The 57,671-nt window shown below is 53.8% G+C and carries 51 protein-coding genes and 1 tRNA gene (2 of these 52 cut by a window edge); 13 read left to right on the top strand and 39 right to left on the bottom strand.

Annotated elements, in window-relative coordinates; genetic code table 11:
• The 6 genes from FYJ53_RS09100 to FYJ53_RS09075 all read right to left on the bottom strand — a co-directional run.
• Nucleotides 1-296, bottom strand: partial view of a 4Fe-4S binding protein gene (locus FYJ53_RS09100; protein ID WP_148427830.1) — the 5' portion only. The gene continues 94 nt to the left of window position 1, outside the view; the window shows 296 of its 390 coding nt (coding positions 1-296); it begins with the start codon at nucleotides 294-296; the stop codon falls past the left edge of the window.
• A 71-nt stretch (nucleotides 297-367) separates the two neighbouring features.
• Complete coding sequence (locus FYJ53_RS09095) at nucleotides 368-1,525, bottom strand: iron-containing alcohol dehydrogenase (protein ID WP_148427832.1); 1,158 nt, start codon at nucleotides 1,523-1,525, stop codon at nucleotides 368-370.
• A gap of 34 nt (nucleotides 1,526-1,559) precedes the next feature.
• Entirely contained in the window at nucleotides 1,560-1,799 is a 240-nt protein-coding gene (locus FYJ53_RS09090) for a MoaD/ThiS family protein (protein WP_148427835.1), read from the bottom strand.
• A 10-nt stretch (nucleotides 1,800-1,809) separates the two neighbouring features.
• Nucleotides 1,810-3,105, bottom strand: coding sequence for a nitrate/nitrite transporter (locus FYJ53_RS09085; RefSeq protein ID WP_227929806.1), 1,296 nt, complete (start codon nucleotides 3,103-3,105; stop codon nucleotides 1,810-1,812).
• A gap of 188 nt (nucleotides 3,106-3,293) precedes the next feature.
• A complete protein-coding gene (locus FYJ53_RS09080; RefSeq protein WP_148427837.1) occupies nucleotides 3,294-4,304 on the bottom strand; it encodes a DUF3089 domain-containing protein in 1,011 nt (336 codons plus the stop codon).
• 56 nt (nucleotides 4,305-4,360) lie between these two features.
• On the bottom strand, nucleotides 4,361-5,785 hold the full coding sequence (locus FYJ53_RS09075) for a carbon starvation protein A (protein WP_148427839.1): 1,425 nt from the start codon (nucleotides 5,783-5,785) through the stop codon (nucleotides 4,361-4,363).
• Nucleotides 5,786-6,007: 222 nt separating this feature from the next.
• Between FYJ53_RS09075 and FYJ53_RS09070 the strand changes: the two genes are divergently transcribed.
• A complete protein-coding gene (locus FYJ53_RS09070) occupies nucleotides 6,008-6,592 on the top strand; it encodes an HdeD family acid-resistance protein (protein ID WP_090410646.1) in 585 nt (194 codons plus the stop codon).
• 123 nt (nucleotides 6,593-6,715) lie between these two features.
• The gene (locus FYJ53_RS09065; protein ID WP_148427841.1) at nucleotides 6,716-8,017 is read left to right on the top strand and encodes a hypothetical protein; all 1,302 of its coding nucleotides are present in this window, start codon (nucleotides 6,716-6,718) and stop codon (nucleotides 8,015-8,017) included.
• A gap of 13 nt (nucleotides 8,018-8,030) precedes the next feature.
• Here FYJ53_RS09065 and FYJ53_RS09060 read toward each other — a convergent pair whose 3' ends face one another.
• Both FYJ53_RS09060 and FYJ53_RS09055 read right to left on the bottom strand, forming a co-directional pair.
• Nucleotides 8,031-9,344, bottom strand: a complete 1,314-nt coding sequence (locus tag FYJ53_RS09060; protein ID WP_148427843.1) for a cell wall metabolism sensor histidine kinase WalK — start codon at nucleotides 9,342-9,344, stop codon at nucleotides 8,031-8,033.
• On the bottom strand, nucleotides 9,341-10,024 hold the full coding sequence (locus tag FYJ53_RS09055) for a response regulator transcription factor (RefSeq protein ID WP_013378797.1): 684 nt from the start codon (nucleotides 10,022-10,024) through the stop codon (nucleotides 9,341-9,343). Before FYJ53_RS09055 ends, FYJ53_RS09060 begins: the two co-directional genes overlap by 4 nt.
• Nucleotides 10,025-10,185: 161 nt before the next feature.
• Between FYJ53_RS09055 and FYJ53_RS09050 the strand changes: the two genes are divergently transcribed.
• From FYJ53_RS09050 to FYJ53_RS09035, 4 genes are read left to right on the top strand one after another with little or no spacing between them, the layout of a single operon-like run.
• Nucleotides 10,186-10,371 (top strand): hypothetical protein, encoded by a 186-nt coding sequence (locus tag FYJ53_RS09050; RefSeq protein WP_154557272.1) that lies wholly within the window; start codon nucleotides 10,186-10,188, stop codon nucleotides 10,369-10,371.
• 21 nt (nucleotides 10,372-10,392) lie between these two features.
• Nucleotides 10,393-11,286: an efflux RND transporter periplasmic adaptor subunit gene (locus tag FYJ53_RS09045; protein WP_154557271.1), complete on the top strand. Its 894-nt coding sequence runs from the start codon at nucleotides 10,393-10,395 to the stop codon at nucleotides 11,284-11,286.
• Nucleotides 11,286-11,987: an ABC transporter ATP-binding protein gene (locus FYJ53_RS09040; protein WP_013378794.1), complete on the top strand. Its 702-nt coding sequence runs from the start codon at nucleotides 11,286-11,288 to the stop codon at nucleotides 11,985-11,987. The genes FYJ53_RS09045 and FYJ53_RS09040 overlap by 1 nt, the downstream gene beginning before the upstream one ends.
• The gene (locus tag FYJ53_RS09035; protein WP_148427847.1) at nucleotides 11,966-13,135 is read left to right on the top strand and encodes an ABC transporter permease; all 1,170 of its coding nucleotides are present in this window, start codon (nucleotides 11,966-11,968) and stop codon (nucleotides 13,133-13,135) included. Before FYJ53_RS09040 ends, FYJ53_RS09035 begins: the two co-directional genes overlap by 22 nt.
• A 35-nt stretch (nucleotides 13,136-13,170) precedes the next feature.
• Here the strand turns inward: FYJ53_RS09035 and FYJ53_RS09030 are convergent, their stop codons facing one another.
• The 15 genes from FYJ53_RS09030 to FYJ53_RS08960 form a co-directional block, all read right to left on the bottom strand.
• The gene (locus tag FYJ53_RS09030; RefSeq protein ID WP_013378792.1) at nucleotides 13,171-14,832 is read right to left on the bottom strand and encodes an AarF/ABC1/UbiB kinase family protein; all 1,662 of its coding nucleotides are present in this window, start codon (nucleotides 14,830-14,832) and stop codon (nucleotides 13,171-13,173) included.
• Nucleotides 14,798-15,145 carry a phasin family protein gene (locus FYJ53_RS09025; RefSeq protein ID WP_013378791.1) on the bottom strand — a complete coding sequence of 116 codons (348 nt, stop codon included), beginning with the start codon at nucleotides 15,143-15,145 and terminating at the stop codon, nucleotides 14,798-14,800. Before FYJ53_RS09025 ends, FYJ53_RS09030 begins: the two co-directional genes overlap by 35 nt.
• A 145-nt stretch (nucleotides 15,146-15,290) precedes the next feature.
• Nucleotides 15,291-16,445, bottom strand: coding sequence for a nickel pincer cofactor biosynthesis protein LarC (gene larC / locus FYJ53_RS09020; RefSeq protein ID WP_013378790.1), 1,155 nt, complete (start codon nucleotides 16,443-16,445; stop codon nucleotides 15,291-15,293).
• An 8-nt stretch (nucleotides 16,446-16,453) separates the two neighbouring features.
• The gene (gene larB, locus FYJ53_RS09015; protein ID WP_013378789.1) at nucleotides 16,454-17,206 is read right to left on the bottom strand and encodes a nickel pincer cofactor biosynthesis protein LarB; all 753 of its coding nucleotides are present in this window, start codon (nucleotides 17,204-17,206) and stop codon (nucleotides 16,454-16,456) included.
• Nucleotides 17,203-18,018, bottom strand: a complete 816-nt coding sequence (gene larE, locus FYJ53_RS09010) for an ATP-dependent sacrificial sulfur transferase LarE (protein WP_148427849.1) — start codon at nucleotides 18,016-18,018, stop codon at nucleotides 17,203-17,205. The genes larB and larE overlap by 4 nt, the downstream gene beginning before the upstream one ends.
• Nucleotides 18,019-18,307: 289 nt before the next feature.
• Nucleotides 18,308-18,382: transfer RNA gene (locus FYJ53_RS09005), tRNA-Gln, on the bottom strand.
• Nucleotides 18,383-18,560: 178 nt separating this feature from the next.
• Nucleotides 18,561-18,923 (bottom strand): metalloregulator ArsR/SmtB family transcription factor, encoded by a 363-nt coding sequence (locus FYJ53_RS09000; protein ID WP_013378785.1) that lies wholly within the window; start codon nucleotides 18,921-18,923, stop codon nucleotides 18,561-18,563.
• A gap of 70 nt (nucleotides 18,924-18,993) precedes the next feature.
• Nucleotides 18,994-20,061 (bottom strand): type IV pilus twitching motility protein PilT, encoded by a 1,068-nt coding sequence (locus FYJ53_RS08995; protein ID WP_013378784.1) that lies wholly within the window; start codon nucleotides 20,059-20,061, stop codon nucleotides 18,994-18,996.
• Nucleotides 20,062-20,505, bottom strand: coding sequence for a hypothetical protein (locus tag FYJ53_RS08990; RefSeq protein WP_154557270.1), 444 nt, complete (start codon nucleotides 20,503-20,505; stop codon nucleotides 20,062-20,064).
• The gene (locus FYJ53_RS08985) at nucleotides 20,505-20,942 is read right to left on the bottom strand and encodes a hypothetical protein (protein WP_148427852.1); all 438 of its coding nucleotides are present in this window, start codon (nucleotides 20,940-20,942) and stop codon (nucleotides 20,505-20,507) included. Before FYJ53_RS08985 ends, FYJ53_RS08990 begins: the two co-directional genes overlap by 1 nt.
• Nucleotides 20,939-21,454 (bottom strand): DUF4860 domain-containing protein, encoded by a 516-nt coding sequence (locus FYJ53_RS08980; RefSeq protein ID WP_013378781.1) that lies wholly within the window; start codon nucleotides 21,452-21,454, stop codon nucleotides 20,939-20,941. Before FYJ53_RS08980 ends, FYJ53_RS08985 begins: the two co-directional genes overlap by 4 nt.
• A 14-nt stretch (nucleotides 21,455-21,468) precedes the next feature.
• Complete coding sequence (locus FYJ53_RS08975) at nucleotides 21,469-21,774, bottom strand: hypothetical protein (protein WP_090410637.1); 306 nt, start codon at nucleotides 21,772-21,774, stop codon at nucleotides 21,469-21,471.
• A gap of 30 nt (nucleotides 21,775-21,804) precedes the next feature.
• Nucleotides 21,805-22,857: a type II secretion system F family protein gene (locus FYJ53_RS08970; protein WP_090410636.1), complete on the bottom strand. Its 1,053-nt coding sequence runs from the start codon at nucleotides 22,855-22,857 to the stop codon at nucleotides 21,805-21,807.
• A gap of 10 nt (nucleotides 22,858-22,867) precedes the next feature.
• Nucleotides 22,868-23,794 carry a transglutaminase-like domain-containing protein gene (locus FYJ53_RS21450; protein WP_180492656.1) on the bottom strand — a complete coding sequence of 309 codons (927 nt, stop codon included), beginning with the start codon at nucleotides 23,792-23,794 and terminating at the stop codon, nucleotides 22,868-22,870.
• An 866-nt stretch (nucleotides 23,795-24,660) separates the two neighbouring features.
• Nucleotides 24,661-25,446, bottom strand: coding sequence for an HAD-IIB family hydrolase (locus tag FYJ53_RS08960; protein WP_154557269.1), 786 nt, complete (start codon nucleotides 25,444-25,446; stop codon nucleotides 24,661-24,663).
• Nucleotides 25,447-25,605: 159 nt separating this feature from the next.
• Here FYJ53_RS08960 and FYJ53_RS08955 point away from each other — a divergent pair, with 159 nt between their 5' ends.
• The 4 genes from FYJ53_RS08955 to FYJ53_RS08940 all read left to right on the top strand — a co-directional run bounded on the left by FYJ53_RS08955 (nucleotide 25,606) and on the right by FYJ53_RS08940 (nucleotide 30,233).
• Entirely contained in the window at nucleotides 25,606-26,556 is a 951-nt protein-coding gene (locus FYJ53_RS08955) for a sugar-binding transcriptional regulator (protein WP_013378774.1), read from the top strand.
• A gap of 154 nt (nucleotides 26,557-26,710) precedes the next feature.
• A complete protein-coding gene (locus FYJ53_RS08950; RefSeq protein ID WP_148427860.1) occupies nucleotides 26,711-27,751 on the top strand; it encodes a 2-hydroxyacid dehydrogenase in 1,041 nt (346 codons plus the stop codon).
• A 41-nt stretch (nucleotides 27,752-27,792) separates the two neighbouring features.
• On the top strand, nucleotides 27,793-28,683 hold the full coding sequence (locus tag FYJ53_RS08945; RefSeq protein WP_148427862.1) for a class II fructose-bisphosphate aldolase: 891 nt from the start codon (nucleotides 27,793-27,795) through the stop codon (nucleotides 28,681-28,683).
• Nucleotides 28,684-28,721: 38 nt separating this feature from the next.
• Nucleotides 28,722-30,233, top strand: a complete 1,512-nt coding sequence (locus FYJ53_RS08940) for an FGGY-family carbohydrate kinase (RefSeq protein WP_154557268.1) — start codon at nucleotides 28,722-28,724, stop codon at nucleotides 30,231-30,233.
• 78 nt (nucleotides 30,234-30,311) lie between these two features.
• Here the strand turns inward: FYJ53_RS08940 and FYJ53_RS08935 are convergent, their stop codons facing one another.
• Together FYJ53_RS08935 and FYJ53_RS08930 are read right to left on the bottom strand one after the other, a co-directional pair.
• On the bottom strand, nucleotides 30,312-30,674 hold the full coding sequence (locus FYJ53_RS08935; RefSeq protein WP_133969425.1) for a hypothetical protein: 363 nt from the start codon (nucleotides 30,672-30,674) through the stop codon (nucleotides 30,312-30,314).
• A gap of 65 nt (nucleotides 30,675-30,739) precedes the next feature.
• A complete protein-coding gene (locus FYJ53_RS08930) occupies nucleotides 30,740-31,507 on the bottom strand; it encodes a DeoR/GlpR family DNA-binding transcription regulator (RefSeq protein ID WP_013378768.1) in 768 nt (255 codons plus the stop codon).
• Nucleotides 31,508-31,694: 187 nt separating this feature from the next.
• Here FYJ53_RS08930 and FYJ53_RS08925 point away from each other — a divergent pair, with 187 nt between their 5' ends.
• From FYJ53_RS08925 to FYJ53_RS08915, 3 genes are all read left to right on the top strand, one after another.
• The gene (locus FYJ53_RS08925) at nucleotides 31,695-32,966 is read left to right on the top strand and encodes a zinc-binding dehydrogenase (protein ID WP_148427866.1); all 1,272 of its coding nucleotides are present in this window, start codon (nucleotides 31,695-31,697) and stop codon (nucleotides 32,964-32,966) included.
• 74 nt (nucleotides 32,967-33,040) lie between these two features.
• Nucleotides 33,041-34,912, top strand: coding sequence for a PTS mannitol transporter subunit IICBA (locus tag FYJ53_RS08920; RefSeq protein WP_148427869.1), 1,872 nt, complete (start codon nucleotides 33,041-33,043; stop codon nucleotides 34,910-34,912).
• 169 nt (nucleotides 34,913-35,081) lie between these two features.
• Entirely contained in the window at nucleotides 35,082-35,558 is a 477-nt protein-coding gene (locus FYJ53_RS08915) for a flavodoxin (RefSeq protein ID WP_148427871.1), read from the top strand.
• Nucleotides 35,559-35,727: 169 nt separating this feature from the next.
• On the opposite strand, the gene FYJ53_RS08910 is transcribed toward FYJ53_RS08915, so the two are convergent.
• From FYJ53_RS08910 to FYJ53_RS21820, 14 genes are all read right to left on the bottom strand, one after another.
• Nucleotides 35,728-36,288: a D-Ala-D-Ala carboxypeptidase family metallohydrolase gene (locus tag FYJ53_RS08910; protein WP_148427873.1), complete on the bottom strand. Its 561-nt coding sequence runs from the start codon at nucleotides 36,286-36,288 to the stop codon at nucleotides 35,728-35,730.
• Nucleotides 36,289-36,338: 50 nt separating this feature from the next.
• Nucleotides 36,339-36,569 (bottom strand): DUF2922 domain-containing protein, encoded by a 231-nt coding sequence (locus FYJ53_RS08905; protein WP_013378752.1) that lies wholly within the window; start codon nucleotides 36,567-36,569, stop codon nucleotides 36,339-36,341.
• Nucleotides 36,570-36,601: 32 nt separating this feature from the next.
• The gene (locus FYJ53_RS08900; RefSeq protein WP_013378751.1) at nucleotides 36,602-36,826 is read right to left on the bottom strand and encodes a hypothetical protein; all 225 of its coding nucleotides are present in this window, start codon (nucleotides 36,824-36,826) and stop codon (nucleotides 36,602-36,604) included.
• 72 nt (nucleotides 36,827-36,898) lie between these two features.
• A complete protein-coding gene (locus tag FYJ53_RS08895) occupies nucleotides 36,899-37,534 on the bottom strand; it encodes a sigma-70 family RNA polymerase sigma factor (protein ID WP_148427875.1) in 636 nt (211 codons plus the stop codon).
• A gap of 9 nt (nucleotides 37,535-37,543) precedes the next feature.
• On the bottom strand, nucleotides 37,544-37,744 hold the full coding sequence (locus FYJ53_RS08890) for a hypothetical protein (protein WP_148427877.1): 201 nt from the start codon (nucleotides 37,742-37,744) through the stop codon (nucleotides 37,544-37,546).
• The gene (locus FYJ53_RS08885) at nucleotides 37,741-38,355 is read right to left on the bottom strand and encodes a restriction endonuclease subunit S (RefSeq protein ID WP_148427879.1); all 615 of its coding nucleotides are present in this window, start codon (nucleotides 38,353-38,355) and stop codon (nucleotides 37,741-37,743) included. Before FYJ53_RS08885 ends, FYJ53_RS08890 begins: the two co-directional genes overlap by 4 nt.
• Nucleotides 38,352-38,777 (bottom strand): hypothetical protein, encoded by a 426-nt coding sequence (locus FYJ53_RS08880; RefSeq protein ID WP_148427881.1) that lies wholly within the window; start codon nucleotides 38,775-38,777, stop codon nucleotides 38,352-38,354. The genes FYJ53_RS08885 and FYJ53_RS08880 overlap by 4 nt, the downstream gene beginning before the upstream one ends.
• Nucleotides 38,774-39,304 (bottom strand): hypothetical protein, encoded by a 531-nt coding sequence (locus FYJ53_RS08875; protein WP_148427883.1) that lies wholly within the window; start codon nucleotides 39,302-39,304, stop codon nucleotides 38,774-38,776. Before FYJ53_RS08875 ends, FYJ53_RS08880 begins: the two co-directional genes overlap by 4 nt.
• Before the next feature lie 142 nt (nucleotides 39,305-39,446).
• Nucleotides 39,447-40,007 carry a hypothetical protein gene (locus FYJ53_RS08870; RefSeq protein ID WP_148427885.1) on the bottom strand — a complete coding sequence of 187 codons (561 nt, stop codon included), beginning with the start codon at nucleotides 40,005-40,007 and terminating at the stop codon, nucleotides 39,447-39,449.
• A gap of 530 nt (nucleotides 40,008-40,537) precedes the next feature.
• Nucleotides 40,538-41,101 carry an HD-GYP domain-containing protein gene (locus FYJ53_RS08865; protein WP_148427887.1) on the bottom strand — a complete coding sequence of 188 codons (564 nt, stop codon included), beginning with the start codon at nucleotides 41,099-41,101 and terminating at the stop codon, nucleotides 40,538-40,540.
• A 50-nt stretch (nucleotides 41,102-41,151) separates the two neighbouring features.
• Nucleotides 41,152-48,495: an Ig-like domain repeat protein gene (locus FYJ53_RS08860; RefSeq protein WP_154557267.1), complete on the bottom strand. Its 7,344-nt coding sequence runs from the start codon at nucleotides 48,493-48,495 to the stop codon at nucleotides 41,152-41,154.
• Nucleotides 48,435-56,189 (bottom strand): hypothetical protein, encoded by a 7,755-nt coding sequence (locus FYJ53_RS08855; protein ID WP_154557266.1) that lies wholly within the window; start codon nucleotides 56,187-56,189, stop codon nucleotides 48,435-48,437. Before FYJ53_RS08855 ends, FYJ53_RS08860 begins: the two co-directional genes overlap by 61 nt.
• 188 nt (nucleotides 56,190-56,377) lie before the next feature.
• Nucleotides 56,378-57,181, bottom strand: coding sequence for a LytTR family transcriptional regulator (locus FYJ53_RS08850; RefSeq protein WP_148427891.1), 804 nt, complete (start codon nucleotides 57,179-57,181; stop codon nucleotides 56,378-56,380).
• Between the two features lie 350 nt (nucleotides 57,182-57,531).
• Nucleotides 57,532-57,671, bottom strand: partial view of a site-specific integrase gene (locus FYJ53_RS21820; RefSeq protein ID WP_148427894.1) — the final stretch only. The gene runs 775 nt beyond the window's last position; the window shows 140 of its 915 coding nt (coding positions 776-915); its start codon lies beyond the right edge, outside the window; it ends in the stop codon at nucleotides 57,532-57,534.

The following is a 57,671-nucleotide window of genomic DNA, read 5'->3' as shown; positions in this document are numbered from 1 at the left end:
CGGACCACTTTTTTAGGGCAGACCTCCGCACAGACGCCGCAGCCTGTACAACATTCCTGCTTTACGATGATCCTCTCCGTTACAACAATGGCATTTTGCGGGCAGTTTTTCGCGCACTTTCCGCAGCCGATACAGAAGTCGTCTTTATATTTTATCGCCATCCCTTTATCATAATAGGTTTCAATGAAAATCCGCGCTTTTGACGGGCAGAACACGCCCTCGTGCATGGCCGAGCAAATCTGCGCGCAGAGCTGGCAGCCAATACACTTTTTTTTATTCAATCTTAGTCTTTTCATTCTTCTGCCTCCTTCATTCTATCATTTCCAATAGCTCAGCGCCACGGCTTGAGCGGCGCCAAGCAGGTTTATCAGGCATTGTAGGCTTTATTCAGAAAACACAAAAACTCTTCCTTTGTCAGAACAATTGGATTATCAGGGTTTGAAACATGGGTCACGCACTTTTCGGCCAGCTCTTCAAAATCCTCTGGGTCAATGCCCGGCAGCTCGTTCAGCCTTGGAATCCGTACATCCGCCACTAGTCTCCGGATCTCATCCACGCCCGCCTGGGCAAGCTCACGGTCGGTAAGCCCCTGGCCTGTCACGCCCATCGCTCTTGCAATATCGACATATTTCGGTAAGTTCGCCGGAATATTGTATTCACAGACATCCGCTAGGAAAATGGCGTTGGCCACACCGTGAGGAGTATCGTACCGGCCGCCAATGGTCTCTGCCAGCGCATGCACCGCAGCGGTGTCGGAGTAGCCAAAGGACAGACCGGCCAGCAAGCTTCCGACCATGATCTCGGAGCAGCTCTCAATATCCCGGTCATAGATATATTTTCTGAAATGCTGGCTTATTTTTTTAACGGCGTAAAGCCCAAAGGCCTCGGTCACCGGGTTTGTACAGGTACAGACATAGCCCTCGATGGCGTGGGTCAGGGCATCAATTCCTGTTGCCGCTGCGATCGCGGACGGAAGCCCCATAAGCACAGCCGGGTCGCATAACGCCACTGTCGGCGCGCATTTTATATCATAGCAATAGACTTTTTCATGGGTTTGCGCATTTGTAATGACCCCGCAGGTCGTGACTTCACTGCCTGTTCCAGCCGTTGTCGGCACTGCGATCAGCGGACAGGGGTCGCAGGTATAGGCATTCGGAAATTGAATCCTCCTAAAATCAGATGTCTGATGCCCAATCATGCCCGCAATGGCCTTTGATGTGTCAATGCTGCTGCCGCCACCGACCGCGATCACCAGATTTATCTGTTCCTCAAGCCCCAGCCGCGCACCTTCCTCGCAATCCGATATTCTGGGATTTGGGACAATTTTATCAAAATCAACACAGGCGATCCCCGCCGCCGCCAAATAGCCTCTGATACTTGTTGGCAGACCTGTGCCGCGTATGCCCTTGTCGGCAGCCAGCAAAACCTTTTTGGCCCCATACTCCAGCGCGATTTCGCCAATTGAGGCCACCGCATCTTTTCCAAACCTTATATCCGTTGCCAGTCCAAAACTAAAATCATTCATCCTTTTCCATCCTCCATTATTTTATTGTTTTTAATCAGCCGCCTGCTATTCTGGGATATATTTTCACAACATCACCAGCCTTCAGCGGCGCATTAATACAGACACGCTTTCCATTAACGGCGGCAAAACCAAAGCTTGTGCAGCTTTCCCATTCAAAGCCGATCACCTTAAACAGCGCTTCAACCGTTAAATTCTCCGGCACCTCCAGTACTCTCTCCTTTTCAAAGCCAAAATATTTTTTAAGGCTCCCTCTGGGGTAGATACTCACACGCATATCGCCCTCTTTATTCCTCAGGCAGCAACGGCACAACGCTTTTTTCCTGCGCTTCTTTCTTTTTTAAAACCCTTTTGGTCGCCACACAGCCCAAAACCGCGATAACCGCGCTTCCCAGGAGAACCAGGAAAATATAAGTGTAGCCTGTGTTTCCATAATGGTCAATCATGCTGCCAAAAGCCTGGTGCATAAAGCTTTCCGGTAAAAAGCCAATGACCGAGAGCAGACCGGTCGCCGCTCCAAAAATGTGGGGCGGTACATGAGTCTCCGTTAAAACCGATGAGGTAACGCCATAGGCGCCATTGGCCAGAAAACCAATTATCAGCGTGATGACAATGGCCACGGTTAAAAAGAAGCCTGTGGGCGGCATTATGACATAAGCGCCGCAGCACAGCCCGCAGCCAATCATGACGCAGATAATCGCCTTACAGGGCGAGCCGATTTTAGTAGTGAACGCACCGAGCGCCGGCGCGGCGATGATGGCGATGCCGTAATAACGTACCATGCCAATCACGCCAACCAAGGCCAGAGGTGCGCCAAAAACATCTGTTAAATAGGGCGTTGTGTAATTCATGCCCATATACACAATCATCACAAAAAACAAAATCATGCTGGACAGCCACACCCCAGGATGCTTTAACGCCTCCATAAACTCATTGATGTTAAACTTCTTATCAGGGTCGGTCACAATCTCGCCCTTAAAATACGGCACCGTAAAAAAGGAAAGGATGCCCAGTGCCAGGATTAAGACCCCGATAAACAAAAGCGAAAACCTTACGCCTGTCACATAATCCGAAAAATTATTAAACACAGCCAAGGCCACGCCGTTGATCACCAGCCCCCCCAGTCCGTACAATGCGTAACATAACCCTACGAGGGATGGATACTTTTCCTCTGGCCCGCAAAACCGAAGTACCTTAAAATGAAAGCCCCAAAACACTAAAATCGTTGTGACTGCATACACCACAAAAATGACAAGCAGGACACTGTAGGAGGGCAGCATAGCGTACCAGAAAGTTACCAGCGCCGTACTGATAAAACCACCCGCCGCCATGGTGCGCAGCCTGAGCTTATCGGCAATCATGCCACAGGGGATGTACAACAGCGTTGCCATAATGCCGTACACGCCGGATAAAAGCCCCAGCTGAGCGTTCGAAATATTCAGCCCCAGCAAAAGTGGCTCGTAAAACACATTTTTTAAATAGACTGGTGCGTAAATCGCACCGCTTCCTGCCCCCGACAAAAAAATCAACAATAACACTTTCATTTTACTCAGCTGCGTATAATCCACTTCTTTTTTTCTCACGATCTCACTCCTCACTTTTTAAAATATTCTCGACAGTTCTTAATTAACGCAAAATTTATACCAAATAAAAAAACGGCTTAACCAAGCCGTTTTTTTATTTTTCTTTACAAAAATCGAGTCATTTAAGCATTTTTTCAGTTTTTGATTTCAGACAACGCCCCAAGTCTGACTCACCTTACATCACCCCTCTACCGCCTCGCTAAATAAGCCTCGATCCGCTGCCCTGCGTTCTCGCGGAGGTTGTAGTAATAGAAGGCATAGTCGTACCCGTGGTAAACACCCTCTGGAAAGACAGCGTTTCCGGGGGCCAGAGCATCGGTGTCCTGGTTGTCACAGATTAGGACGCCGCGGACTTTATCGATACGGGCGTCAGCGGAGGGGAGGCTCTTGACAGACGGGTCCTCTCTGCTGGCAGAGCCGAGGCTCTGCTCTGCTGGCGCGAGGGTCTCATCCCGGGTCCAGCTGATGGGGTTGATGACCTTTGCGCCGGGCAGCAGTACAGGGTTATCCGCTGTGACACCTGGCGCTTCGGTATTGTAGGAGATGATCACACCCGTATCATCGGCCGCCTCTGCAAACCGGAGATGTGGGTTCTGGGCGAGGTAGTCCCCAGTAACAGAATAACCAATCACGTAGGCGGCCACCATCCGTCTGTAAACCACAGGATGCGCCTTCATATACTCGCCCAACAGGTAGAGCAGCATGTTGGAGCCCTGGGAATGACCGGCCAGGATAAAGGGGCGGCCGTTGTTTTCGTGCTCAAGATAGTAGTCGAAGGCTGCGAACACGTCTATCTTGGGCACGCCGTTCAGCAGAGCGTATTCCTCGTCATGGGACAGACCCAGGCAGTAAGCCGCGTCGACCTGCCGGTAATAGGGCGCGTAGACATTGGCCACAGGCTCAAAGACGCTGGCCTGCTGTCTCAGCATTTCGGGCGCGGTCTCGCGCAGGGTGGCGTTGTCAACAGTGCAGATGTTAGGCTCCTCCGCGCTTTCCTTATGCCAGGCCGTAGGATACAGGTAAAAGACATCCACTGGCTTATCGGGCGTATCGGGCATCGCCAGCCAGTTCGCCGCCACAGCGTAATCGGTCGGGGCTTCTTTATTTTCTGCCTGCCGGGCGACACAGCCAGGCAGCAGGATACTCATCAGCAAAAGGGCTGCCAGCAGCAGTCCCCGGGCACTCCGTCTTGTTTTCATGGGTTCTCCTCTCGTTTAAAAAACGGTACGGTCTAAAACACGCCGTACCTCATTCCTTACATTTTCTCGGGCCTGAGCGCCTGCGGAGGGCGCACCGCCTTAAAATAAAACACCACCGCGCAGGCTGCGGCAAAGATAACTCCCGCCGGGTAGGCAAAGGCGACGGGCAGGCGCAGGCCCTCCTCTGCCATGAGGATATAGGTAGCGCTGACGGCCGACATAAAGGTGGCCGGAACCGCGGCGATCCAGAAATTCTTCTGGTTTCTGCACAGGTATACCGCCCCGGCCCACAGCGCGATCATGGCCAGCGTCTGGTTGCTCCAGGAAAAATACCGCCACACAATATCAAAATCAATCTGGGATAAAAGCAGGCCCACCAGCAGCAGCGGGACGGTGATGTACAAGCGGGTGCGCATCTTGTCCTGGGAGATGTCAAACCAGTCCGCAATGGTGAGGCGCGCGCTCCTGAAGGCTGTGTCGCCCGAGGAGATAGGGCAGGCAATAACGCCGATCATGGCCAGCACCATGCCCGCTGGTCCCAGCAAGGTATTGCAGATCTCATAGACCACGCCGCCCTGTCCCCCATAGGCGGCAAGGGCTTCCCGAAGCCCGCCGGTGGACTGATAAAAAGCTACGCCCGCCGCGGCCCAGATCAGGGCGATGACGCCCTCGGCCACCATGGCGCCGTAAAAGATGGAGCGCCCCTGCTTTTCACTGGTTATGCACCGCGCCATCATAGGCGACTGGGTAGCATGAAAGCCGGAAATCGCGCCGCAGGCCACGGTCACAAACATCAGCGGCCAGACAGGCAGCTCCTTGGGGTGCAGATTCTGCAGGGTCAGCTCTGGAATGGTGTAGCCCTGGATGATGATGCCGCCGGCCACGCCCAGCGCCATGATGATCAGACAAATACCGAAAAAGGGATAGATTTTCCCGATAACCTTGTCAATGGGCAGCAGAGTTGCCGCGAAATAATAAATCAAAACCACAATGAGCCAGAAGCCAGCATCCAGCGCATCGGGCGTAAGCATGGCCAGAAGCGCCGCAGGTCCTGTGGCAAAAACAGTGCCCACCAGTACCAGCAGCACCACGGAAAAGACGCGCATAACGGTCTTCATACCCTTTCCAAGATAGATTCCCACAATCTCAGAAATACTGCTGCCCCTGTGGCGGATGGAGATCATCCCAGACAGGAAATCGTGGACGCCGCCGGCAAAAATGGTGCCGAAAACAATCCATAAAAAAACAACGGGTCCCCACAGCGCGCCGGAGATGGCGCCAAAGATGGGCCCCAGGCCAGCAATGTTGAGCAGCTGGATCAGAAAGATCTTCCACTGTTTCATGGGCACATAGTCCACGCCGTCGGTCATGGTAGTGGCTGGCGTGGGCCGGTCATCAGGCCCGAATATCCGCTCGACCACTTTGCTGTACGTAAAATATCCGGCGATTAAAATCGCCAGCGCAGCAAAAAAGGTAATCATTTTCACACCCCCATAGCTTTGTTTTTACTCATTATAGCACGCTTTTGGTGGTATTTTTTGACGGCCGCACAAATGGCTCGTCTGACCGCCTAAATGCTTTCTCTAAAGCTGCATTCAGGCGGTTAAACCTGCTATTTGTGCGGTTTTATTGCGCGGCCCTCTTCCATCCGATATAATAAAACCAATCGTTTTTCAACCACTATTTTATGAAAGGAGTTTGATATGAATAAAGAATCGTTTGAAAATTTTGAGGAGGAGCTTACAGGTGCCATCAAACACTGGTGGGTTTTTCTGATTCTTGGTATCCTCGCCATCGGCCTTGGTGTCTGGCTGTTTTTTACGCCAGCCAATGGATTTGCTGCCCTTGCTATTGTCTTTGCCATCACATTTCTGATCTCCGGACTCGCCTCCACTGCGGTTACCCTGATCAACCGCAAAAGCATTCCTGCATGGGGCTGGAATCTGGTATCCGGGATTCTGATGCTCATTCTCGGCATTATCATGATTGCCAACATGGGCATTACCGCAGATGTGCTGGTCTTTTACGTTGCCTTTGCCATTCTATTCGGCGGCTTTAACACCATCGGCTTTGCCTTTACGGCCAAATCAAAGGGCGATAAGGCATGGGGCTGGACACTGGCGCTGGGCATTGTGGTTGTCATTCTTTCCATAGTGCTCTTGTTCCACCCTGTCTTTGCCGCCTTCACCATTGTGATCTGGGCTGGCATTGCCTTTTTATCAATGGGCATCTCTTTCTGTACCCTGGCCTACCGTTTATCCAAAACCAATGGCAGGATGAAAAAATAAACAGTCTTTTTAAAAAACAGCACGCCTGGGCGCTGCTGTTTTTTAATCGTTGTCCACCATATTTTTTTGTGATAAACTGTAACCAGCAAAGCTTTACAACCTCGTTTGACAGGAGTGTAACTTATGATATTCTATTTTTTCAGGGCGCTGCTCGGCTTCCTGATGCAGACCGTACCGCCTGCTTTTCTGTGCATTTACCCCTTCTGGGCCAGACAGACCTGGGAGCGGAAGCGCCCGGTACTCTTCTTTGTATTTGGCGGTTTCCTGATCCTCGGAATCTTTATCGCCATGGTTTTTATGGATACCATCCGCGCCGGAAAACCCGCTTCCAACGTAAATCTCATCAATCTGCTCATGTTTCTGGAGCAGGGCTGCTGCTTTCTCATTTACCTGTTTGTAATCCGCGCGCCTTTTTTTAAAAAGCTCTATTGCCTGACCTTTATCTCCAGTTTTTACGCTGGTATCGCGCTGGTGGCGTCCTTTCTCAACCGGCTGCTGTTTCCAGAGCTGTCGGTGGGTCCTTTTGTACAGGACGGCTATCTCTGGCCCCTGTCGGGTCTCTGCCTTTACGTGGTGCTGGTGGCCGCCACCTATCCGTTTTTATTCAGACTTATGCGCCGCATGTCCAGCCACCTCCTGACACCAACCCGGACGGGGTTCTGGCCCAGCCTCTGCGTCCCGCCGGTGCTGTTCTATCTTTGGATCTTCCTGACGCCCAACGATCTGTTCTACGGCTGGATCATCACCTCTGCCACTGCCCTCATGCTGGTGCTTTTGCTCTGCGTCGCTTTTTTCAGCCTCCAGAACCTGACCTGGGTGGCGGAGCTGGAGGAAAAGACCACGCCGCCAGATCCCCAGAAAGCCCTGAGCCGGGAAGCCTGCGCAGTTTTTAACGAAAAGCTGCAGTCCTCTGAAATGCTGCTTCATGATTTCAGGCACCATCTGCTTGTCCTCAAAAAGCTTTTGGATGATGACGATCTCGGCCCTGCCAATCATCTGCTGCAAAACCTGCTGGATGAGACTGAGACAGCAGAGCCTATTCTCACCAGCGGCAATTACCTGATCGACACCCTTGTGAATGGCAGGCTGGGCGCCCTGTCCGAAAAAGGCGTGGCTGTCAGTGCCCAGGCCAGCGTGCCGGATATCCTGCCTCTGGACTACAATACCCTCTCCCCCTCTCTGCTCGCTGTGCTGAACACGGCCGCCGCTGCCTGCGAGGCGGCTTCTCCCTGCTCTGAATCCGAGCTTACGCTAAGCCTTGACTACTCCCGTCAGTGCCTGAGGGTTGTCTGTACCTTCCCGGGCACACAGCCTCTGGACACTCTCTCCCCAGACCTCCAGGCCCTGTCAGTGTCTGGAAAATGCCGTTTTGAATGCGAACGCTGCGCGGACGGCAGGACGCAGCTGTCTCTGTGGCTCTCCTGACACGGGCTGCCTGCTAAGCGGGCAGCTTTACAATTACCTCTACGCCCTTTGGCGTATGATGCCGCATCTGGATACTGCCGCCGTGCAGCAGGGCAATATTCTCGGCAATGGTCAGTCCCAGACCGCTGCCGCCAGTCTGGCGGGATCTTGCCTTGTCGGCGCGGTAAAAGCGTTCAAAGACATGGCGCATATCCTCATCGCTGATACCGATGCCGGTATCGCTGATCCTTAAAACCACTTTTCCATCTTTCTCCTCAGTGCTCATGGCAATGCTGTCGCCGGGTTCGGTATACTTAAAGCTGTTATCCAGCAGAATGACCGCGAGCTGGCGGAGCTTGTCCGAATCTGCCTCAATATTTCCCTTAAACCGAAAATCCATTCTCATTTTCTTGCCCTCCAGCCCCGCGATCTCACAGTAGGCCTCGCCCACGCCGCTTAGCAGATGTTCAAGGGACACTGGCTCTTTCTGCAGTTTTGTCTGGCTTGTGTCGGTCATTGCCAGCAGGATCAGGTCCTCTGTCATTTTTGTCAGCCGCCGTGTCTCGTCGATGGTGCGGTTAATGGCCTCAAACTTGTCAATGATCCGGCTTTCCGGGTTGCTGAGGAGCAGCTCCTGGGTGGTCCGGATAATGGTCAGCGGTGTCCTCAGCTCATGGGAGGCGTTCTGGACAAACTCAGTTTGTTTCTGGTACGCCTCAGTCACTGGCTTCAAAATGCGCCGGGACAGCAGCCAGCCCACGCCGGCGGACAGAAAGACCGCCACGCCCAGCGAGACAGCCAGTCCCGCTACCACATTGCGCAGGATCTCATCCTCGGCGTCAACGTTGATGAGTATCTGCAGGTATTCCTTCTGTCCATCGGCTTTTTCGATCATCCGGTTGATGGCCCGGTAATGGTAGCGCCCGCCCAGCGTCATGAAATACAGGGTGTCCAGCTCATTGGAATTAAAGGTGAAGCCTTTGTATAGCTCCTCATAAAGATCGCCGTTTATATCCGAATAATAGAGCGGGCTGCCATCCCTGTCTCTCGCAATATACAGCACTCTCGGGTTAATCTCGGGCAGGTCGCCGATCAGCTCGGCCTGATCGGTGGCAACATCGCCGCTCTCCGGCTCCTCGGCCTCAAGCACACTTCCCTCCTCCATCATCAACGCCGCGTAGGTTGTTCCCTGGTCGGCCAGCAGTATCTCGTCCACTGACGCGTACAGGTTGGTTCGCACAATGCCATAGATGAGCAGGCCCAGCACTGAATAGATACACGAAAAGGCCAAGATAAAAAGCAGCAGGCTCCGTATAAATTCCCGGCGAATCCATTTTTTCTCATTCAATGCGCCTTCTCCCCACTGGTCAGCATATAGCCGACACCTCGAATGGTTTTCAGACAGCTATCATAGCCGCATCCCGACAGAATCCTGCGCAGTGCACTTACGTACACCTCCACCACGTTGGAGCTTGTATCTGTGGTAAATCCCCATATTTTGTCAAAAATCTGGGCCTTGGTCACAAGCTGCTCCTGGTGGCTGACCAGATATTCGAGAATGTCGTACTGCTTGCCGCGCAGGTCAAGGGCTTCGCCGGCAACGGTGACGGTTCGCGTCATTGTCTCGACCCGCAGTTCTTTAAAGCAGAGGGCCGCAATGTCGTAATGCCCTGTGCTGCGGCGCAGAATCGCCTCGATGCGCAGCAGAAGCTCGTCTCTGTCAAAGGGCTTGACCAGATAATCATCCGCGCCGGTACGAAACCCCTTTGTCTTGTCGGTCATGGTCCCTCTGGCTGTCAGGATGAGCACCGGTGTGTAAATTTTCTGCTCCCGCAGCTGCCGGAGCACCTCATAGCCATCAATAAGGGGCAGCATCAGATCCAGCAGAATCAGGTCATAGATATTCTGGCTGGCGTAATAGAGCCCCTCCTCGCCGTCAAAGGCCTGCTCGGTCTGGTAAAAAGGCGCCACACACTGCCTGATCACATCGGACAGGTTTGGGTCATCTTCGATAATCAAAAGCTTCATCAGCAACCTCCTTTTTGTTCCAGTTTACCACAGGCTGCCTTAAAAAACAGTGAAACAGATCTGCTTAAAGCCATCTTAATTTTTTACGCTGCCTTTATTTCACGATTTTTTAAGTTTGCTTTTGCTAGAATGCAGACAGAAAAGCAAACGGAGGTAAACATATGAACATCAAAGTATTTAAAGCCATCATCGCTCTGCTGACGGTTGTCATCCTGATCCTGGGCGGACTGCTGACGGCCCAGAAAACAGAAATGACTAAAAAAATAGAACCCCTGCCCGACATTGACACTTCTGTCTCGGCACAGCAGCGCAAGGCCACTGCCAAAGCTTTCAGCACCACCGGATAACCGGGCAGAAAGGAACATCAGATGAAACACGCAAAACAAATTCTGATCATCGCCATCCTGCTTTCAGTCATCGGCGTGATGGCCTATGCCTATCTCAGGTCAAACACCGCCGCACAGGCCAAGGCTTCCGAAAACAGCCAGGTCATGACAGCGAACGCGGTTAAAAAAAACATTGTCCAGACCTTCACGTCCTCCGGAGAGATCAAAACCCGCCGGACCCAGAGCCTGAAGCCCAATACGGATTATAAATTCAAGGCCCTGTGCGCCTCAGTCGGGCAGACCGTCTCGGAGGGCTACCCGGTCGTAGAGTACACCAATGGCAAAACCCTAAACGCCCCCTTTGATCTGGTTATCACAGGCACTGCCCTGCCCGCAAAGGGCGAGGCTTTGACCGCCGAACACGCAGTTGAGGTCTCCGACGTTCACAATCTGCAGGTGCAGATGAGTGTTTTTGAGAATGACCTGGCCAGCCTGCATGAGGATCAGCCTGTCAGCATTACTGTGGCTGCCTTTGGCAACAAAGCCTTTGCCGGAAAGCTGTCGTCCATCAGCCAGATTGGCAAATATGACACATCCGGTTCAAAATTCACGGTTTCGGCAGATTTTGAAAATGACGGAAGTCTGAAGCTTGGCATGTCTGCCAGCTGCAGCATTAACGTCCGGTCCGCCGACAATGTGCTGAGTGTGCCTGTCGCAGCCATCCAGAGCGGCGAGGACGGCAAATATGTCACGGTAAAAGCTGGGGACGCAGAGGAACAGCGCAAAGTCGAAACCGGCATATCTGACGGCCAGGACGTTGAGATCACAAGCGGTCTCAACGAAGGCGATACCGTCATTCTCCCATCTGCGGGTGAGCCGTCAGACGCGGAAACCTCTGGCGGGGAGATGAACATGACTGAGCAGGAGGTTCTGTAATGATACGGCTCTCGCATATTGAAAAAAGTTACTGTCTGGGCAGTGAGGCTGTCCAGGCACTCTCCGACATCAGTCTGCATGTCAGGCCAGGCGAGTTTGTCTCTATTGTCGGGCCCTCCGGCTCTGGAAAGTCCACTCTCATGAATATTCTCGGGCTGCTGGACATCCCGGATTCCGGCGCCTATTATCTGGATGGCCAGGAGGTCAGCACCCTGTCGGACAACGGACTGGCAGCACTGCGCAACCAGAAGATCGGCTTTGTTTTTCAAAATTTCAATCTTCTGAGTAAGCTGAGCGCCCTGGAAAACGTGAAGCTCCCACTGAGTCTTCGGGGCATCCGTCAAAAAGAAATGACTGCTGCCGCCCATGATTACCTGCAGCGCGTTGGTCTCGGGGGGCGTGAAAGGCACATCCCCTCCCAGCTCTCAGGCGGTCAGCAGCAGCGCGTCGCCATCGCCCGGGCCCTCATCGGACAGCCGGAGATCATTCTGGCCGACGAGCCGACCGGCGCGTTGGATTCAAAGACCAGCATTGAAATCATGTCCCTGTTCCAGCGGCTCAACCAGCAGGGGCAGACCATTGTTCTCATCACCCACAATCTTGGCCTGGCCCGGGAAACCGGCCGGGTGCTCCAGATCTTTGACGGCAGGCTCTGCGAGGACACGTCAGGAGGTGCGCCATGCGGCTGTCCACAATCCTGAAATACGCGTCCGCAAGTCTGCTCTCCAACAAGCTCAGGAGTCTGCTGACCATGCTTGGCCTCATTATCGGCATCGCCTCGGTCATTCTTCTGGTAGGCATTGGACAGGGCGCCAACCAGTCCGTCAGCCAGAAGATGGACGCTCTGGGCGGCGATATTCTGACGGCCAGTGTCTACGCCGAAAGCCCAAACGACGGGCTGAAATCCCCGGATCTGGGCGAGCTGAAAAAGCTGCCCGGCATTCAGACCCTCGCGCCTTTTAAATTTCTCTCGGCTAAAGCCTACTTTGAAAAAAACACCTCGAAGCGCAGTATCCTGGCCGGAACCGATGACCAGTACCTGGGCCTGCGCAATTTAAAATTGCAGTCTGGCCGGAATTTGTCCATCATTGATCTGGAGGAAAAAAGCAAGGTCTGCGTCATCGGCGCAGGCATTGCCCTTGACCTGTTCCACACCACCAGAGTGGCGGGCAGCCGTCTGAAGCTTGGCGGCGACGATTATAAAATCGTCGGTGTTCTGGAGCGCCAGGGCGAATCTCTGGGCGTCAACACAGACAACCTGATTCTGGTTCCCCTGACCACTTCACGGTATTTTGACCTGGGCGATGACGTTGGCAGCTTCTATGTCAAGGCAGAGAACAAGGAACAGATCAGCAAGGTAAAATCCGCTGTATCGGCTTACCTCACCATTAAAAAAGGGCTGCCGCCCACCATGTACAGTGTCTCCTCACAGGATGAAATGCTGAGCGCAGGATCTGACATCAGCGGCAGCCTGTCCCAGCTTCTGGCCGGGATCGCAGGAATTTCACTGATTGTGGGGGGCATTGGGGTCATGAACGTCATGCTGGTGTCTGTGAGTGAGCGGGTCCAGGAAATCGGTATCCGCAAGGCGCTGGGCACCAAACGGCGCGATATCCTCGCCCAGTTTCTGGCAGAGGCGCTGTCCATGAGCCTGCTGGGCGGCGTCTTCGGCGTCGGCGCCGGCATCGCTGCCGGCTTCCTGTCCACGCTTCTGGGCTTCCAGTTTGCCGTTCCGGCTCTCATGGTGCTCGTATCCTTTGGAGCCAGCACCCTCATCGGCCTGGCCTTCGGGATTTTTCCCGCCTACCGCGCCTCTAACCTCAACCCCATTGAAGCGCTCAGGCGTTAAGCCAAAATAAGGCAGGGTCTGCTTCAGACCCTGCCTTATTTATTGATCTCTTTTTTCTTTTTATGAATGCTGTAAATCAGATTCGCGCCCAGAATCAGGGCCACGATATAGCCGATGGTGCCCAGCGCCGGTATGCCCAGCAGCTTTGGCTCCATGTTGGTGGTGCTGATAAAGCTGGAGCCGATGAGCAGCGCAGCGGCGATGATGCACTTCACAATCTTGTTGACCATCTGGTCAATGGTGTTCAGCGGTTCCTCGGAGCCGGTGATCTCAAGATTGATCTTTGTCTGTCCCTTGACCGTCATGCGCAGCAGATCCAGCGCCTGACCGGGCAGGCTCAGGGTGCTCTTGGCCGCGCCGTAGAGCTCGCGCCCCAGCTCCAGCGCTTCCCGTTTGGGGTCCAGGTTCTCAAGGCGTTCGGCGGACATGTGGTTGATCATGATCTGCACCACATTGGTCTGGGGCGCCAGCATGCTCAGCACACCCTCGATGGTCAGCGAGCCGCGGGCCAGCATGGTCACGCCCTTTGGCATGGCGATATGATGGTTGTTGGACAGCTGGAGCAGATCCTCCATCATGGTACCGATGTTCATGGTACCCAGATCCATGGTGCCGTACTCGTCCATCATGTTGTCGATGTCTGAATACAGCTTGGCGTGGTTGATCCGTCCGGTGTGCACGCCGAGGGACAGCACCACGTTCTTCATGCCGTCTACGTCACCGGTAGCCATGGCCTCCACAGCCTGCTTGAACAGGTCCTTGTCCTTTGAGGAAAGGGTTCCCATCATCCCCAGGTCGATCCAGACAATCTGGCCGTCACGGATACGGATATTGCCCGGGTGCGGGTCGGCGTGGAAAAAGCCGTCATCGATGACCTGCTTGATATAGTTCTCCGAAAGCTTAAGGGCAACCTCATCCAGATCATAGCCCAGCTCTCTGAGCCGGTCGGTCTGGTCGATCTCCTCGCCAGCGATGTACTCCATAACCAGCACCTTGGAGGTGGTGTGCTTATGGTAGATAATGGGGCTGGTCACGTAGACAATGTCCTTATTAAGCTCATAGAACTCGTCGGCGTTGTGAGCCTCGATCAAAAAGTCCATTTCCTGCTGGGCTGTAAACCACATCTCGTCCAGCACCATTTTAAAGTCGATGGCGTTCCCGGTGCCGCCGGCAATCTTTAGCAGTGTGGCTGCCCTTTCCAGCAGCGCGATATCCCGCGCCATGGTGTCCTTAATACCGGGGCGCTGCACCTTGACCACCACGGAACTGCCGTCCTTCAGCTCTGCCCGGTGCACCTGGGCGATGGAGGCCGAGCCCAGAGGCGTCCGGTCCAGAAAGGTAAAGATCTCGTTCAGGGGCTTTCCATACTCCTCCTCGATGACCGTCACCACTTCTTCAAAGTCCATGGGACGCACCTCGGTTCTGAGCTTTGTCAGTTCATGACAGTACTCAGCCGGAAGGATGTCCTGGCGCATGGAAAGCACCTGTCCAAGCTTGACAAAGGTCGGCCCCAGATCCTCGATGATGAGCCGCAGCTTGACAGGTGTAATGCCTTTGACAATATCGTATTTGGCCAATATCGCCATGATTTCCCTCAGGCGCTGCCGATTGTACTCCTTGGTGTCATGGGCGCCTGAGGGTTCATTTTCATGGTTTAATGGATTATTCTGCGTCTTTGACCTCTGCGTCTTCTGCATTTTCACGCTCCATTCGGGCCAGCTTATCCTTGATGGCCTGTAATTCTTCCGGGCTCATTTTGTCCATGGTTTCAACGACCTTGTCCACAGACGGTTCGTCGTCCTTGACGACAACGGTCACGTTTTCCTTAACCTTGTCCCGGATGTTGCGCTTCAGCTCTTCATTCATGACTTTGCCCTGTTCCACAGTCAGCTCGCCTTTTTCAACCAGCTGATTGATGAGTTCCTGGGATTTTTCAGCAGTGGTCGCCACTGCGCCTACACCCGCCAACAGTACTTTTCTCAGCTCTTCGCCTAAGTTAAAACTTGCCATTTTAATTCTCCTTTACATTTGGAAATCCTGAAAAAGGCAATGTTTTTTAATCACAATGCACTTCATAAATCACTGCCTTTTTCTGCCGTTTGCTGTTACTTCATTATAACACAGAGTTCTTTAAATTCAGTTTAATTTTACCCTTTTAGAGATATTTATAAACAGCGGCCTCGATTTCCATAAAGGATTTTCCTGTTTCGCCGGCAATGCGCTTCAAATCCTCGTATTCCGGGCTGCGCTTGACAATGCCGCCGTAGGTGCACACTTTAACCCGAACCGGACCAAAGGGTGTGTCCACAGTCTCGATCTCCCGGTTCATGACCGCGCGGTCGACCTGATATTTGCGCAGGCCGATGCTGCTGGTCTGGGCAAAGATATAACGGGTGACCGTCTCCTCCTTTCCGGCGTCGCAGATCACGGTCAGCTTGACGGCTGGCCGGTTTTTCTTCATATAAATAGGCGTGTAAAAAGCATCGCGCACGCCCTGCTCAAAGAGGCCCTCCAGCACGTAGCCGGCAGTCTCGCCGGTCATATCGTCGATGTTCGTCTCCATGACCAGGATACCGCAGTCCTCCGAATCGGTATGGCCCACAAAAAGGCGCAGGCCATTCAGGATCTCAAACTCACGGTCGCCAAAGCCATAGCCGATGGTATCCACTGCCATCTGCGGAAAGCCTGCCGAATAGCTGGCCAGCTCTGCGAGGATTGCCATGCCCGTCGGTGTGGCGGATTCTCCATCCACCCCCTTCGCGTAGATGGGAAAATCGGTTTTTCCGATGATCTCCGCTGTGGCAGGCGCCGGCACTGGCAGCAGGCCGTGGGCGCACTTCACAAAGCCCTGGCCTGCGTTCACTGCCGAGCCGTACACCACGTCAGGCGCAATGTCGTGGAAGCAGATAGCCGCGCCCACAATATCGACAATGGAATCCACTGCACCCACCTCGTGGAAGTGCACCTGCTCCATGGGCACGCCGTGCACCTTTCCCTCAGCCTCGGCCACACGCCTGAAGATGGCAATGGCGGTTTTCTTGACCGCCTCGTCCAGGCCGCTGCCCTCAATGATGTCCACAATATCGCTAAAATGGCGGTGGGCATGCTCGTGGCCATCCATGACCACGCGGCACTTAGTCCCGGTGATGCCGCGCTTCTGGGTTTTATCGATCTCAAGATGAAAGCCCGGCACGCCAAGCTTAGCCAGCTCCCGCTCCAGATGCGCAGGGTCTGCGCCGATGTCCAGAAAGGCGCCCAGCGTCATATCGCCGCTGATGCCTGCAAAACAGTCAAAATATAATACTTTCATGGTCCCTCCTACTGCAGTTGATTAATTTTTGAAGCCAGACAGGCTGCTCCAAAGCCGTTGTCGATATTGACCACACCAATGCCTCCGGCACAGGAGGTCAGCATGCCCAGAAGGGCTGAAACGCCGCCAAAATTGGCGCCGTAGCCGATGCTGGTGGGCACTGCGACCACTGGTTTATCGGTCAGGCCGCCCACTACGCTCGCCAGAGCGCCCTCCATGCCGGCCACCACGATGATGACCCGGGCATGGTTGATGACGTCCACGTTGTCAAGGAGCCGGTGTATCCCAGCCACACCCACGTCGTACAGGCGATTCACCCGGTTTCCCATAACCTCGGCCGTCACAGCGGCCTCCTCTGCCACCGGAATATCCGAAGTCCCTGCGGACACCACCGCAATGGTGCCCTCCGATACGCGGTAGGGCTCACGCTTCACCACCACAGACCGGGCTTCCTTATAATAGACCGCGTCCGGCGTTAGCTCGCGGATGGCCTCATAGACTTCCTCACTGGCACGGGAGGCCAGAATATTGCCGGTGGTGCGGGCCAGCATATCCGTCACAATGCCGCGGATCTGGCCAAGGCTCTTGCCCGGGCTGTAAATAACCTCAGGAAAGCCGTTGCGCAGCTCCCTGTGGTAATCGACCTTGGCGTATTCAAGGTCGTGATAGGGCAGCTCCCTGAGCTGCTCCAGAGCGTCCTCGACGCTCGTATCGTCGTTTTTAACCTGCGTCAGCAGGGCTTTCAGTTGTTCTGCGTTCATTTTTTCACCTCATTCATACTGCCGCACTGGTACCCCGAAAGGTCAAGGGTAACGGTCTTGAAGCCAATGGCTTTCAAATTGCTCACCAGCTCCTGCCTTCTTTCCATAAGCAGCTCAAAATCTTCCTCGGCGCACTCGATCTTCGCCATGCTGCCGATATAGCGCAGACGGTACTGGCGCAGACCAAGCACCTTCAGGCATTCCTCGCCCTGCTCCACCATCAGCAGCTTTTTCCGCGTGATCGGCTCGCCTCCCGGGATACGGGTCGCCAGACAAGCCATGGCGGGCTTGTCGGCTGTTGGCAGCCCGTAAAAGGCAGACAGGCCGCGGATATCCTGCTTGGTGAGCCCTGCCTTTATAAAGGGGCTCACAACCATCATTTCCTCCAGCGCCAGCAGGCCCGGGCGGTAATCGTCCAGATCGTCCAGATTGGAGCCGTCAAAAATAACGTCGCAGCCCAGCTCCTGGGCGTGGCCTTTTATCTGGGTAAAGATATTCTTTTTGCAGTAATAGCAGCGCTGTGACCCGTTTTCCACGAATTCGGGCACTGAAAACACGTCCACGTCCAGCACACACAGCGAGGCACCCATGCTCTGGGCCAGCGCTTTAGCATCTCCGAACTCAGACCGCGGCATCATGCTGCCGTTAACCGTCATGGGCACCGCCGCCGCGCCCCGTGTTTCCACAGCCACCCGGAGCAGTAAAGTGCTGTCCACGCCGCCGGAAAAGGCGATACACGGCTTCTCATAGCCCCGGATCACATCTCTCAGGCTGTCCAGCTTGCCGGCCAGCGCTTTATTTAAAGTGTTCATTATTCTCTCTCCTGATTTTCATAATACCCTTATTATACGCTTTCCTGACCATAAAAAAAAGACCAGCTTTAAGCTGATCTTACATCTGCCCATTTCTTTCGCTCACCCCCAGTCAGAGCCGGATAACAGCTGGTCTGGAGCCACAGCCTTTCCGTTTCCATAGAATGGCCATATTATACGCCTGATCACGCGGAAAGAAAAGCCTGTTCCAATATTTCTCACGGCCAAATGTTGACACGGGTGTGCAAAAAAAGAAAAAAGACCAGCATTGCTGATCCGATAAACAAAATGGCAAGGGTGGCAGGATTCGAACCTGCGAATGATGGAGTCAGAGTCCATTGCCTTACCGCTTGGCGACACCCCTACAGTGTACTCTGTTCTGAGCACGATACTTATTTTAGCTTTTTTTACAGGATTTGTCAAGAAAATATTTCCGATTTTTTTCAAAAAGATTTTACCCAGTTAAAAGGCAGCCGGCTCGCCAGGTATAACACCCACGCTTCTCCATTAAAAAGAGGTACGGTCTGTTCCAGACCGTACCCTCATTCCATTATATGCTCCATTCCCTGGTTAAAAATGGCGCGGACGTGCTCGTCGGCCAGCGAATAGAAAATCGTTTTTCCCTCCCGCCGGTTCTTGACCAGCTTGGACTGCTTGAGCACCCGGAGCTGGTGGGAGATGGCGGACTGGCTCATGCTCAGAAGCTCGGCGATGTCGCAGACACACATCTCAGCCTCAAAGAGGACACAGAGAATCTTAACCCGTGTGGAGTCCCCAAAAACCTTGAACAGCTCCGCCAGGTCGTATAAGGTCTCCTCGTCGGGCATCCGGTCCATGACCGTTCTTACAATATCTTCATGCGCGTGGGCAAAATCACAGCGCTCAATGCCGTTTTTATCAATCATGGATTTTTCCTTTCATATGAATGATCATTCATATATATTGTACCGAACCCCAGCTGAAAAGTAAAGTTTTTTATTTGGCCGCCTTAAGCTTCTGGGCCAGCGATTCGTGGTTCTGGCTGTACATGAGGGCTGTCTGCTCGGTAATACGGCCCTGGCGGTACAGCTCCAGAAGGCTGGTATCCATTGTGCACATGCCGTCCTTGGTGCCTGAGAAAATGGCCGAGTCGATCTGGTGCACCTTACCGTCCCGGATCATATTGCGGATGGCCGGCGTGACCAGCATGATCTCAAAGGCTGGCGTCAGGCTGCCGTCCACTGTGGGCACCAGCTGCTGGGACACCACTGCCTGCAGAATCATGGAAAGCTGGGTGCGTATCTGGTGCTGCTGGTTCGCGGAAAACACGTCAATGATCCGGTCGATGGTGTTGGCGGTGCCGGTGGTGTGCAGGGTCGAAAAGACCAGCTGGCCGGTCTCAGCCGCTGTCATGGCGATCTCGATGGTCTCAAGGTCTCTGAGCTCACCCAGAAGAATGACGTCTGGCGACTGGCGCAGGACTGCCTTTAAGGCCGTCACATAGCTCTGGGAATCGTGGGGGATTTCACGCTGGGTCACAATGCACTGGTTGTGCCGGTGGATGTACTCAATGGGGTCCTCCATTGTCACGATGTGCCCGCTCTTCTCATGGTTGATCTTGTCAATAATGCAGGCCAGCGTCGTGGATTTCCCGCTGCCCGCAGGCCCGGTCACCAGCACCAGCCCGTTCTTCTTCTTGCTGAGCTCCAGTACCGTCTGCGGAATCGACAGCGACGCCGGGTCCGGCAGACCAAAGGATACCACCCGGATCACGGCTGCCAGCGTCCCACGCTGGCGGTACACATTGGCTCTGAAACGGCCGATGCCCTTCAGGGCAAAAGAGAAGTCATCATCGCCGTTTTCCTCAAATTTCTCAATGGAGCGGCCGCCGGTCAGGTCGTAGATCTCACGGATCAGGCGCTCGGTCTCCTGGGGCGTGAACACCTCGCCCTCACCCCTGACGATCCTGCCGTCGATGCGGTAGGAGCAGGGAAAATTGGTGATGATGAAAACATCCGATGCCTTCCGGGCCACTGATTCTTCCAGATAATCCAGTAATTCCATTTACGAGGCCCCTCCCTTCCATAAATTCTTAGTGTCACTGTCCGTCTGCCACTCGCCGTCCGTTACGGTCTGCCACCGGGTCACTAACACGCTGTTTCCCTCGACACGCAGCTCGCTTTTCAGGGTGGCGGTGCTGCTGACCTTTGTGTCAAAAGCGATCACACCCGTTTCCGGGTCATAAACGACGTCCCGCCCCAGGGCTTCGAGGGCGCCTGGGTCCGCGCCGCCGCTTCTCAGCACGCCGTCTACCTGGGCCAGGGTTTCCTGGGCTCTAGCGTCAGCTTCATAGTAGGTGCTCTGCATGGCCAGGGATTTGTCCGCCATGCGCGCGTTGGCCGACGCGGTGGTCAGGCTCAGGACCGCCAGACTCACCAGCAGAAAAACCACAAAAATCATAATAAGCGATACGACGCCCACGCTCATGCCCTGCTTGTTTTTACGCATCACTGCACCTCCGCTGGTTCTTCAAAATACTGGGCGCCGGACATGGTGTAGAGCGGCGTTGTGCCCTTGAGGACTTCAAAACGCATTTTCTCCAGGCTCCCCGCGGTCTGGGCCACAGCCTCAGTGGTCACAGTAACACTGAACACCGCAGCATCCCTTGTTGTCATTTTCCAGTTCCTGTCGTAGAAAACCCGGATACTGCTGCCGGATTTTTCATAGCAGCCGTCCTCCAGCACACCGTCCAGACTGCCGGTCCCCTTGATGGTCTCGCACAGCGTCTGGCACTGGGCTGCCGCGCCCCGCTTGTCAAACGCCTCGCTGCTTATGAGTCCGGCCTTTGCAAAAAGCTGCACAATAATACAGCAGGCAATGGCAAAAAAGACAATGGTAATGATGAGCTCCACAAAAAAGCCCGATGATCTGAAGCGCTGTTTCACTGTGCATCACCTGCTTCCTGGCTGTCCGCTCCCACGACGCTCTGCGAAAAGGTGTGCACCGTGCCATTCTTGCCTGTCACCTCAAAATTCAGGAGTCTGCTTCCCTCTGCGCGCACACGCAGAGCGTCCAGATCCGCGACGCGCATGGCGTTGGCTTCCAGGCCGCCCGGCTGTCCGTCCGAAAAGGTGCTCTCATACAGGGCGCCGTCCTGGCAGTAGATAACGGTCCGGTACGCCTTATCCCCAATGTTCTCCAGTATTTCCAGACGGTCGCCGTCCGCCCTGTGAACCACTGTAATGGCGTTTTCCCGGTTGTTCTGGCGCACCTTAGTGCTCAGGTAGGAGACCGCCACCGTCGCCTCGGAGGTGTCATCATAGTTGGCCTTGATATGCTTGTAACTCTCCGAGCCCAGAAAGGTGAGCACCAGAGCCGACAAAGCGAAAAGGCAGACCAGCGAAATAGGCAGGACAAAGGTTGACAGCATGCTCTCGTTTTGTTTGTTATGAAACATTTCCCGCTCCTTTCCTATTTCGGCACCACGCGGATGTCTGGCATTATGTTGGACGCAAAGACATCATAGTGGACAATGTAGTGCTCCCGATCCACCACCACGCCGTAGTTGTCGGCCAGGTAGTCTAAGCTCGGCGGATAAAAGCCCTCCAGGGAATAGCACAGTACCGCAGAGTTTTCAAGGGCTGTCTCCAGCGTCTGTCCGCCGTCCGTATCCATGCTGGCAGACGCCCGGCTGAACAGCAGCCACACCAGAAGCACGATGACCGCAAAGATGATAACCGAGGGCAGAAAATGTATTTTATTCTTTTTCGTTTCCATTAAAATTCCCTCTTTTCACAGCGCTGCCTTTCAACCGATACCTGCCATAATACCGATGAGCGGCAGCAGAATTGCGACCAAAATGGCGCCAATGGCAATGGACAAAAGCGAGACCAGCGCCGGCTCGATGACTGCGATCAGCCCGTCGATCTTATCCTCGGCCTCCTCAAAATAAATTTTTGAGATGTGCGCGGCCGCCCGGTCCAGAGAACCGCTTTTGCTGCCGCCCATGAGCACCTTGGCGTAAACGCCCCTCAGCAGCCCGGTTTTTAATACGGCTTCCTCAAAGGGCTCGCCCTGCTCAACCGAAGCCCGACAGGCGTCGATCTTCTCGCCAAAGGCCTGGCTCGACACGGTCTGCCTGGCCAGGCCCAGAGCCTGCTCCATGGCAATACCGCTGGTCATGAGGATGGACAGTGCCCCCATAAAGCGTGCCGCGTCCAGCCGGTAAAAGATGTCCCGCGTGGCACCAAAGCGCTCTGCCAGTCCGTTAAAGAACTGCCTGCCCGCCGGGCTGAACACATAGAACAGCACACAGCAAAGCAGCAGCACAAGCACAACGCCCACCACGATCATAATGACATTTCCGGCCTGGAACGCCAGCGCGTTGCCCGAGGCGCCGTTCAGGTCCACCCCCAGCTGGCGGAACACATCCTTGAACACCGGCATAATGGCGTAGACCAGAAACAGCACGACCACTGCCATCATGGCGATGAGTAAAAGCGGGCTCAGAACCGCGCTCTTGGCCTGTTTCTTGATACCGTCCTCCTGCAGATAGTAATCGCCCAGAGAACCAAGCACCTCTGCCAGGCGGCCGGAGGTCTCGCCGACCTCGATCATGCCCAGTGCGTATTCCGGAAAACCGCCGGTTTTTTCCATGGCTTTATAAAGGAAGTATTCCTCCAGCAAATTTTTCTCGACCGATTCCAGGACACGCTTAAAGCGGCTGTCCTCCGCGTCCTGTACCATCATTGACAGGCAGTCGTTCACAGTGACCCCTGAATCCAGCACCATCGACATGCTGGTAAACAGCGCGGACAGCTCCGCAGAGCTCATGGCCTGCTTCTTACTTACTCTTCCCATTCTGTACCTCCTAATAGGTATATTGCGTTTCATAGGTATTCTCATTGCCGTCGCCGATAAAGCCTGACAGGTCGCTTTTCGAGGAGCCTGCCGCAAAGGTCAGGTCCAGCAGCGTCCAGGTATTCGCGTCAATCTTAAAGCCCACCTCAATCCAGCCTGAGTCCTTCACGTAGACCTCATTCCAGGCATGGTAGATGCCCGACGGCGATATGTAGCCGGTCTCCACCTTGGTCGGGATGCCGCAGGACCGCAGCATGGCTGCCGCCAGCGAGGCGTAATCAAAGCAGATACCCGTATTGGTTAAAAAAGTGTCGTCCACTGAAGGGATGTAGCCCACCGGCGGCGACTGGGCCTTGGCGACATCGTAGGTCACATGATCCTTGATGTAGGCGTAAACCGCCTTGACCACGTCCGCGTCCGAGCTCATGCCGGCAGCCTGCTCTCTGGCAAAGGCCACACAGGCGCTGTCCGCGTTGTAGTCCACAATCTGGTTCGGCACCACAAAGGGCGCGAACTCACTTGAGAGAGAGGCATCCACATCCTCCTCCAGAACAGCCGTGTACCGGTTATCGCCTACCCCCACCAGCAATCGTATGGAATAGGTACCGTTTCCCATCTGAAGCGGGAAAATCGTGTACTCGCCCGTGGCGGGTATATCGTAATTGTATTTCACGCCGTCCTTTGCCACCTGAAGCTTGGCTGGCACACCGCCCGTGTAGCTCGCCATCACATAGCCGCTGTCCGCGCCGGTGGTGTCGAAGCCTCCCACATCACAACTGGAGGTGTCTGCGCCGGAATAAGCTGGGATCACCAGCTCCGGCAGCGTGTAGGTGCCGCTTCCTGAGGCCTCCGAGCCGCCGCAGCCCACACCGGCCAGACCCATCAGAAGGCATAAAAAAACAGTCAGAACATATTTAATTTTCTTTATGGGGCTCACCATCCCTCTCCGCCGCGCTGGGCACGCGCCACTGCGCAGATATAACGTATTTTTAGTTATTTTTTGATTTCATTATAGCACATTTTATACTGATTAATAAACACTCTTAAAGTAAATTGCCTATAAACTGGAAAAAATTCGTTTTTAATGCCGTTTTTTTGCTTATTTTACAAAATTTTATTTGAGGCCGCCCCTGCCGCTTTGTAAAAAAGGCAACAAAAAGCACCGCTTTTCTCCAAAATCACTCAATAAGTATAGCCTTATTATTTTATTTATCCAATTAAAGATAACCTTTAAACTCTGAAAATAACTTTAATAATCATAAAAACCCCCTATTTTTTGCCAAAATTCCCTTAATTTTTTGGCCGATTTAGCATGTTCTTTTATATTTTTACAAGCGAAAAACACACCCTTAACGCTATTTTTACTTGATAAACATTTATCAAACAAAGTCCGGCCGGTTTTGGCGACAAAAAGAAGGACTTTTTGGTTTTAAATTCGTAATCAATTACAGTTTTATCGTTGACAAATACAGGCAATTATTATAATATTAATTCAATTAAATATGATGCCATCAAGAAAATATCCTGATAAAGTTTTTTTACCTTTTTCGGATGGTTTTTTTCATAAACCGAAACAGTACTCCTCTGTTTGATCGCGGGCAGGCGATTTCCCCAATCCTCTGCCCACACCTAACTCTATGTTCTATCCATAACAGCATCCGAATTCATTCTCCAAAGAAACAGGACCATCGTATTTAATTGCCAATTTTGCTCATCTCAAAAACAGGCAATCCTCTGCTCAAACTGCCTGTATCTTTGAGATTCCTACCCAAAGCCCGAAAGGGCTTTTACCTTTTTTTGACGCTAAATCAGGCCAAAATGACAACAGGCATTGTAAATACCGTCCTCGTCCACACTGTCGGTTACATAGGTGGCGGTCTGCTTCAGCGCGTCGATAGCGTTTCCCATCGCCACTGTGTAGTCCACTGCGCCGAACATCTCCAGGTCATTCTCCTCATCGCCAAAGGCAATGGCCTGTGAGCGGTCAAACCCCAGCAGTCCGAGCATCCGCTCGATGGCAGACGCTTTGGACACCGTCTCCGGGAGAATGTCCAGCACCAGCGGCGCCACCACCCGCGCTTTCAGCCCCTCCTGCGCTGTCTGTACACGGCCCTTCAGCCCATCACCGATGATGGCCAGCTGGTACACACCGTACTCGCAGGCCCGTTCGAGGGCGCCCTCAATGCTCACGTCAAAATCGACCGTGTAGGGGCTTTCATTCCAGCACAGCACGTTGCCGGCAGTGCTCTCCAGCACAACCGCCACATCACGGACCTCCCTGAGCTCACACAGCAGCGCTGCGACCACCTCCGGCGCAAGGAGCTGCCGCCAGACCTCCACGCCGCCATGGGTCAGGCTCAGCCCGTTGGCCGCAATATAGGTGTCCATCTCCAGATCCGCAACAAACTGGCGGATCACACTGGGCTCACGGCCTGTCACAATGATGGGCTGTATGCCGTTCTCCCTGAGCGCGCACAGGGCCCGGCGCGCCGAGGCCGGCACCCGGTCCAGAAAATTGCTGCTCTCCACCTTATGGCTGGCCAGCGTACCGTCAATATCAAAAAAAGCGACGCGAATGGTTTCCTTCATGTCTTTTCCTCTTTCGTTTGGATTGTTTTCTTTATTATAGCACGGCTGGGGTCTAAAACAAAAATGCTGTGCGGCAGCACAGTTTAAAATAAAATTGTCCCCTCTGTCAAACTGTGATAGAATGGTCTAAAATGAATCGCCAAACGGGAGAAAACATCAATGAATGATACCGAGTACTTACAGAAGCTGGTCCAGGTCGCCCGGCTCTACTATGAAGAAAACATGACACAACAGGCCATTTCAAAAAAACTTGGTACGACAAGACAGAGCATATCAAAAATGCTGAGCGAGGCCCGCGAACGCAGCATCGTCGAAATTAAGATCAATGATGTCGAGACCAACCTCAGCAAAGCCGCCCAAATGATAAAGGAAATTTTCCCAATACAAAATGTCACCATTGTTCCCGGCCATTTTAACGATGACGCGCTGGCCCGGAAGATGCTTGCGCAGCGGGCAGCCCTTTATTTTGACGATCTCTGCCGCGAAGGGCTGCATAAAATCGGTATTTCATGGGGCCGTTCTGTCTACAGCTTTGTCGAGCAGTGCAGCGAGAGCAGCCTCTTACAGCGGGCAGATATTTTCCCGCTGGTCGGCGCCAGCAGCCAGGCTGCCGCCTATTTTATGATCAACGAGATGGTGCGGATGCTTTCCGAAAAAACGGGCGGTACAGCCCATTTTATCAACCTTCCCCTGGGTCCCCTGTCGCCAGAGGACTATGAGCTTTTTACCAGGACCCAGGCCTACGCCGAAATATTGGACCAATGGCAGGAAATTGATCTCGCGGTGATCGGCATCGGTGCCATCGGCAACCTGAAGCACCGCTCGTATTACCCGGGTGAGAGCGAGCTCCTCGCCGAGGACTGTGCCAATATCATCGGCGATATCTGTACCCACTACTTTGACCTCCAGGGCCGGATCACTGAGACCATCGGCGCTGCCTCCATGATTCGTATTCCCTTTGAAAATCTGGCAAAGGTTAAACGCGTTTTGGCGCTTGTAAACGGCAACGAAAAAATCGACGCGGTAACCGGAGCACTAAAGCTGGGCATTGTAACAGACATCATCATCGATGAAGCCCTGGCGGAGGGCATCATCGCAAGGCTTTCCTGACAGGCCGCCTGCCTGTTTTCTCTTATTTAACTATTTTCTGCATGAGACTGGCTTTCCAGTCTTTTTTTGCGCCACCGCGTATAACATTTGTAATTGACAAATGTTATACGCGGTGATATGATGGAGATAACTTTTACATGAAGGGGTGAAAAAAATGAAAATCGCAGGTATTGGAGATGTCTGGATATCTGGAGAGGATATCAAAAGGGGCTTTGCTGCCTTTGCCGAAAGAGGCGAAACCATTGAAACCGTTGAATGGCAGTGCGGCAGCTATGATGCGCTGCAGGCTATCAACCTCGCGGTAGAGACAGGTGGCAGCGAGGCTTATGAGCCGCCCGAGGCCATCAAAAGAGCCGTCGAGGACGCGGATATTATCATCACACAATTCTGTACGGTTACCCGAGACATGATCGACCGCTGTCCCCACCTGAAAGCCATCGGCGTTCTGCGCGGCGGCTATGACAATGTCAACGTCGCCTATGCCACCCAGAAGGGCATCGCGGTTTACAACACACCGGGCAGGAACGCCAACTCTGTGGCAGACTACACGGTTGGGCTGATGATCGCCGAGTGCAGAAATATCGCAAAGGCACACATGAACTTAAAGCTTGGAAACTGGGTACGGGACTATACCAACAAGGAGACAATGCCCGACCTTTCGGGAAAAACTGCCGGTATTGTAGGGTTTGGAGCCATCGGAAAAAAAGTGGCCCAGCGCCTGAAGGGTTTTGAGATGGAGCTGCTGGTCTATGACCCTTACTTTAAACCGACAGCGGAAACCAAAGGCATCGAATTGGTCTCGTTGGAGACACTTCTGCAGCGCTCTGATTTTGTCACCCTTCACTGCCGTCTTACACAGGAAACGGAGAAGCTTTTCGACGCACATATGCTAAGCCTCATGAAGCCCACCGCTTACTTTATCAACACTTCCCGATCGGGTCTTGTCGACGAAAAGGCTTTGTGGCAGGCTCTAAAAGACCATAAAATCATGGGCGCAGCGCTGGATGTATACGACAGGGAGCCGCCAGGAAAAGACTACCCGCTGGTCACGCTTGACAACGTGACCCTGAGCCCTCACATGGCCGGCGGCAGCCGTGACGCTTTTACCCAGTCGCCTGGAATGCTGGCCCGTGAGATGCTGTCTTTTCCGAAGGATAAGACCTCCCGCTTTCTGGTCAATCCCGACGTTCTGTAAACCCTGTTATCAAAAAATACACCACAGAAAGAGGAATAAAAATGGCACTCGTAACCTTATCTGAAATTTTGAAGCCCGCGAGGGATAACCACTACTGCGTCGCTGCCTTTGACACCAGCAATAATGACATGACCCTCTCTATTTTAGAGACAGCGGAAGCGCTGCGCTCTCCTGTTATTCTCATGGCCTTATGTGTCGACATCGAGGGGGACAAAATGGAATACTGGCTTGATGGCGCCCGTAAAATGGCCAGCCGCGCCTCTGTCCCTGTCTGCCTGCACCTCGACCACGCCACCGACACAGCGTTTATCAAGAAGGCTGTTGACAGCGGATTTACCTCTGTCATGTACGATGGATCTGTTCTGCCCTTTGCAGAAAATGTTAAAAACACAAAGAAGGTAACCGAGTACGCCCACGCCCACGGCGTATCGGTCGAGGCTGAGCTGGGCCATGTCGGCGATGGGATTGTCGGTCGTTCAGAAACTGACGTGAAAAAAAACAGGGACGGCGCCTACGACAATCCGGATGACTCACTGACCAATCCGGATGAAATGAGCGCTTTCATCGAAGAGACTAGTGTGGACGCACTGGCGGTTGCTGTAGGTACAGCCCACGGCGTCTATGTCCACGAGCCAAGGCTGCATTTTGACCGGCTCGCGCAGCTGAACAAACTCTCGTCGGTTCCTCTGGTTATGCACGGCGGCTCTGGAACCCCCGACGAACAGGTACGGGAAGCCGTTCGCCTTGGTATCTGCAAGCTCAATGTTTTTTCGGAAATCATTGACGCCTACTACCGCGAGATGAAAAAGCAGCTCAACGAAATGGAAAACATGGCCATCTGGCCTTCAACCGCCAATCTTCGTCCGCTTAACGCGCTAAAAGAAGCCGTAAGCAAAAAAATCATGTTATTGGGTTCAGACAACCGCGCTTAGCACTGATCTTTTGATTATCAAAACAGGGGGGAATCACTATGGAAAGCTATTTAATTGGAATCGACGGCGGAAGCACCTCGATTAAAACCGTATTGTTTGACCAGTGTGGAAAAGAAATTGCCAGCGCGTCTAACCCGACGATGCGTCTGGAATCGCACACACCCGGCTTTGAGACGTTTGACGTCGACCGGCTCTGGGCGTCTACCTCAGCCAGCATCAAATCCATGCTTGCTAAATCCGCCGTCGACCCTTCGAGAATTGCCGGCATTGGCATGTGTTCTTTTGGCAACGGGCTGATCATTTTAGACCGAGACGGAAAATCCATCGCGCCCGGCGTTTTTTCCCAGGATTACCGGGCCAACACCATTGTCGAGGGCTACAAGCGCGAAGGCTCCTTTGACCGGATCAACGATATTATTAAGGGAACCCTCTACGCGGGGGAACCTGGGCCGATCCTGCGATGGTTTAAAGACCAGAAGCCTGAAGTCTATGAAAAAATAGGCGGAATTCTCTTGTTCAAGGATTATCTGATGTATCGTCTGACCGGCGTATTCGCAACCGACGCCAATATTTTTGGCGGCTCGGCCATGCTGGATCTGACAACCACCGACTACTCCACAGAGCTCCTGAACCTGTACGGTATCCCAGAAATTGAGCCTTTTTTACCTAAGCTCGCAACCGAATCCTCACAGATTGTCGGCAGGGTTACCAAAAGGGCCGCAGACGAAACCGGCCTGAAGCCAGGTACGCCAGTGGTTGCCGGTATGATGGATGTCCTGGCCTGCCTGGTGGGGGCTGGAGCCACAGCAGACGGTATTGTAACTGCCGTCGCAGGGACCTGGTGTATCAATGAGACCCATTCCACGCGGATCATCCCAGGCGCTTCGGCAAATATGCCCTACCTCACAAAAGGGGAATATCTGAACTGTGCCTTCACAGGTGCCTCCGGCTCAAATTATGAATGGTTCTGCAAAGCTATGGGCGGGGAAGCAAAATTCATTGCCGAAAAGCAGGGTGGCTCTTACTACGAGGTTTTAAACGAGCTGATCGCATCGGTTCCCATTGAGACCTCCAAGGTTATGTACCTGCCTTTTGTCGCGCAGCCGAGTGTCCATCCAAATGCAAAAGCTGAATTTTTCAACATCGACCAGAACACCACCTATGCCGAGCTGGCCTATGCTCTGGCCGAGGGCGTTGCTTTTATGCACCGCTACCACATACGGTTTCTGCGGGACTCGGGCTGTAAAGCGGATGTGGTGCGTCTGACTGGCGGCATCGCCAAAAGTCAGGTATGGGCAAGGATTTTTGCCGACATTATCGAGCTTCCCATCGAGACCGTAGACTGCAATGAAGTAGGTGCCCTGGGCTGCGCCATCACCGCAGGGGTTGGCACTGGTCTGTACAAAAGCTACGAGGAAGCTTTTGAGCAGGCCGTTAAGATCAACCCGCCAGTCACATCGCACTCTGAAAACTTCGAGCTCTATGAAAAGCGCTACCAGAACTGGTCACGCCTGATTGAGATCATGAATATTTACTGGAACGAACAATAAAAATTCACACTAAAGACAAAGCCACCATCCTGCACATGCCGCAGGATGGTGGCTTTGTTTGCTTTCTTCAGGCTGATTCTACTTCTTCCGGACCTCATAATACCCGTAGCGCTCAACCGAATCGTCCAGGCCGGCCAGCTTTTCGAGCTGGACCTTCAGGTTGGCGGTTTTGACGTTGTGGGCCACAGCCAGGCCGCCTTTAAAGCTGACGATCACCACTGCCGCGTAAACGGTCTGGTGGTCTGCCGTAATCTTGAGCAGGGTACCAAAATCCTTCAGCTCTTCTGTGGCAACGCTGCGGATATTCCGCAGCTCAAGCCGCTGCCCCTTGTCATAGGCAATGATGGTGGGCACCCGGTCAATGTCGAGGATGCAGGCCTTTTTAAAATCTGCCAGCGAGGTGAAGCCCTCGCCCTCAAAATAAATAATCTTGTGGTTCATAACGTATACCGCCTTTTTATGAATGTCCGCTGGGGACTCTTGAAATCAAACGCAGGCCGCCAGGGTCAGTTTTTTGCCAGAATCAGCTTTGTCTCTCTGGAAATGTCTTCCGCGGCACTTTCCTGTATGTTCTGGTCGATGATCAGCCCAGTCACGTCCTTCCAGCCGGCGTAGGCAAACAGCCCGGCGCTCTGGCATTTGCTGCTGTCACACACCGTGTAGGTGGCTGTGCTGGCAGCAATGACCTTTTTCTTGAACTCGGCCTCCTCGTAGGACAGCGTGGACGGGCCTGCCAGTCCCTTGAAGCCGTCAGAGCCCAAAAACGCAATGTCGGCGTGCACGGCTGCCAGCGCGCCAGTGGCCCAGTCGCCGACCGCGGCTTTGCTGCTGCTGCGCACCAAACCACCAAACAGGTATACCGCATTGTCAGATTCTGCCAGCATGGCTGCAATGGTCACTGAGTTGGTAAAAATGGTCAGCCCTTCTTTCAGGAGCAGCTGTCTGGCGATGGCGCCAGTGGTGCTTCCCGTGTCCAGTATCACAGCAGCGCCGGGCTGGATAAGCCGGATGGCGGCTGTGGCGATGGCGGCCTTGGCGTCGGCGTGCTCGGATTCCTTAACATTGAGCGGGCGCTCCACAAAATCGCTTTTCGCGATGGCGCCTCCGTGGCTCTTGGTAGCAATGCCCTCCTCCTCCAGATAGATGATATCCTTTCGGATGGTTTCGGTAGAAACGCCAAAGCGCTCGGACAGGTTTCCAACCTTGATGCTGCCTTCCTTCATGAGGATCTGGGCAATGCGGTTCCGCCGGTCTGCTGTCAGTGATTTGCTCATAGGTGTGCCTCCCTTTTCTTTTTTACTATTTTAACACATTTTTCCAACTAATCACAACTAAATAAATGTGATTTATTTTGATTTTTTGCTTGACAGCAATAAATCGCAATGTTATACTTTGGATAAGTTGTGAAACAAGTTTATTTCTATAGCGAATTATTGTGATTTTAAGAAGTGAGGTATAAACATGAAAGCGAAAGCAGTCCGTCTTTACGGAAAAGATGATTTACGGCTGGAAGAATTTGAATTGCCAGAGATCCGGGAGGATGAAATCCTGGTTAAGGTCATGAGCGACAGCATCTGCATGTCGACCTACAAGCTTGTGGACCAGGGCAAGGCCCATAAGCGCTGCCCACAGAACGTGGACACCAACCCGGTCATCATCGGCCATGAGTTTGCCGGCGTGATTGTGGAGGTTGGTGAAAAATGGAAGGATCAGTTTAAGCCGGGCCAGAAATTCGCGCAGCAGCCAGCCCTGAACTACAAGGGAAGACTTGATTCTCCGGGCTACTCCTACGAATGGTGCGGCGGCGCCACTACCTACTGCATCATGCCGCACGAGGTCATGGAGCTGGGCTGCCTGATGCCCTATGAGGGAAAAAGCTTTTACAAGGCGTCTCTGGGCGAACCCATGAGCTGCATTATCGGCGGGTACCACTCAAACTACCACACCAACAAGCGCGACCACAGCCACGCCATGGGCACCAAGGCAGGCGGCAATATTCTCATCATGGGCGGCTGTGGGCCTATGGGGCTGGGCGCAGTGGAATACGGCCTCAACTTTGAGAACAAGCCAAAACGCATTGTGGTGACTGACATCGACGACGCCCGCATCGAACGGGCCAGAACGGTGATCTCACCGGAAAGCGCAGCGCAGAAGGGCATCGAGCTGGTCTATGTGAATACCACCGCTCTGGAGGACGCTTACGATGGCCTGATGACCATCTCGGAGGGACACGGCTACGACGATGTTTTTGTGTACGCGCCGATCCGTCAGGTCGCTGAGCTGGGCGACCGGCTGCTGGCCTTTGACGGCTGCATGAACTTCTTTGCCGGCCCCACCAACAAGGACTTTATGGCCGATATTAACCTGTACAACGTCCATTACACCAGCAGCCACATCATGGGCACCACCGGCGGTGACAACAATGACCTCATTGAGGCCAACGCTCTGGCCGCCAGAGGCGTCATTGACCCGTCGGTGATGGTCACCCACATCGGCGGCATTGACAGCATCGCGGAGGCGACTCTGGGCCTGCCCAAAATTCCGGGCGGCAAAAAGCTCACCTACACTCAGTTCAATATGCCTTTGACGGCCATTGAAGATTTTGCTAAACTGGGGGAAACAGATCCGCTGTTTAAAAAGCTGGCAGACTGCTGCGACGCCCATAACGGATTGTGGAATGACGACGCTGAGGCCATCCTTTTCAGACATTTCGGCATTTGCGCCGAAGCCTGAGCGCACAGAGCCGCTGACATCACCGAGCCGACACCGTTTTTAAATGATTTTGTAAATTTTGAAGGAGAAGTATCATGAAAGAGAAAGTTCAGGTTTTCGGCCGTTTTTTAAGCAGCATGGTTATGCCCAATATCGGCGCCTTTATCGCCTGGGGGCTGATCGCTGCCCTCTTTATCAAAACCGGGTGGCTGCCCAACGAGCAGCTTGCACAGCTGGTGGACCCCATGAGCCAGTATCTGCTGCCGCTGCTCATTGCCTACACAGGCGGCAAGCTCACAGGCGGCTCCCGCGGCGGCGTTATGGCTGCCATTGCCACGATGGGTGTCGTTGTTGCCACGGATGTGCCGATGTTTTTAGGCGCCATGATTATGGGGCCCTTTGCCGGATGGCTCATTAAAAAATTTGATGCCCTGGTCGAAGGGCACATCAAGGCCGGGTTTGAGATGCTGATCAACAATTTCTCGGTTGGCATTCTCGGCGGCATCCTCGCCATTCTGTCCTACTATGTCTTTGCGCCGGCCATGCTGGCTGCCACTGGCGCTATGGCTGCCGGCGTCCAGTTCTTTGTGAACCACAGCATCCTGCCCCTTGCCAGTCTCTTTATCGAACCGGCCAAGGTGCTGTTCCTGAACAACGCCATTAACCACGGTATTCTGACCCCACTCGGTTTACAACAGGTTCAGGAAGCCGGAAAATCCATCTTTTTTCTCATGGAATCCAACCCGGGTCCTGGTCTTGGTATTCTGCTGGCCTACTGCCTCGCCGGGAAGGGCAGCGCCAGGGATACGGCGCCGGGCGCCATTATCATCCATTTCTTTGGCGGTATCCACGAGATTTATTTCCCCTATGTGCTCATGAACCCCATCCTGCTTCTGGCGGTCATGGGCGGCGGCGCTGCGGGCGTCTTTACCTTTAACCTGATGGGCGCTGGCCTGGTCGGCCCGGCCTCACCGGGTTCCATTCTCGCCATTATGGCCATGGTTCCCAAAAGCGGCGGCTACCTGGGCGTGCTGGCCGGTGTGGCTGTGGCAGCGGCCGTCTCCTTTGCCATTGCCCTGCCACTGCTCAAAATCTTTGGCAAGGATGAAAACCTCGAGGACGCCATCGCCAAAAAGGACGCCATGAAAGCCGCCGCCAAGGGCGAGGCCGCCCCAGTCCTGAGCCCGGACACCGATGTTTCTGCCATCCGCCACATTGTTTTTGCCTGTGACGCGGGTATGGGCTCCTCAGCGATGGGCGCCACGGTTCTCAGTAAAAAGCTGAATGCGGCCGGCCGAGACGACATCTGTGTAGAGCACGCCTCTGTGTCCGATATTCCGTCCCACGCCCAGATTGTCGTGACCCATCATGATCTGCGGGAAAGGGCCGCTCACAGCGCTCCTCAGGCAGAGCTGGTGCTGATCACCAACTTCATGAACGCGCCAGAGTACGATGTGCTGGCCGCACGCCTGTCCCAGACTGACATCCCAGCCCACTGCGAAGCAGCCAGCATCTGTCCTGAGACCAGAACGGCCCATAACGCCTCCGAAATCCTGCCCCTTAACAGCATTCAGACCGGCTGCGCCCCTGATGACAAGGAGGCTGTGATCCGCCGGGCCGGCCAGATGCTTGTGGACAGCGGCTGCGTGGACGCAGACTACATCCCGGCTATGATCAAGCGCGAGGAATCCTTCGCGACCCATATCGGAAACGGTATCGCCATCCCCCACGGCGTTGAGGAGGCAAAGGCTAAAATCAAGCGAACCGGCCTGTCGGTCCAGCTCTTCCCAGACGGCACTCCCTGGGGCGACGTCACTGTAAAGGTCGTGATCGGCATTGCAGGAGCGGGCGATGACCACCTGGACATCTTAGCCAATATCGCCACCAAGCTGGCGGCGCCAGAGGCCGTTGACGCGCTCATGGATAAAACGCCAGAGGAGCTCCAGATATTTTTTACCCAGGCGTAAGGCGCCATCCTGTATGACGATAGCCAATCGCAGAAATACGAAGCCTCACATACCTCTTTGAAAAAAATTTTAATTAACGCTTGACTTAAAGTTAACTTCAAGTTGTATCATTAACATAAGGCGATTATAAGAAACAAGTCAATCAAAACATACAAGGAGGATTTTTTAAATGAGTAAAGTATTCGTTGCGTATTTCAGCGCAAGCGGGGTGACAAAGACCGTGGCCGAAAAACTGGCCCAGGAAATCAAGGCGGATTTGTTTGAGATCCAGCCGGAAACGCCTTACACAAGCGCAGACCTCGACTGGCAGAACGCCAAAAGCCGAAGCTCTGTTGAGATGAACGACAGAAGCAGCCGTCCGGCAATCCGTTCAAAGGTGGCGGATATGGGGCTGTATGATGTGGTGTTCGTTGGATTTCCAGTATGGTGGTACCGAGAGCCCTCTATTATCGACACCTTTATGGAAAGCTATGACTTTTCCGGAAAGACAGTCATCCCCTTTGCGACATCGGGCGGCAGCCCTCTTGGCAGCTCCGGCAAAAATCTGGAGGCTCTGGCCCCAGGTGCAAAAGTCGAAAGCGGAAAACGGTTCGCGGCCAATACGCCCGGCAGCGAGCTTGCCGCCTGGGCCGCACAGTGGCTGTGATGTCCTTATAAATAACGGGGCCTATGCACAGATAAAGCTTTAAGCCCTTTCTGTTCTTAGTTTGTTATCATAAAAAGAACCCTGATTTTTTATCAGGGTTCTTTTTCACATCATGTTATATCATAAATATATTATCCGTGACATCCTTTTTTGAAAAGGATGATGCCTTCTAACGCCAGATCTCCACATGGTCGAACTGGCGGTCTGGATACTCGATAACCCCAAGCCCCAGCGCCCGGGCCGCTGCGGCCACCTCGTCACAGGGCACCCCCGGGCAGTACAGGTCGGCCGCGTGGCCGGACAGGTGCCAGGAGTTCTCGATGCCGCCTACCTCGGCGTTGCGTCTTTCACAGCGAACACCTGAAGTGATAATGACGGGCTGGTCAAAATAACACCGCAGCTCCTCCACCTTTCCCAGCAGCTCCGGGTCCATTTCCGCGGGCCAGCCGTCACAATAGCCTGCGCAGTCGCAGGCGTATTCAGACATAAGGAAGTGTTCCGACGCCCAGGGGCCCTTGGTGAGGATGGGGTCCTCAGGCAGAGGGTGGTCGATGACGGCTCCGTCCTGCGGGGTTTCGGGCGGTGGCGGCGGCGCTGATACCGACGGTTCTGCCTGGGGCACAGGCACCTCCTCCGGCGCTATGCTCAGGCCAGTGAGAAAAACGCAGGAAATCAGGATCAGGATTGATAAGATTAATCTTCGACTGATGGTTTTGTAGAAATTTTTCATTTGGGTCTCCCTTCAACCTTCCACATAAAAAAGGGGCTTTCGCCCCATTTTTACTCTACGGCCACGTCGGTGGTGGTGGTGTCTACGCGCTTGGCGCCAGAGAGTTTGGCGAGGGGGAAGCCTTCGGGCTTGAAGATATTATCGGTTACGATGCCGTCTGCGCCAGTTTTGACTTCCTCGTCGGTGAGCCCCTCCTTATAGTGCGGGATGGTCATCCTGAATTCCTTGCCGTCGGTGCGTTCAAAATACATTACCAGTTCTTTTTTCTGTTCGACTGCCATGTTTTATCTCCTTTCAAATTTGAATGTGCTGCTTACACGATCTCGGTGATGTCGCTGGTAGTGACACGCTCGCATCCTTCGCCGATGGGCTCTTGCATGCCGGTGATGTGCTTGTAGGCGCTTCTCATCTGCTCCTTGGTGGCTTCGTGGTCTACGTCGCCGTAAGATTTGCTGGAGCGTTCGATTTTCCCCAGTTTTTCACCGTGGTTGACGGTTACCTTGAGCTTGGTGTCCTTTTTGGTTTCTTCGACTGCCATGTGTATTTCTCCTTTGCGGTTTGTATTTTGTATGGCGTTTTGCCTTACACTCTATACATACTTTTTTGAAGGTCAAAATGGGACCCCCTTTAAGGATTTTTTTAAATTTTTCAGCCCTTTGTCTCTTAATTTTCGGACGGCTTTGTGGGTTACGCCCATTTCCTTACAGATCTGCACAAGGCTTTTACTTTCATGAAAACTCTGGTAAAGGACCTTTCCCTGCCTGGCGGACAAGGCGTGCACACTTTTCCAGAGCCGCTGTTGGTCCTCCCTCTCGATATAGCAGCCTTCCAGGTCAATGGCTTCATCGGCAATCACTTCCTCCAGTGTTAACCCATCGCTGCTGCCCGCGGGCGCTGACAGCAGTTTCTCTGCTGTGACAGAATGGTTGAACTGCCCGCTCTGCCACTTTCGGTAATAGAGCTGTAAATGGGTCTTGATAAAAGCGTTAAAGCGGCCGCCCTTGGTTTCGTCATATTTTTTCATGCCTTCCATAAACGCCACCACGCCGTCCTGGTATGCGTCCTCATAGTCTGCCGGGCCGATGCCGGTCATGCACTGCATGGTGCTTAAAATCAGGGGTTTAAAGGTCATGACGAGCCTCTGGCCCGCCACTCGGCTGCTTTCTCTTTCGGGGCTGTTATCCGGGGATTCCTGCCCGTGTTTATAGGTTGCGACTAAATCGTCAATCGCTTTGTAGTTGCTCAAATAAGCCTCCTATGCGTCCTCATAGACGTCTGTAATCTCGAGCACAAGGCCGGGAAACCGGTCTTCGATGGCGGCGCTGAGGTCGTTAAAATCATCTTCGGCCTCCTCCTCGCTGCGGGCGTAAAAGCCTGCTTTCATCCGGCACTCGGCTTCGACCATGTAGCTTCTTCTCCGTCTTACTACGCTGGGTCCGATCCCGTATCGGTTCATGTTGTTTCTCCTTTTTGTTTTTCTTCCCTCGCGGCCCAGATGGCGTTAAAGGCGGCCACGTCGTCGCCGGGGTACTTTGCCCGGATGGCGGCTTTCTCCTCCTCGGTGATCTGGGGCAGCAGATTGAACTGGGGCATAAACGGCGCGTCCTCCTGATTAGAATACAATAGAGAAGCATGTTTATGATTTATATTATTTATTAACGGTGCGGCCGTGCGTGCGCTCTGTGTGTGGGGCTGCGTCCAGACCTGTGTGCGTTTGCCGCTCTCTGGGCGGGTTATCCACAGGGTAGAAAGCTCAGTGTCAAAGGGGATGAGCTCGTACTCACCGGCTTTGTTTCCACCGTGCGGGTGATAGTGCAGGCGTCCGTGACGTACCAGGTGCGCCCTTGCGCGCGCCACCTGGAAGCGGTTTTCAAGCGCCAGGGCAACGCACACCCGGGCATTGGCAATCTTAAACCGGATGGGCCAGTACCACAGACCATCACCGGCCTGGACAGCGGCTTTGTTGTTGGTGTACATGAGCAGATGCCAGTAGGCCTGGATCAGCGGGCTCAGGGGGTGCGTCTCCAGCCATTTGTAAAAGGCCAATATTTCGGTCAGGTAATTCATCGGGTGGAAAAGAGCAGGTGCGCGGTGCCGCAGCCCTGGCTTTTTCGCAGCTGCATGATCATGAAGCCGTCCAGGAAAAAGTGCCAGTCCTTTGCCTCGTCCGTCGTGAGCTTTCCGCTGTCGCGGGCGTACTGCAGCAGGTCGCACATGCCGCCGATGTCCACAAACTCCATGACCTCCAGCCGCATAGGGTCCTCTCGGGAGGGAAAATGGCGGCGCCACACACCCACACGCCGGTTGTTCCGCAGCTTATCGAGGAAACCGTCCTCATCGTCCAGGCCCAGCAGGGCGGCCAGGTCTTCCAGATGCCAGGACAGGGAGCGGCCGCCCACGATCATGGCGCGCAGAGGCTTATAGCTTTTGCCAAAAATATAGACGGTATGACAGAAGCAGGTTTCCAGACTCAGGATATCGTGGCTCACAGGCGCACCGCCTTGGGGTCCATGCCATGCTCCTCAAAGAGCATTTTGGCGAACAGAAGCTGGCCAAAGAGCGTGATCCTGATCCTGTCCTCATCAAGCATGATGATTTCGTCCAGTGCTTTTTGGGTCGGCACCTGGGTAAGCTTCCGGTTTTTCTGGTAACGGATATAGCCCTTTTTCCGCAGCCAGGCATAAAACGCGTGCAGGCCGATGTCCAGCCCCTGAGCCTGAAGCTTTTTGACGAGATGCTCCACGCTGCATTCCAGCTCCTCCTCCATCAGCCGGTTCTCTGACGGGGGCGTCGGCTCTGTCTCCCTCAGATAGATCCGGGCCTTCTCCTCATAGACCTGCTGCAGAGCGTCCAGCTGTTTTTCCAGAAAGCACAGCTCAATACGTTTGTCAATGGCGGGCAGGGTCTCAAAACTGCCTAAAATGCGGTCCTCCTGTTTCAGGGCGCACGAACCACACCATGGCTTGAATGCTTTTTTGTCCGTTTCGGTTTTTGGGGTTGTCTGTTTACAGTTCATTGTAAACCTCCTGTAAAATAGAATAATTTGATTTCAGCGGTGCTCTTTTTTTCTTGCTCCTGCTGATGGTTCTAGAATACAGGAATTCACACACTTTAAACACGCAAACAAATTTTTAATGATTAAAAATAAGATTATTTTTTCATTCTCTTGCGAACCACTGGACTGCCCGGGCGCGCCAACGGTACAGGGTGGCGTTCTCACCGTAAAAATCCAGACGTTCCCAGGGGCGGCGGGCCTTTCCCCTTAACGGGCTGGAGCAAGCCAGTTCATCGTTTTCAAACAAAAACGTGAGCAGCTCCCAGATAAACATCAGGGCATGGCGCACCCAGCCGGCCACGCCCTCGGGAAATACGCGCTGATGGGTGGCGCACTCCAGACAGACCCGGCTGCACACATAGAGGACGATCACCTGGCCGGGCGCCACCGCCACTGGCTTTGCAAGGCCGTTGACGATGTGGGTCTGGCCGTTTTGGCGCTCGACGCGCATTTCCTTGGGCTTTAGGACGCCGCCGCAGTCTTTGCAGATCTGGGTAAGGGCCTGGCCGTGGAACACGTACTGGGCCATTACTTCCCGATCTTCCCGGTCTTCATAGCCGGTATTTTCCACTTTTTCAAACTGGCTGGGGTGGGCCTGGATGTCACTTTGAAGGTCACTGGGTTTTAGCATTTTTCTTTTCTGGGCGTTTTTTCTTTGACACATTTTTTCCTCTTTTCTCCAATAAAAAAACCCTGAAAACCACATACACGTGTGTGTATGCGGCCTTCAGGATTTTGATGGGTGACAGCCATTGTCCCATTGCTGCTTTATTTTATTTTTGTTTTTTTATTGTTTCTTGCTTTTCTGCCAGACAAACAGCCCTGTCAGGGCCAGCAGACTCAACAGTACGGCGGCGACGGCGGCGGTTCCGCTGCCGGCCAGACCGGTATTGGTATCAAAGGGTCTTTTCTAAAGGGTCTTTGTTTTTGGGCATCTTTTTTATTGCCTTATCTTTACCTGAAAAGAACACAGAGGGCGGCTGGTTTCAGCCATATATGGAAGCCCTCTGTGCTGCAAAAAAGGTAAAAAGGTGAGATGTAATACCTCCTGGCTTATTGGCGCGGCCAGGGAGTACTCTCTATATTCAAAGGCTTTCACCTGTGAATATCATTGGGTGCCAGGGTACTGATGCCTCGACGATTTTGGGATCGTACCGGGTGCTTATACCTCTGGCGCTTCAGTCTGTGTTCTCATCATTCCAGTGTGCCGTGGCGTTCATAAAAGTGCCGCAGCGCTCCGACCACCTCTGGATCGTACTGGCCGCCGCTCTGTGACTCCAGAGTGGCTAATATCTGGCAGGGCCTCAGCCCGTCCAGCGCCAGATGGTCCCAGGCGTTGGCCACAGCGCATACCCGGCCCGCCAGAGGAATATCTCCGCCGCAGGCCGATTTTAATCGGCATTCGCCATAATGGTCATGATGATAGCGGCAGATATCTGCCGCGATGCTTGTAAAGATGGTTGCCTGGCCGCTTTTTTGGTTAAAAAGCTGATGCAGGCGTTTAAAAAAAATCTCGCCAATCTCAGTGTGGCCTGTCCCATATTCGCCGGGAATTTTTCCCATATCGTGATAATTCAGGGGAGACAGGTCTCCCCAGTTCCAAAGGTCTAACAGGTCCTGCCTGTCCATTTCCTTTAATATTGTCTCCATACGCTGACCTGTCCGCAGGCTATGGGCCCGGATTTCTGGGTCCATAGCGTTTGCGGCAGTTTCAAGGGCCTGGCGCAGCCCAAGATAAGCTTGGTTCGTTTGCTCCATTATATTTCCTTTTTAGCTGTTTATTCCAATTTCCCAACGGGGCGCTTTGGCTATTGCCGTCTGTTTTTGCGGTACCATATCAGGCTGACCATAAACGCTGCCGCGATGGCCATTAAACATCCGGCCAATCCCAACAGCTGCCCAGCTGTAAAATACAGTCCCGTCACAGGGTTTATCACGGTCGTCACCTTGGTCAATAGATTGCCATCCGTCGATGAATTTCCATCCGCCGATGGTTTGTCACTGGTGATGGTAAACCGTACACGCTCCATTTCGCTCAGCTCGCTGACATTTCCGGCATGGTCCCACACCTTAAAGGAAATGTCATAGGCCCGCGCGTCCTCAACGGTGATGGTATTCTCACCCTTCTGATTCCAGAGCTGCGGCTCCGTCCAGGTTTTGCCGCCGTCAAGGGTGTAGGACCATGCCTTCAGGCCGCTGGTCTCAATGCCCTCGATACTGTCATTTGCCAGGACGGTTAATGTCTGCGGCTCCAGAGCTTCCCCGTTTTCAGGCGCTCCGGTGATGGCCAGCCCCTTGGGCGCTGTCTGGTCAATTTTTATAAAATCCCCTCTCTGTGTCTTATTGCCTGCATTATCGGTAATGACATGCAGCATTTGATGAACGCCGTCCTCGCTCAGCTCTCCGGTCACACGGTATTCTGGCACAAGGCCCTCTGCAAATACCGCTTCCCCGAGCATCACCGGCTCGCCGTTATCCATGGTCTGTTTAATGCTGTGAATCCCCGCCTCCGGACAGCTGACAAGCAGCTCGTAGGAAACCGGTTGGTTATACCAGCCGCCGCTTGCTGCCTCGCCGTTGACCCAAAGGTTCGGTACTTCAATTTTGCGGGTGAGTACCCACTGGCTGCTCTCTTTGCCGATGGCAAACAGCCCGGTCTCATTGCCGGCCATGTCCTCTGCATGGCAGGTGACCTTGGCGTCTGTGTCCATTGGGATTTCAAAGCTGGCTTTTCCATCCTTCACAGGTGCTTGTGCACTCTGGCCGCCAATGCTGTAGGTAAGGGCTTCGCAGCCGCTGGCCGCATCGGTTACCGGTACGGTTACCTGGACAGCCTCGTTATAGAAATTGCCAAAGCTGAGCCAGTGGATAAGTTTTTCAATGGGCTTATTGCCTATGTCCTTAAAGCTGGCTTCGCCGATTTCCGGCGCTTCTGTATCAATATAGAACACTTTCTCAATATAGTTTTGATTCCCTTCCTTCGCTTCGTTTCCGGCCGCATCCTTCGCGTAGACGCGCAGGATGTTCTCGCCTTCTTTAAGCCATTCTCTCAGCTCAGTTTCACTGTCAAACACCACTGGCTCACCGTTGAGGGCATAGGTATGGATCACCGGCGCTTTTTCGGCCGATTCCAGTTCTGGAACCAGGCGCACGCTCGGTTTTCTGTCCTTATACCAGTGCACGTTTTCGTGCACATTTCCGTTGGCCTCGTCCATCTGGACGGCCGCAAAGGCTGGCGCTTCACTATCCTTTTTGATGGATTCATAGGGGCTTTCCTTCTGGTTACCAGCCATGTCCGTCACACGGACTGCGATAAGGTTCTGCTGTCCGGCTGCTTTTTCCGTCTGGAGCTGGCTGTAGACGCCATCCTCCTCAATTTCAAGGATATTTTCATCTCCCCATGCTTCGGGGGCGGTCCAGGTCTGGCCGCCGTCCAGCGTGTATTCCCACGCGGCGATGTCGCTTTCACCCACTGCCATATTGGCCTTAAGCCTTACGGTTTTTTCACCGCGCCAGCATTCTGGATCTACCGGCTCACCGGTGGTTTCAGTAATATAAGCTGCCAGCTCCTGACCGTGGTCCAGCTTAAAGCTGTAGCTGCGTTCTGCGGTATTGCCCGCGTTGTCGGCGGCTTTCACTGTCAGCGTGTTTACGCCGTCCTCGGTGATGTTTATCTCAATATTTTCACTGTCCTTTCGTTCATGCTCAGACGGCATGACCGTCTGCTCGGGTTCGTCATTTAACTGCCAGCTCACAGCCGCCAGGCCGCTGTCCATATCCTCGATACGGACGCTGACAGGAATATCCTGGGTGTACCAGCCCGCCGCGTTGGCAGTCACGCTGGTGACAGCGTCACCGATAATGGGGCCGCTGTTTTCCGTTGTCCACTGGGCGGTTTCTCCTCCGCCCTTTACCGGCAGCGTCTCAGACACATTGCCTGCGATGTCCTTGGCCCAAACCGCAAGGGTCTGGTCCTTCACACCGTTTACCGGCAGGGTGAACACGGCTTTTCCGTCCTTCACCGCCATCTCTGTAGCGGTATCTCCAATGCTGTAGGTAAGCGAATGATTACCGCTCATGGTGTCCTCGACGGGCACCGTAACACGTATGGTGTCGTTAAAGAAATTGCCAAAGCTGAGCCAGTGAATGGCTGCCTTGATCCAGTTGTCTGCTCCTTCCTTCTGCTCGAATTGAATGTTATTTTCCTGTACCACCGGCACAGTCTGATCTTTCTTAATCTCGACCTCTCTGTCCAGCTGCGACACATTGCCGGCTTTATCCCAGACCTTAAAGGTCACGGCATAGATGCCGTCCCCGGCGATTGTGATGGTGTTCCCACCCGCATCGTCCCAGGGAATATTGGCTGTCTGCCAGGTGCTGCCGCCATCGAGACTGTAGTTCCATTCCTTCAGGCCAAGGCTGATCACGCCCTCTGCCGGGTCGGCCGCGTGTACCTTTAGCACACGGTCGGCCTTCCGGTTATCCCAGGCGCTGTCCACCGGGCTCGTCCCATCGGCCTCTGTAATACTGAGATTGATGGGCGCGGTCATATCGGTAACATGCACGCTTTTGGGTTCACTGTTTACGCTGGTGTTTCCAACCAGATCCGAAACCCGGACCACCAGGCTGTCGGTATCCAGGCCGCCTTCACTGGCTATCACCCGGCTCAGGCTTGACGCCTCACTGCTGATGGAGTACTGCTCACTCCATGTTGCCCCGCCATCCAGGCTGTACTGCCAGCTGGAAAGCGGCGACGTCTTCTTTTTATTGGGGTCGGTCTGGTTTTCATTGGTGTAGTCTGGCTCTACCGTCAGGGTAACATCCTTATCGGTTCTGCCGTCACTGCCCAGCTCGCCCTCGCTTGTTGTCAGCTTAAGACCCGGCTTGTCCGGCGGGGTCACGTCATTTTTAAACGTCCACAGGCCTGTGGCGCTGTTGTCCCATGCGTCGTAGGCGGTTACCTTGAGCACAAGGCCCTCGCCTTCGCCGGTAATACCCATGATTGGGACATCGGTCTCGGTCTGTCCGCTGTTGCCTGCCTGAGTGTAGTCCAGTGTGTCCATCCGATTGTCGGGATGGGTGATGTCTACCTTGGTAATGCTGTTGGCATCCGGGTAGGTCTTGAGGACAGTGCCGGAAGCATCCTTAATATCCTCCGGCTTACTGCCGCCCACCACACAAACTCGGGCGCTGGCGCTTAGGGGCTGGTTATAATACCAGTCCTCAATGGCTGTCTCGCCCGGGGTTATCTGCACCGTCACCTTTGTCAGGTCGATATTGTCCGGAATGGTTAAATCCGGCATCCCTGTCTGCACTGCGCTGTTTCCGGCTTTGTCATACACCTTTTTAATGGTGATGCGGTCACCGGCTCCCAGGGCGCTCACATCCAGCACCGCCTGGCTGTAGTCGTCGCAGACCATGGTCTGCAGCGGGCTTTCCACGCCGTTTTGGGTCATGGTATAGTCCACCCTTCCGCCGCCGCTCAAAGCATCGGAAACCAAAACAGTTAACTTTAAAGCGCCGTTATCCATGAAAAAGGCTGCTTTTGTCTGGCTGGCATCCGGTGGTGTTTTGTCTACCATTACCTTCTTTTCACAAATATTTTCTGTATCCTGAAGCCCGCTGTCTTTCTGCTGGGCCCAGGCGCTGACGATATATTCTCCCTCCTCTGTAAAGTCTGCAAGCGCCACGGACTGCCCGCTCTCTGACGGAGCGATGGTGCCGGTACGGCTGGTGTCCGCTGTGCTGTCCTTATAGGTCTGGTATTCATATTCTGTGGCCTGCCGCACACCGGCGTCGTCGCAGGACGGCACCAGCACCGTGGCGGTCTGATCCTGGTTGCTCCAGGTTTCATTTAGGATGTTACCATTCTGGTCTTTTACCTCAATGGCAGGCGCACCCGGCATTTTACGGTTGATGACCACATTTTGTGCGGCGGTGGCCGCGGACACATTGCCCGCGTTGGTCACAAGCCTGAACTGATAATCGGCGTTGGTCTCTGTGTTGATGACGTGCTTTTTACCCAGCGCGTCGCTCACTGAGGCCCAGGTGCTGCCGTGATCGGTGCTCACCTGTAAATCCTCAACGCCTGAAGCGGGCTCGTCATAACTCAGCGCTGCGCAGATGTCATAGCTGGTGGCCGCGCTGTTGTAGGCGGTGTCCGCCCCATCCATCAGGGTGAAGCTTACGCCAAGGGCCGGCGCCGCGGTCTCTACCTTAAAGGTCTTTTCCACAGTCTGGGTGTTGCCCGCCCGGTCTTTGGCCTCAACCGTCACTCGCTGGGCGCTGCCGCTCTGGGTGATGGTGCTGTTGTATTGCTTTGTATTCTTGCTGTCTGCTGCGTCCACGGTGTCATTGGCGACCACTGTCTCGCTGCCGTTTTGGTCCATAGCTGCCCTCACGGTTTCCAGGCCTGCGTCGCTGTCGCGGGCAGTGACGGTATAGGGCAGAACACCCTTATACCAGCCCTTGTCGTTGGGCGCAGCGGCCGGTGTGATGCTGACCTCTGGCTTATCGGCCTCCAGCAGTAAATTGTCAATGGTGACCGGCGCGCTCTCACGCCCGGCCAGGTCGGTGGCGGTCAGCTTTAAGCTGGTGTTTAACGGTGTGCCCTGCACGGGTGACAGCCGGAAGCTCACGCGTCCGTTGCCGTCTGCGGTCAGTGTTTTTGCTGTGCCGTCCCCCAGCGCGTAGGTAATCTGGTGGACGCCTGACCCGGTATCCTTGGCGGTCACCGTGACCTCAATGGTGTCGTTGAACAACAGGCCGCCCAGCAGCCCTAAGCTGCCGCCGGTTAAGCTGCTCACCTGGATGTCATTTGTCTCGATGGTCGGGCTCTGTGTATCCACCTTGATGTTCTCTTTGGCAGTCACGTCGGACACGTTGTCGGCGGCGTCTCTGCCTCTTGCTATTATGCTGTAGGTGCCGTCGCCCTCTGGGGTAATGCTTGTTCCCTGAATCCACCCTGTAGGCGCATCGGCCGCCGCCCTGCTTCTCTGTGAAAATTGATTGAGGGCCGCGATTGTGCTCTGGGCGGTCAGCTGGTATTCTGTCTTGACAGCGCTTCGCCGCTCATCATCGATGTCCAGCCCTGTGGCTGTGCTGTCAGTTTCTCTGGCTGCCTCGGAGATAATGATCTCCGGTTTGGTAATGTACCAGCCGTTCTGGCCGTCCGGGGTCTCAAGGCTTTTTGCCAGTAAAGGCGTCTTGGGCTTTTCACCGTCGATATGGGCTGTTTCAGATACAATATCAGACGTATTTCCTGTACCTGAGACTGCTTTAAAGTCATAGGCCTGTCCGGCCTCTGGTGTTGTCTGTTTAATGGTCAGGCTTTTGCCCGCCATTTTTTTCCAGGTGTCAGCGTCTCCTGCGCGGTAGTAGTAATCCACGCCGGATGGCGGAGCCGCACTGGTGAGCTTTGGCGTAAAGACCACGCCCTTGCTCCATTTCACGCCGTCCACCAGATCGGAGTCGACCTCGATGTCAATTTTTGCTTCTGTATCATCCTTCCATACCTCATAGGCCGCCTCATCGCTGGCAATGCCGGCATTGTTGACGGAGCGGAACTTAACGAGGGTTTTTCCATTATCAGTCACATCATATTTCACATTCTTCCACAGGTGGTCAATACCCGGATTAATCCGGTCTGCCTCGGTAAAGTCTACCCAGGTGTTACCGCCTGCATCGTAGTACTGATATTTTTCAAAACCAGATACAGTGTTTTCACCGCCGTTAACCTGCAGGGAAAAGCTTTCCTTTGCCCATTTTTTCTGGGGCTTGTTACCGGCCTCGGTGATGGACACGCTGGGCTTTTCGCTGTCCGCGCAGATTCTGGCGCTGACGGTTTTTTTCTGACCCGCGTTGTTTTCAACCTCTGCCTCAATGGCTCCCTTAAAATTCTCAATTTCCACTGGCCCTGTATAACGGGTCATCTCGCCATAGCGCAGCTTTGTGCCTGCATCGGGGACCAGCTTGAATTTCAAGCTGTTTTCCTTAATGCCGACCTTGTCGTCCTTTGCGGTGATGGCCGCGTTAACGCTGCCCGCGTAAACCGGCGTGCCGCCGTTTTCCGCCAGCGTCTTAACCACTGTATTGTCAAAACTGATTTCCAGCTCTGGCGCATTATCATCTTTGGTGTAGTTAAAAATCTGCTTATTCACAGCGGAGGCGTTGCCTGCTTCATCCTGGGTGTAGGCCTCGATGATCCAGGTGCCGCTGTCTGTGATATTTGCACCAATACTGGACTCTGCGCCTGCCGCCGAACTATAGCCCGGGGCGCTGGCCGCGTCGTTTTTATAGACACGGTACCAGAGAGTTCTGGGGCTGTAATCGGAGTCTGTTTCACTGGTTTTGTCCTTAATTTTCAGGGTGCTCCGCACAGTATCGTCATACCAGGCGTTGCTGTCCAGAGTTTTCTCAGTACCTGCCTCACTGATGGTAATTTCCGGCATGTCCGGGGCTTTCTGGTCAAGGGCGATTTTGTAAACATCACTCTCCTTCGCTGTTTTTGCTTTATTTTCAGCTTTAAACTGCCAGGTGGTGATCCCATCCTCTGTCACGGTCTTGGTGTCGTGGGTATTGGTGCAGTCTGTATAGCTGCCATTGTTCTTTTTGGCAGACAGCTTTTCCCCGTTGGTAGATACCTCAAGGGTCACGGGCTGGTTGGTCCAGGCAGGCTGTGTATCGGCTCCTGTGCTGGCCTTGCCGTTAACGGCAACGGTAAGGGCTGGCGCGGCTTTCTGGATATTGACACCTACTGTGCTTTCTGTGCTCTCGTGGCCGGCGTTGGTGACCACCTTAAAGCGCACGGTGTAAGCGCCGTCCTCACTGCCGTCGTCTGCTGCTTCGAGCCTGACGCCGGCGTTTGTGTAGTCCTGCCAGTTCCCTTGTGGCGCGCCGTCTTTGTAGACTTGGTATTTTATGCCCGTTGTCCCGGCATAGCCGGATGCTGGCACGGTTGTATCGGCGGTGGCCGCGGTGATGGTCACGTCTTTATCAATCCAGCTGCCATCGTAGTCTGCGCCGTTGGCCCTTGCTTCTGTTTTGGGGGCTTTTGGCGTCATGGTGTCGACGATAAACCTGTCTGTCTTTGTCATGCTGCTGCCTGCCCGGTCGGTGGCGGTGAATTCAAACTCATATTTTCCATCCTCCATGGCAAGGGGCTGGTGTAGGGCTTGTCCGCGCCGCCGGTGTTCAGCTTGTAGGTCTGGCTCTGCAGGCCGCTGGCAATGCTGCCGCCTGCGGTGCCGTCGATGAGGCCGGTTTCGGTGTCATCGGCAGCGGTGAGGGTCAGGGTTGGCTGCTGGCTGTATATCTTGTAGCCATCCTCGGTTGTCGAGGTACTGGCTGCTGTACCAAAATCCAGCTCCTGAACCGTTGGGGCTTGTTTATCAAGCTTGATGCTGACCGCTGCGGTCTCGGAGCGGTCTTTGGTGTCGGTTCTGCCTGAAATCACTGCCCGGAACATAAAGCTCTGGCTGGTGGCTTTGTTAAAGGTCAGGGTTTGGGTTTCGCTGCTGACGGCTGTGGCGGTAAAATACCCGCTGTTATCACCGTTAGCGATGTCACTCCAGCTTTTTCCGTTGTCAATGGAATACTCGTATTTGACGAAGTTTCCAGATACTGTCCCTCCGCCGGCCGCGGTTTTATCAAACGTAAGCTTTACACTCACATCTTCCTTTGACCAGTCGCCGTCATAGGGCTGGCTGCCTTTGGTGGCAGTGGCTTTGACCCTTGGCAGGTTGGAGTTGATGGTAAAGCCATCGGTGCTCAGTTTAGTGGTGTTTCCGGCTTTGTCTTTGGCCTCGGCGTAGACGTAGCCCTGGAAATTCGGGGTGACGCTGAAGACCGCTTTTTCTTTGCCGCTGACGCGCTTGGTCTCTACCAATGTTCCTCCGCCCGCGCCTGGGTTGGCGCTCGTGCTGTCGGTGGCGTAGAGTGAGTAGGTAATGCTGTCGATGCCGCTCACGTCGTCCTTTGCTTCCAGCACCACGTCGGTGGTTTTGTCAAAGAACAAGCCAAAGGTGAGGCTGTTGAGCAGCTGGGTAAAGGTGTTGGTTTCGACCTGGGCCGTAAAGGGCGATGGGCCGTGGGTATCCACCATGATGGTCTGCTTGGCCTTGCCGGAAGTGTTTTTATTTTTGTCGTTTATATCGGTGGCTGCATCCTTTGCCCAGGCCTCCAGGGTGTAGACGCCGTCGGCTGTGATGGCTGGAGCTTTGGCGTATGAATAATTGGTGCCTGCGAAGCTGTTGGCCGTGGTGGCACAGGTGTTAATGCTGCCTGCGGTATGCCGGCCTACAAAGCCGCCTGTTTTAGCTGTTGGGGTGATGGCGCCTGGGTTTGCGTAGCAATTGACCATGCTGCCGGAGTTTGTACCCACTGCGCCGCCGATATAAGTCGCTCTATCTACAGTGCCCGTTGTTTTGGAGTCGCTGACTGCGCCGCCGTTATTATTGCCCACCAGGCCGCCCGCATTAGTGCCATTACCTCCGGATATATCACCAGTGTTGACGGCATTTCGCACGCTGCCGCCCACTACGTATCCGACAATGCCGCCGGCTGTCGGGCCTTGGATTTCTCCGGTGTTTTTACAGCTGCTGATGCTCGCCGCGTTCATTAACGCGCCGGCGATGCCGCCCGCATATTTACTAGCTGGTGCGTTGACGTTTATGGTATTTTCGCAGTCCGACAGTGCATTGCCGGTGTACTTACCCACAATGCCGCCCGCACATTCAAGTCTTGCACTATCCGCATTTACTGCTGGGTCCTGTTTTGAGGTGGTCGTTTTACATTTTATCACACTACCGGAGGCTGTGCCTACAATGCCGCCAACACTGACGCCAACACTGCCGGAGATAATGGTGGGAATGGCTGTAAGCTGGCCGCTGTACTCGCAGTTCTGTATGGTGCCGGTTGACCACCCCGCAATGCCGCCCAGATTTTGCCTTTCTGAGGTGATATTTATGGTAACCTTGCAGTCCCGGATAGTGCCGGTATTGTATGGTACAATACCTCCCATATTGAAATCAACAAATGTATTGTCTTTGATGTGCATAAATGTTCCACCCAGACTGCAATTGGCAATGGTGCCGCTATTCTCACTCCCTACCAGAGGCTTTTTGGCCGAATCGACAGTGCAGTGAGTGAGCTGACCCATATTATTGCCGCTCACCAGCTGGCCTGCTACGATGTTTAAATTCATGATGCGCGCCGTCTCGGTTGTGTTTCGGAACACAGGCGGCGTACCACTTCGATTGAAGGTAATAGTATGACCATTGCCGTCAAAGGTACCGGAAAAATAATCAGGGATTCCCCCAAAGGTTTCGAGATTGACGGTAATGTCATTCATCAGTTTGTATCTCTCGTTTAGAGGGCGGAAGTCTACACTACCAATACTCACAAAATCATCCTCTGAAGTGATAGACAGACATGGATCCTCATAGGGCAACGGCTCAGATTCCCGGACGCCCTCGGCGTTAACGACGGGGTCGGCGGGCTCAGGGGTGACGGCAGTGGCCAGCTGATCCTTCTGGTTGTTTTTATCCGTAAAAATCCCTGGGCTCTGGCCCTCCCCGGTACCCGGTGAGGTGCTGTCCTGATTAAAGCTGCTGTTTAAAATGGACTGCCCCATGGTGGCGGTCTGGGCTGTGCTGCTGTTATTGCCTGTATATAGTTTGTAATATATACTTTCAGGGGCTGTACCAGGGCTGGTTACCGCCGTTGGAATTCTAATGGCGGGCCAGGCCTTATTATACCAGCCGTTTTCGCCGTCTGGCTCTGCTCCGCCTGCTGCGTTTCTCACCGCAATCTCCGGTGTTTTTGGATTGGTGCGGTCCACCTTAGCGGTCTTGATCTCGGATACAGCCTCCAGGCCGCTCTCGCTGACGCCTTTAAACCTCACAGACGCATCGCCCTCATGGGGATAGGTGTAGCTTACGGCCTTATCCGTTGGGGTATCGTTAATGGGGATCCAGTCAGTGGGCTCATTTTCGCCGGTTTTCCAGGTTTTGTAATAATAACGCACGCCGGAAAGGGTGTGAGTATCGCCATCGTCTGTGTCATTTTGGGCCTGCATTGTGTTTTTAAGGGTGAAGCCCGGCGACAGATTGTACCACTTTGCGGGGTTTCTGGCGTCCGTGTATTCTACGGAAACGACCGGCTCTGTTGTGTCAATTTTATAGGTCTTTTCAATGGCGTCGGTGGTGCTGCCGCTGTTATCTTCAGCGGTCAGCTTCAGCTTTTTATGGGTTTTTCTGTTCTCAGAAGCCTTGGTGACAACATAGGTAAAGGAAATTTCCGAACAAACGCCGGAGACATCGTCCTTTACAGCCTTTAAATCTTCAATGCCCATCGCCTTCCACTGCGCCGGCGTTTTATCGTCAATGTTTTCCATCGTAATGGCGATGTCCCCACCGTCCACCTTCAGGCTGACTTTTTTGATGCCGGACCCGGCATCCTTTATCTTTACGCTGGATCTGATGCTGGTCTGCCATTGGCTCAGGTCCTTATCGGATGTGATCTCGACGGTGGGCTTCTGGTCATCCAGACAGAAGCTGGCGCTGTGGCTGTTTTCGCCGCTGTCTGTGACCAGTCCGGCTTTATCCGTCACACGGATAAAGACATTGCCCTTAAACTCGGGTGTGAACACGGGCTTGTTATCCGGGTCATATACCTGCCATGCGCCGTCCGCCGCAGGGGCTGCCTGATTGATGTCGTTACAGATCTGGTATTCGATTTTATCGACACCGGAGGCGTTATCCTTGGCGTTGATTTCCAGCTGGCCCTGCTTGTTGGCGTACCAATAGTAGCGTGGGCTGGTATCTGCTGTCCATGAGGGCAGGTCTTTCTTTTCAGTGTCCGACATGATAAACCAGCTTTTGCTCAGCTCTGGCTTTGCGCGGTCGACCCGGAAGGTGTAGGTTTGGGCTGTATTAACGCGTCCAGACTCGGTGGTGCTGTGAACCGTGACCTCATAGACGCCATCCTGGGCACAGGGGATTTTTACCGTTTGGGGCTCCTGCCCAACGGCGGTCGAAAGCGCAGCTTCTGCAACGGTCGTTGTTTCTGTTGCTTCATCACTGGCCTTTCGGGTAATTTTGTAATGACCCGTTATTTTCGTCAGTCCGTTGTTGGCCAGGCTCAGCCCGATATTCAGGCTGCGGTCTGCCCCGGTAAACCAGCCTCTGGCGTTGGGCGTTGTCTGGATATCGGACGCGTCTGCTGTTTTAGTGTCCTCCGGCGTTACCGCTACACCGTCCAGAGGTTTTGTATCAATGCGGATATTCTTCTCTACTGGCGCGCCGCAGATATTGGCGGCGCTGACAGCCTTAAACGCGTATTGCCACTCGCCGTCATCACTTATGACCACGTCCAGGCTTTCGGTGGGGCTGAGAGGCGCCTGGTTTATCTTTTCCCAGACGGCGTTGTTTATATCCTCACCTTTTTTTACCCGGCGGCTGTAATAATCCACTGAGTTGGCCAGGTCATTGGCGTTGTCGGTGTCGGTATTATTGGTAAGCTTGAGGGTAACGGTGGGATTCTCGTAACACCACTTGTCAAAGCCATACTTTTCTCCATCCTCTGGTGATACGGGCGCTTTCCATTCTACGTCCAGCGCCGGCACAGCTCTTTCGATATTGAGGGTGTCGGTGGTGCGGGTATAGGTATTGCCAGCCCTGTCGGTCAGCACGATTTTTACCGCATAGCTGCCGGGCTCATCACAGGTCAGGGTCATAGTGCCCTGCTCCTGCCCTCTGCCGTCTGCCGCTGGGGTTATATCCTTTTGGCCCAGCAGGGCGTTATTGTCTGCCCGGAAGATTTCGGCCTTGACAATGCCGGATTTCTCATTCTGGGGGTCCTCATAATTGATGTTTAAATCGACTTTATAATAGACCGCGTCTTTTGTATAGCCTGCGGCTGCAATGTCATTAATGCCGCTTCCGCTGTCGGTCTGGCCTTTATAGCCAATGTACTCAAGGTTCTGGATGGCGGGCTCGTGGGCTTCCAGCATGACCTTATAGGCCGTGGCGGCTTCCTTGCCGTTGGCGCTGGCAGCGCGGACGTAAAGGGCGCCGTCAAAATTATTTTCCAAAGCCATGCTCACGCTGTGGGGGTTCTGCTGATCCTCAAAACCGGTGGCAGTCCAGTCCACGCTGGCTTCTTCTGCGCCATTGGGCACAAATTTGTATTCGATGCGGTTTACATACAGGCTGTTGTCGGCCATGGCGGCCGTAACCTCAAAGCGGATGCGCTGTCTGGCAAACAGGGTGTATGGCCCGGTAAGGCCGCTGCTTAAGGGGACAGGCTGCTCGTCATTGTCCTTCTGGGCTGTGACCTCGATGTTGACGCCACTTTTACTGATTTTAATGGGCTCTGTGGCCGCGGTGGCGGTATTGCCTTTGTGATCGGTCATGCTGGCGGTGAGGGTGGTGGTAAGCTGCTGATTCTCATCCACACGCAGCGTGACGCTATAGTTACCCGCGCCGTCTGGTGTGCAGGGCCATTCTGTGCCTGCGGCGTCCCTGGCAACAACCTGCTGTACGCCGCTGATCTCGTTGCCCTCCTGGTCTACGGTGTAGGGCGTGGTGTCACAGAGGGTATCGTAATTGCCGCCCTTTGTAAAATCGCTGACGTTAAAGGTGACGGTGACGTCCTGGTCAGTCCAGGTATTGGGCTGGTAGGGGCTGCCTTCTGCGGTGTAGGTAATGCCATCGCACACCGGGGCTGCCTGATCGGCCATGGGGTTGACGATCATGCGGGCGTCCCTCGGGTTGGCGGTACTATCTGCCGGGGCGCTCTCCACCCTGCCCGTGTAGTAGTGATTGTTTTTATTCTCAAACAGGATATCATAGGTGCCGGGCCGCTTGACGCTGTCCTCGGCCACGGTCTCCCCCTGGTCGTTTTTATAGACATAGTCCCAGTCCCTGCCCCGCTGAGCCTCCCGCAGGGCGCAGTTGATCGTGGCCTTCTGGGGGCTGCCGTCATAGGTGGTGATATAGTCGCTGACTTTAAAATCAAGAAGCCCGCGGTTGTTGATGGCGGGGTAGTGATGATATTCATGCCAGTAGTTAAAGCGGCCATTTTTATCGTTTTTATCCACATAATCATTCAACGCATTTATCACCCCAGGACGCGCGGCACGGTCCTCCACCGAATAATTAATGGCGTCAGGGTTTTTATGATTCTGATAGTCAGGGAAAAAGGCCAAGTAAACATGCTCGAGCTTTGGGCGGTATTGGGCATCCAGCGGCGTGTTGGGATAGACTCCCCCCTCAAACTGATTATAATATAAACCAAAATAACCAGACGCATCGGGCTTGAAGCTGCCACGCGCCGAAACGAGCGCACTAGTAGAGCAGTTGCGGATAACGCCTGTAAAGCGGGCGGAATAGCCGCCCGCTGTGCCGCAGCCCACTATGCCGCCGCCCAGCGCATAACGCGTGACCGAATAATTCGGCCAGCGAAGCTGCTCACTGTCTTTAGATTGGTTGTGAAAAAAGAGGTTCCCGTCTGTGCTGCAGTTCTCAATGGTCGCATCTTTACCCACGGCGGCAATGCCGCCGCCCACAGAAACGGAGACGTTAGTGCCGGAAATGATCGGCGCGTTAGAATCGTCGGTATTTATAGGGGTGCTCAGGTAACCAGTATTCACATTTACAATGGTGGCGTCCTCTAAATAGCCAAAAACGCCTGTGCCATAGATTGTTACCTCACGGCCGTTCTGATCGTAGCCCGGTATCGGCACATACCTCATACTATACCCAGGGTTTTTAATTGAATAACCATCGCCGTCCAGCGTCCCCATAAAGGGCGCATTCTGCCTGCCGATGGGCACGTTGTCAAGAGATAGATATCTTTTACTCCATGACGTGCTCTCTCTCGAAGGCTCCAAGCGCCAGTACTTGCCCTTGCTGGCTGTACCCTCGTATTTGTGCAGGTTCCAGAGCTGCTGATCGGTGGCGATGATGTAAGGGTCGCGCTCGGTACCGCTGCCCTCCTCAAAGTCGGCGTTGGTACGGATCATGGCCGCTGGTGTGGCAATGGCGGCCTCTCTGGTGCGGGCCACCATGCGGTAGCTGGTGGGCGCGCCGGCGGTTTCCGGGGCTACGTCCACAGCCAGCTGGGTGCTGTTGGCGCCCGGAATGTCGCTCCAACCCTCGTTATCGGGCTCGATGGGGCGTGTTTTGGCCTCGGCGATGCCTCTTGCCTTGCTCTGCACAGCCTCGGCTGCCTCTGGGCTTTCGTCGCCGGTAATGCCTTCTAAATCAATGGCTTCGGCGGCTTCCAGGCTGGCTTTTTTCTGCTCCAGGGCTTCGTCGGTGCTCTGCACCTCTGTGCCGGCGTCGCCGCCGTTTTTAGCCTGCCACTGGTAGGTGACGCCTGCGGGGTCCTGGGCCTCGATATTGGCGGACAGTACCACGCGCTCCCCAATTTCGGCGTCCTGTGTCTCTGGCGCTTCCACGACCTTCAGCGGGTTTTCGACTGCCATGATCTCCGGCCCTTCTGGCAGGGGCTCGGCCTCTTTATCCTGGGGCGCTTCGGCGGCCTTTAAAGCTTCCTCAGCGGCCTGGGCCTCTGGCGCTTCTGCCGGCTGCTCTGCTTGGCTGCTTTCCTCCTCAGAGGGGGCTTCCGGCGCTGTGGTGTCCGGTGTTGGAAGGGTCTCCTGGGTGTCGGAGGGCGCGGGGGCGTCCTGGGTATTCTCATCGGCGGCGGCAATGGCGGCGTTTAAGTGCGCGCTGCCGGCTGCCAGCACATTGGCCGGAACCGACCCCAATACCAGTGAAACCACTAAAAGCAGGGTTACTGCTTTTTTCATACGCTGTACCCATTTTTCATTTCTGTTCATTTTTACTCACTCTTTCCTTATCTCGTACTCTGCCGTGGTCCTTCGGCTTATAAAAGTTGTTTTTAAAGATATTCATACAGTTTTAATCTTAGTGCCTTTCGGACATATTTTCAATAGATCGGTATCGAATGACCATTCAGCAGTACGATAAAACCAAAGGCCGCCTTTTCAGGCGGCCTTTGGTTTTGCTATCTTTCGGATATCTGTCTGGAATAGTAGGCGGTCAGCTGGTCAAACACCTCGGCATAGCGTTTAACCGGAATGGGCAGCTGCACGTCTTTTACCATATTTACCTGGTAGCGGTGGCAGTCAATCACGTAGTCCATATTGACGATATAGCTGCGGTGGATGCGCAGAAAGTTTTCCGGCAGCTCTTTTTCGACATCGCTGATCATCTCCTTGATCTCAAAGCTGCGCTTCAGGCATTTTACCTGGCATTTGCGGTGTTGGGCCTCGATGTAAAGCACGCCGTTCAGGTTCACGTAATAGTCGCCGTTGGCAACGTCTTTAAACCTGATGCGCTGGGACCTTTTCCGGTTTTCTTTTATCTTCTGGTTAACCAGCTCGTAGGCTTTTTTGCCTACGGCAAAGGGGAAATCCTCATTTTTCCCCAACAGGTTATCGGCCGGGTTGGACACGTGCATAAAGATGACCCTTAAACCGGCGGGGGTCTTGCGGTAGATAAAAGTGCACCGCTGCTCCTGGGTAAAAAGGTAGTGGCTGACGCCGGTGTTGGAGGCAGTGTAATGCCCGTAGACGGCGGCGGTCTGCCCGTCCTCGTAGAGCAGGCTGTAATGGGCGTTGGTGACCACAAAGGGGATTTCCTGCTCAATGCTCAGGATTTCCCGCACGTTTTCGGCGCCCTGCACGTACTGGCTGCCCAGGGGGCCAATCCAAACAACGTTTTCATCCATGTACTTAATAATTTCATCCAGTTTTCTGTCATAGTGCAGACAAATAATATCTCTTGTCAAATTTACTGCGTTTTTCATGGTTCTGTGCTCCTGTCCTCTCCGTCAAAAACAGCGATGTTCCTGTTTTTGGGCGCGCGGAACCAAGCCTACAGACAATATCCTTTTTAACAGTAATAATGTTCTCATCCATACTCTCCTTTTAATGGTTCATTATTTTGCTCTTACCGTTAAGTTAGGAACTTAACGTCACAACTGTCTAAAAAGCCTATTGCAATTTTCTAAAATGCGCAGTAAATATAAAATTCCAAGTTGTTTGTAAAGTTATTTTGTTTATACTTGTTATTTTTATTTTAATATGCTACCCTTGATAATAGTTTTACTTTTACTTTTTACGTTAAGTTCCTAACTTAACGTCATATTTATTCTATTTAAAAGCATTTGGCTATTTTTTCCATTTCCAGCCGCTTCTGCTCGGTCACGCTGTGTCCATAGGTGTTCAGGGTAAAGGCCACGCTGCTGTGGCCCAGCAGTTCGGACAAGGTATGGATACTGGCGCCCAGCTCCAGGG

Origin of the sequence: Eubacterium sp. BL-380-WT-2B, from assembly GCF_009696115.1 — a bacterium.
Lineage (GTDB): Bacteria > Bacillota > Clostridia > Eubacteriales > Eubacteriaceae > Eubacterium > Eubacterium callanderi.
The sequence above is the reverse complement of the archived record's forward strand: the minus strand, read 5'-3'. Positions and strand labels throughout refer to the sequence as shown.

Bases quoted from the DNA above. Each gene is read 5' to 3' on its own strand.
- FYJ53_RS09095 (WP_148427832.1), bottom strand. From the start codon at position 1,525: ATGAATGATTTTAGTTTTGGACTGGCAACGGATATAAGGTTTGGAAAA.
- FYJ53_RS09090 (WP_148427835.1), bottom strand. From the start codon at position 1,799: ATGCGTGTGAGTATCTACCCCAGAGGGAGCCTTAAAAAATATTTTGGC.
- FYJ53_RS09080 (WP_148427837.1), bottom strand. From the start codon at position 4,304: ATGAAAACAAGACGGAGTGCCCGGGGACTGCTGCTGGCAGCCCTTTTG.
- FYJ53_RS09075 (WP_148427839.1), bottom strand. From the start codon at position 5,785: ATGATTACCTTTTTTGCTGCGCTGGCGATTTTAATCGCCGGATATTTT.
- FYJ53_RS09070 (WP_090410646.1), top strand. From the start codon at position 6,008: ATGAATAAAGAATCGTTTGAAAATTTTGAGGAGGAGCTTACAGGTGCC.
- FYJ53_RS09065 (WP_148427841.1), top strand. From the start codon at position 6,716: ATGATATTCTATTTTTTCAGGGCGCTGCTCGGCTTCCTGATGCAGACC.
- FYJ53_RS09055 (WP_013378797.1), bottom strand. From the start codon at position 10,024: ATGAAGCTTTTGATTATCGAAGATGACCCAAACCTGTCCGATGTGATC.
- FYJ53_RS09050 (WP_154557272.1), top strand. From the start codon at position 10,186: ATGAACATCAAAGTATTTAAAGCCATCATCGCTCTGCTGACGGTTGTC.
- FYJ53_RS09045 (WP_154557271.1), top strand. From the start codon at position 10,393: ATGAAACACGCAAAACAAATTCTGATCATCGCCATCCTGCTTTCAGTC.
- FYJ53_RS09040 (WP_013378794.1), top strand. From the start codon at position 11,286: ATGATACGGCTCTCGCATATTGAAAAAAGTTACTGTCTGGGCAGTGAG.
- FYJ53_RS09035 (WP_148427847.1), top strand. From the start codon at position 11,966: ATGCGGCTGTCCACAATCCTGAAATACGCGTCCGCAAGTCTGCTCTCC.
- FYJ53_RS09030 (WP_013378792.1), bottom strand. From the start codon at position 14,832: ATGCAGAAGACGCAGAGGTCAAAGACGCAGAATAATCCATTAAACCAT.
- FYJ53_RS09025 (WP_013378791.1), bottom strand. From the start codon at position 15,145: ATGGCAAGTTTTAACTTAGGCGAAGAGCTGAGAAAAGTACTGTTGGCG.
- larC (WP_013378790.1), bottom strand. From the start codon at position 16,445: ATGAAAGTATTATATTTTGACTGTTTTGCAGGCATCAGCGGCGATATG.
- larB (WP_013378789.1), bottom strand. From the start codon at position 17,206: ATGAACGCAGAACAACTGAAAGCCCTGCTGACGCAGGTTAAAAACGAC.
- larE (WP_148427849.1), bottom strand. From the start codon at position 18,018: ATGAACACTTTAAATAAAGCGCTGGCCGGCAAGCTGGACAGCCTGAGA.
- FYJ53_RS09000 (WP_013378785.1), bottom strand. From the start codon at position 18,923: ATGATTGATAAAAACGGCATTGAGCGCTGTGATTTTGCCCACGCGCAT.
- FYJ53_RS08995 (WP_013378784.1), bottom strand. From the start codon at position 20,061: ATGGAATTACTGGATTATCTGGAAGAATCAGTGGCCCGGAAGGCATCG.
- FYJ53_RS08990 (WP_154557270.1), bottom strand. From the start codon at position 20,505: ATGCGTAAAAACAAGCAGGGCATGAGCGTGGGCGTCGTATCGCTTATT.
- FYJ53_RS08980 (WP_013378781.1), bottom strand. From the start codon at position 21,454: ATGTTTCATAACAAACAAAACGAGAGCATGCTGTCAACCTTTGTCCTG.
- FYJ53_RS08975 (WP_090410637.1), bottom strand. From the start codon at position 21,774: ATGGAAACGAAAAAGAATAAAATACATTTTCTGCCCTCGGTTATCATC.
- FYJ53_RS08970 (WP_090410636.1), bottom strand. From the start codon at position 22,857: ATGGGAAGAGTAAGTAAGAAGCAGGCCATGAGCTCTGCGGAGCTGTCC.
- FYJ53_RS08960 (WP_154557269.1), bottom strand. From the start codon at position 25,446: ATGAAGGAAACCATTCGCGTCGCTTTTTTTGATATTGACGGTACGCTG.
- FYJ53_RS08955 (WP_013378774.1), top strand. From the start codon at position 25,606: ATGAATGATACCGAGTACTTACAGAAGCTGGTCCAGGTCGCCCGGCTC.
- FYJ53_RS08950 (WP_148427860.1), top strand. From the start codon at position 26,711: ATGAAAATCGCAGGTATTGGAGATGTCTGGATATCTGGAGAGGATATC.
- FYJ53_RS08945 (WP_148427862.1), top strand. From the start codon at position 27,793: ATGGCACTCGTAACCTTATCTGAAATTTTGAAGCCCGCGAGGGATAAC.
- FYJ53_RS08940 (WP_154557268.1), top strand. From the start codon at position 28,722: ATGGAAAGCTATTTAATTGGAATCGACGGCGGAAGCACCTCGATTAAA.
- FYJ53_RS08935 (WP_133969425.1), bottom strand. From the start codon at position 30,674: ATGAACCACAAGATTATTTATTTTGAGGGCGAGGGCTTCACCTCGCTG.
- FYJ53_RS08930 (WP_013378768.1), bottom strand. From the start codon at position 31,507: ATGAGCAAATCACTGACAGCAGACCGGCGGAACCGCATTGCCCAGATC.
- FYJ53_RS08925 (WP_148427866.1), top strand. From the start codon at position 31,695: ATGAAAGCGAAAGCAGTCCGTCTTTACGGAAAAGATGATTTACGGCTG.
- FYJ53_RS08920 (WP_148427869.1), top strand. From the start codon at position 33,041: ATGAAAGAGAAAGTTCAGGTTTTCGGCCGTTTTTTAAGCAGCATGGTT.
- FYJ53_RS08915 (WP_148427871.1), top strand. From the start codon at position 35,082: ATGAGTAAAGTATTCGTTGCGTATTTCAGCGCAAGCGGGGTGACAAAG.
- FYJ53_RS08910 (WP_148427873.1), bottom strand. From the start codon at position 36,288: ATGAAAAATTTCTACAAAACCATCAGTCGAAGATTAATCTTATCAATC.
- FYJ53_RS08905 (WP_013378752.1), bottom strand. From the start codon at position 36,569: ATGGCAGTCGAACAGAAAAAAGAACTGGTAATGTATTTTGAACGCACC.
- FYJ53_RS08900 (WP_013378751.1), bottom strand. From the start codon at position 36,826: ATGGCAGTCGAAGAAACCAAAAAGGACACCAAGCTCAAGGTAACCGTC.
- FYJ53_RS08890 (WP_148427877.1), bottom strand. From the start codon at position 37,744: ATGAACCGATACGGGATCGGACCCAGCGTAGTAAGACGGAGAAGAAGC.
- FYJ53_RS08885 (WP_148427879.1), bottom strand. From the start codon at position 38,355: ATGAATTACCTGACCGAAATATTGGCCTTTTACAAATGGCTGGAGACG.
- FYJ53_RS08875 (WP_148427883.1), bottom strand. From the start codon at position 39,304: ATGAACTGTAAACAGACAACCCCAAAAACCGAAACGGACAAAAAAGCA.
- FYJ53_RS08870 (WP_148427885.1), bottom strand. From the start codon at position 40,007: ATGTGTCAAAGAAAAAACGCCCAGAAAAGAAAAATGCTAAAACCCAGT.
- FYJ53_RS08865 (WP_148427887.1), bottom strand. From the start codon at position 41,101: ATGGAGCAAACGAACCAAGCTTATCTTGGGCTGCGCCAGGCCCTTGAA.
- FYJ53_RS08860 (WP_154557267.1), bottom strand. From the start codon at position 48,495: ATGGAGGATGGAAAATATGAGTTTGAATTCACCGCCACCGACCGGGCA.
- FYJ53_RS08855 (WP_154557266.1), bottom strand. From the start codon at position 56,189: ATGAACAGAAATGAAAAATGGGTACAGCGTATGAAAAAAGCAGTAACC.
- FYJ53_RS08850 (WP_148427891.1), bottom strand. From the start codon at position 57,181: ATGAAAAACGCAGTAAATTTGACAAGAGATATTATTTGTCTGCACTAT.